Genomic DNA, 50292 nt, shown 5'->3' on the forward strand with positions numbered 1-50292 from the left:
CAACCCGACCATCCCGATGCTGAGCCCGATAAAGAGCGCGATGGCCCCCTTGGCCGGATGGGCGTCCGTCGCGGCAATGGCCGCGACCAGCCCCAGGCAAGCCAGCCAGAAATACTCGAAGCTGGAGAATTTGAGCGCGACCTCGGCCAGCGCGGGGGCCGCGATCAACAGCAGCAGCGCGCCGAACACCCCGCCAATGGCAGATGCAATCAGCCCCATGCCCAGCGCCGTTTCGGCATCGCCGCGCCGCGCCATCTGATAGCTTTCGTCGGCATAGGCGGCAGAGGCGGGCGTGCCCGGCATCCGCAACAAGGCACCAGGAATGTCACCCGCAAAGATCGCCATCGCGGCCAGCGTGACCACCCCGGCCAGCGCAGGCACCGGATCCATGAAATAGGTGACCGGCACCAGCAGGGCCACGGCCATGGTCGCGGTGAAGCCCGGGATCGCGCCGACGGTCAACCCGTAGACCGCACAGGCCAGCATCACCAGAATCGTCTGCGGATCGAACAGCAGGGCGAGCGCGTCGAGCATTACCATGTCAGGACCCCCGACCACGGCTTCAACGGGCCCCAGGGCAGTGGCGCGGACATGATCTGATAGAAGAAGCTGTGAAAGACGAAAGTGCCCACAACGGCGATCACGGCGGCGCGGATCGGCTTGCGCTCGAACCACCAGACCATCGCGAACAATAGAATCGGAGCGGTCAGAAGAAAGCCCAGCGTGTCGACCAGCAGGACGTAGGCCAGCACCGTCCCCAGAACGACGGCAAAACCGATCAGGCTTTGACGACCGCGCCCGCGAAAGGCAATCAGCCCCGCGACCGCCCCACCGCCGGACAGGATACGCCGCCCGATCAGCGTGCCGCCTGCCAGGATCAACCCCCAGCCGACCAGCATCGGAAAGAAGCCCGGACCGTAGTCGATATGGGCCATGTCCGGCAGGGTCCGCGCATAAAGCACCATGCCCACGCCCCCCAGAACGGCCAGAAGCCCGTTGACCCCATCGTCGAATTTCATGATCCGCCTCCCGCAGAAATGAGGCGCGCGCGGGGGATGCCCCCGCGCGCGCCCAGAGCCTTACAGACCGAGGATACCCACGATCTCGCGCACCGAGTCCTCTTCGCCGCGCATGAAGGCCTCGAAGTCGGCGGCCGGTTTCCATTCGATGCCAAAGCCGCGACCCGTCATCTGCTCGCGCCAGCTGTCATCGGCGACGATTTCCTGCATCGCGGCCTCCAACTGAGCGGCGATATCGGCGTCCAGACCGGCAGGGGCCACCACGCCGCGCCAGGCGCCCAGCGCGTTGTCGAGGCCGGTTTCTTCCTTCAACGTCGGAATGTCGGGGAAGGCGGCCAGACGCTCGGCCCCGAAGACGGCCAGGCCCTTGACGCGACCGGCGTCGATCAGCGGCCCGGCTTCGGGCACCGAAGACGGCACCACATCGAAGCCACCGGCAACCATGTCCTGCAACGCCCCCGCAGCCCCCTGCCCGGCAATCATGCGCACCTGGGTCATGTCGACATCCCAGGCATTCAGCAGCGTCGCCAGCGCGATCGGCCAGGAGCCACCGCACCCGCCGCCGCAAGAGATGGAATAATCTGCGGGCGCCGCCTTGATCGCGTCCAGGGCTTCGGTGATCGACCCCCAGTCGTTGTCGGCGCTGACGTGGAAGCCGGCAGGGTCGAAGTTGTATTGCGCGATCGGCGTGAAGTCATCGACGTTGAAATCGGCCTGCCCCATCGGCTTGTAGTGACCGAAGTTGTAGATCACCCCGATGGTGTAGCCGTCGGCCTCTGCCTCCTTGATGGAGGTGATGCCGACGACGCCGCCGCCCTGGCCTTGGTTCACGACATTGAACGGCACGCCAAACCTGGCCTGCAGACGCTCCGCGAGCATCCGTGCGGTTGAATCGGTGCCCCCTCCGGCACCGGCCGGCACGATGATGGACACGGGACGTTCCGGCCAGTCGGCCAAGGCCATGCCGGGGGCGATAGCGGCAACGAGCGCGCCGAAAAGCAACGGGAATTTAACCATGATTTCCTCCTCTGATCCTGTGATATATTACGATATACCAAACCCGATCAGTCAAGACCGGAGCTGCGCCGCAGGTGCAAAGGCGCATTGTGGCAGCAGTTTTTCAGTCGCCCGATTCGTGAGCATTCATCTGAAAGCATGAGCAATTCGCGGCTCACCTTCGACGAGCAGACAGGCGCGAAAGCGGGTCGTGGATATGGCCCTGTGTGCACAAACAGGTAGGTTTGCCCCCGCCCCTTTGCAGTTGCAGCATGCCGAGGTGGCCCGAGCGGGCCGTTGCGGTGACCGGTGATTCGCCTCTCCGGTGTTGGATGATTGTGGCCTGCCCCGCCCCCCGCTAAGCAGGGGCATGATCGCGCTTCTCTCGTCGACGTTTACCCTGTTTGACCTTGCCGCCCTGCTCCTGCTCGGGGCGGGCTGGTGGGGCAGCGGCCATCTGATCGAACATCCGCCCGCCAACCGCAGCTCGGTCACAGTCCTGATGCGGGCCTATCGACGGGACTGGATGACCGAAATGCTGACCCGGCAGCCGCGCATTTTCGACGCAGCGATCCTGTCCAGCCTGCGGCAGGGCACCACCTTTATGACGTCTGCCTCGATCATTGCGGTGGGCGGGGTTCTGGCGCTGGCGGGAAATGTGGATCGGCTGGACAGTTTCGTCATGGGCGTGGGTGTACAGGGACATTCGCCCGTTTTCTGGCAGGCCAAGCTGGGCGTCGTGATCATTCTGCTGACGCATTCGGTGTTCAAGTTTATCTGGTCGAACCGCCTGTTCGGCTATTGCGCGATCGTCATGGCCTCGGTCCCGAATGACCCGGACGATCCGAAATGCATCCCGCGCGCGTCCAAGGCCGCCGAAATCAACTTCCGCGCCGCGCTGAATTTCAACCGGGGGCTGAGATCGATCTATTTCGCCTTTGCCGCGCTTGGCTGGATCTTGGGGCCCTGGGGCCTGTTGATCGGAACGGCGATCACCACCCGCGTCGTGCTGTCACGGGAATTTGCATCGACGTCGCGGGGGGTTCTGGTGGATGACTGAGGCATGAAAAGATTGCTTCTGCCCCTCATATTCCTGGCTGCCCCCGCCCTGGCCGATGCGCCGGTGGTCGAAGACGCGGTCGCCACACAAACCGCAAGCGGCTGGTCGTTCAGCGTGACAGTCAGGCATCCAGACACCGGATGGGATCACTATGCCGATGGCTGGGCCATCCTGGCACCCGATGGGACGGAACTGGGCTATCGCAAGCTACATCACCCCCACGAGACAGAGCAGCCGTTCACCCGGTCGCTGGGCGGCGTGACACTCCCGGCGGGGATCGAGACGGTGACGATTCGCGCCCATGACAGCGTCCATGGCTGGGGCGAAGGCTACAGTCTGGATCTGCCCTGACACTCTGTCAGTAGAGGCGCGTCGCCTCGTCTTCGCTGTGGATCTTCTGCACTTGATGAAGGCTCTGGTCGGTCTCCACCACGGATTTCACCCATTCCGCCAGCGTCGGCGCGCCTCCGGCCAGGGTCCAACTTTCTGGGTGCCAGAGACGGGAACGGACGTAGGCCTTGGCGCAATGCATGAAAACCTGCGTGACGTGAACGACCAGGACCAGATCCGGCAGACGCCCGTTGATCGCGAAGGGTGCGCGCAAGGCGTCGTCTGCCGCGATACGCCCCGTGCCCGCAATGCGCAGGGTATCCTTGTGACCTGGGATCGTGAACAGCAGGCCAAGTTGCGGATTGGTCAGCAGATTCTCGAAGCTGTCGAGGCGGTGATTGCCCAGCCGGTCCGGGATCAGAAGGGTGCGATCGTCGTGGACTGTGACAAAGCCCGGCGCATCGCCCCGTGGGGACACGTCGTGCCGCCCATCGGCCGCAGATGTCGACAGGACACAGAAGGGCGACCTGGCAATGAAGGCCCGCGCGACCTCGTTGACGTGGTCGGCGTCCTTGCGGCTGGCGTTGCCGGTCCAGCGCGGCAGGACGGCGCGCAGCTCGGGCTCGGTTCTGATCGGATTGGAAATGTTAACTGCCATGATGCCCCCCCTGGATGGCTTCGGGGCAGCATGGCACGGGGACGGCGGGGCCCCCTAAAAGAAAAAGGACGCGCCGTTCCCGGCACGCCCCTGCATCACTTGGTGCGCCCGAAGGCGCGGCCGGCCTCAGGCCAGGGCCAGATTCGTCGCGCTCTCGCGGCCGTCACGGCCGGGCTCGATGTCGAAGGTCACTTTCTGGTTGTCGGCCAGACCGGTCAGACCGGCGCGCTCGACTGCAGAAATGTGCACGAAGACGTCCTTGGACGCCCCATCGGGTGCGATAAAGCCGAAGCCTTTAGTTTCGTTGAACCATTTGACGGTGCCAGTAGCCATCGTCTGTCTCCTATAATACTGCCCACGGGATGCGGCAGGTCGGCTTAGTCAGGGCTAGATCGGGTGACTGAATCCGGAAGGAGCGGTCGCGATAGAGATAACGTAGCAAGCACCACGTCGGGCTTTTGCGACTCAAATACAAGGGGAAACTCATTATATTTCGATGACAGCAGGAAGCTGCCTACGATTCAATCACGCGGAATGGGCCCCGTCTGCCAGGGTTTTCACATAGGCCAGAACGTCGGCCACGCTGTCGCCCTTGGCAATCCGGTCCACAATCGCCGAACCGACGACACAACCATCGGCCACGGCGGCGATGTCGCGCGACGCGTCGGGCGTCTTGATGCCGAAACCGACGATGACCGGCAGATCGGTCGAAGCTTTGATTCGGGCCACTTCGGGGCCGACCTTGTCAGCGCTGGCAGACCCCGACCCGGTGATTCCGGTGATCGAGACATAATAGACAAAGCCGGACGTGTTCTGCAGCACCTTTGGCAGACGCTTTGCATCGGTGGTTGGGGTGGCCAGACGAATGAAATTCAGACCCGCGGCCTGGGCGGGCAAGCACAGCTCTTCGTCTTCTTCGGGCGGCAGATCGACGATGATCAGACCGTCAACGCCCGCTTCCTTGGCCTGCGCCAGGAAGGTATCGACGCCGCGCGAATAGATCGGGTTGTAATAGCCCATCAGCACGACCGGCGTGGTGGTGTTTTCGGCGCGCAGCGCACGGACCGTGTCCAGCGTCGCATCCAGGGTCATCCCACCTTCCAGCGCGCGCTGACCGGCAAGCTGGATTGTGGGGCCATCGGCCATGGGATCGGTGAAGGGCAGGCCCAATTCGATGATGTCGACGCCAGCCGCGGGCAGCCCCTTGACCACCTCGGTGGCGGTGGGCGCATCGGGATCGCCTGCCATGACATAGGCCACGAAAGCCTTGCGGCCCTCAGATTTGAGGCGGGCGAAGGTATCGTCGATGCGGGTCATGGGCCCCTCCTTGATCTTGGCGACCGGAGTGCGACACCCGGACGGGAAGGTCAATCGCTTGCACCCCCGAGAGGACAGGTTGGTCACCGATTGGGGTCAGAAGCGGCCCGAGTGCCGCCCCCCCATGCAGGGGGCGGATACCAGGGCACGGCCAATTGGTTGCAGACGAAGTAGACAAGGCAGGCCCCGTTCAATTCTCTGCGTCAAGGAACACAATGGGGTCGGGTCTGGAACTTTTCAGTCGCCACACCCATTTGGTCTGCATGAATTACTTGCTCGCCATTCTGCTGCCGCCCCTGTCGATCCTTCTGGCAGGTCGCCCGATCGTCGGCATCCTGACCTTTCTGATCTGGATACCCGCCTTGTTGCTGTCGGGTGGGTTGACCCATCCGATGTTCATCCTGCTGGCGTGGTTTATCATTTTCGAAGGACGCAATCGATCTGACTGATCGCAAAGGAGCGGTTGCGAAGCCGTGGTCGGATTTGAGTATTTTTGCCGAGAAGAAGCCCCGGCCAGGGATGAGAGAACAATTTTAGTCAATTTGTGTGGAAATGGGGTCACCCTTGCCCCGCCCCCCTGCCCCGGCTATGGCGACGCGGTCTGAACCGGAGGGTGTCAATATGGGCTTCAAGATGGGCATCGTGGGTCTGCCGAACGTCGGCAAGTCGACCCTGTTCAACGCGCTGACGCGCACTGCCGCCGCGCAGGCCGCCAACTTTCCGTTTTGTACGATTGACCCCAACGTGGGCGATGTTGCCGTGCCGGACGCCCGTCTGGATACCTTGGCCGCCATTGCCAAATCGAAAGAGACCATCCCGACGCGGATGACCTTTGTGGACATCGCCGGTCTGGTAAAGGGTGCCTCCAAGGGCGAAGGGCTGGGCAATCAGTTCCTGGCCAACATCCGCGAGACGGACGCCATCGCCCATGTCCTGCGCTGTTTCGAGGACGGCGACGTGACCCACGTTGAGGATCGTGTGAATCCGGTCGAGGACGCCGAGATCATCGAGACCGAGCTGATGATCGCCGACATGGAATCGATCGAAAAGCGGCTGCAGGGCTTGTCCCGCAAGGTCCGGGGCGGCGACAAGGAGGCAGTCCAGCAGGAACGCCTGTTGAAGATGGCCCTGTCCGCGCTGGAAAGCGGTCAACCGGCACGCACGGTCGAGGTGGCCGACGACGATCTGAAGGCCTGGTCCCTGCTGCAAATGCTGACGTCCAAGCCGATCCTCTATGTGTGCAACGTCGACGAAGGTTCCGCCGCCGAAGGCAACGCCCATTCCGCCGCCGTGGCGGCCATGGCCGAGGCGCAGGGGGCCGCCCATGTCATCATCTCTGCCCAGATCGAAGAGGAAATCGCCCAGCTGTCCGACGAGGAAGCCGCCGAATTCCTGTCCGAGATGGGCCTCGAAGAGCCGGGGCTGGATCGGTTGATCCGCGCGGGTTATTCCCTGCTGTCGCTGGAAACCTATTTTACCGTCGGTCCGAAAGAGGCCCGCGCCTGGACAATCCGTCAGGGTACCAGCGCGCCGAAAGCAGCGGGCGTGATTCACGGGGACTTCGAAAAGGGTTTCATTCGGGCCGAGACCATTGCCTACGACGATTTCGTCACGCTGGGGGGGGAGCAGCCCGCCAAGGAAGCCGGCAAGATGCGGGCCGAGGGCAAGGCCTATATCGTCAAGGACGGCGACGTCCTGCATTTCCTGTTCAACACCTGAATGTGTCACGGACCCAACGCCCGGACTGCCGGGTCTTGTGATCCTGTTGCCCTGATTGAATTGTGATCAAGGAAACCTTGTCGGCGCTCAGGCGTTGTGTTGAGACATATGCGACAGAGATGTCCGACGGCGATGGATGGAGCGGGAGACGAGTGATGCAGAGACGTGAATTGATCGCCGGTGGGGCGGCTTTGGGCTTGATGGGCCTTGGCGCGGTAGAAGCCAATGCGCAGGGCACCCCCCTGTCGATGCAGCCTGTCGAGGTCCGGATCCGTGCGGATATCGCCCCGAACGAGGTTCACGTGATCCCCGACGCCTTCATGCTGTATTGGACCCAGCCGAACCAACGCGCCATTCGCTACATGGTGCGGGTCGGCCGCGACGACCTGTATGAGCCGGGCGAGTATTTCGTCGGGGCCAAGAAGGAATGGCCGAGCTGGACCCCGACCCCCGCCATGATCGAGCGCAACCCTGCCTACAAGCAGTGGGAAGACGGACAGCCGGGTGGGCCGAACAACCCGCTGGGCGCGCGCGCGCTCTACCTGTTTCAGCCGGGGCGGGGCGACACGTTCCTGCGCGTCCATGGCACCAACGCGCCCAGCACGATCGGCCGGGCCGTATCGAATGGCTGCGCGGGAATGCTCAACGACCATATCGTCGATCTTTACAGCCGCGTGCCGATGCGCAGCCGGGTGGTGCTCCATCCGAAGACGGCCTGACTGCGGGTCGCATCCCCTCCGACAGGGCCCGGTTTCACGACCGGGCCTTTTTTAATGGGTAGAATGTGCCTGCACGAAAATTTGCCTGTCCTGCACAGGAATATCGCCTTGTTTCCTCAGCTTTCGCCACGTAGACCGACCAGCGGAGACGTGGCCGAGTGGTCGAAGGCGCTCCCCTGCTAAGGGAGTAGGCGGGAAACCGTCTCGAGGGTTCGAATCCCTTCGTCTCCGCCAGATTTTTCACCCCACCAGTGACGTTCTAGCCTTATAAACAAGGGCTTTTGCGTCGTTTTCGCTCTAAGCCATCCGTCAAAACTGCTTGATTTGCTGCACAATCGTCTGCACACTCTGTGATACCACGGCGGAAGGCAGACCGAATGACCATCACCAAGCGCGGCAGCAGCTATTACCTTCGCAAGCGGGTGCCCCGGCGCTATCAGTCGGTGGAGTCGCGCGGCGTGGTCTGGATCAGCCTGCACACCGATTCTGAGACTGTGGCAAAGGTGAAGGCCCCGGCGGCGTGGTCCCATCTGATCGAAGGTTGGGAAGCCCGTCTTGCCGGTGACACGTCCGACGCCGAACGCCGGTTCGATGCCGCCCGCGAATTGGCGGCTGTGCGGGGCTTTCGATACCTGCCCTTCGATAAGGTGGCAGACCTGCCGATTGCCGAATTGCGGGCGCGGCTGGACGCGGCCAAGGGGCGCGACGGTGAGCCTGACACGCGCGAAGCGGCGGCTGTGCTGGGGGGCACGGCGGAACCTGCCATCACAGTCACGCGGGCGCTGGACCTGTTCTGGACGCTGGCCAAGGACAAGTCGCTGGGGAAGTCTGCCGATCAGTTGCGGCGTTGGGAAACCCCCCGCAAGAAAGCCGTGGCCAACTTCGTCGCGGTCGTCGGGGACAAGCCGCTCGCAGAGATTTCCGGCGACGACATGCTTGATTTCCGGCAATGGTGGACGGAACGGCTGGAGTCCGAAGGGCTGACACCGAATAGCGCCAACAAGGATTTGATCCACCTTGGCGACGTGATGAAGACCGTTAACAAGATGAAACGGCTGGGGCTTGTCCTTCCCCTGTCCGACCTGTCGTTCAAAGAGGGTGAGGCCAAACAGCGCCCGCCGTTCAGCACAGCTTGGATCACGGAACGGCTTCTGGCCCCTGGCGCACTGGACGGCTTGAACACGGAAGCGCGTTGTGTGGTGCTGGGGATGGTCAACACCGGATACCGGCCCAGCGAAGGGGCGAACCTGTTGCCCGCCCATATCCGGCTTGCAGACAGGGTGCCGCATATCTCGATTGAACCGGCGGGACGGCAATTGAAGTCGGCCTATGCGCGCCGGATCATCCCGCTTGCCGGGGTCAGCCTTGAAGCCTTCAAAGAATGTCCGAAAGGGTTCCCCCGCTATCGGGACAACGCCAGCCTGTCGGCCACTGTGAACAAGTTCCTGCGGGAACGCGGGTTGATGGAGTCGCCCGATCACGTCCTTTACAGCCTGCGGCACAGTTTTGAGGACCGGATGCTGAATGCCGGAATTGATGACCGGATCAGGCGCGACCTGTTCGGGCACCGCCTCACACGCGAGCGCTACGGCAAGGGGGCATCGCTGGACCATCTTGCAGAGTGCATTCAACGGGTTGCGCTTTGAGCGGCCACAGCCCGCGCACGGGCCAGCGCGCCGCCTGACATGGCGGCTTCTGCGTCTGCCACGTCCCTTTCCAGCCGTTCGAAGATCGGCACGTAAACGGGATCGGCCAAGACCAGCTTGGCAGCGAAGGCAAGATCGCTTCGGAGTTGTTCAAGGTCGCAGCCGTTGGCCGCGATTGGATCGTGTGACATCTGATTGACCAAACAATTGCGGTGCTGTCAGGCTGACGCTTGGTCGTTCCACAGATGATCGGGTGCCGATCAGAAGGTGCCGTTGAGCCGAACCGGGACACTGGCGCTCGGGTTCGCGGCGGCTGTGACGGCCACCCCGATCTTGGTGTTGCCACTGGCGGTGGATGTGACCACCTTGGCGGTGTCATCCCAATAGACCACAGCCCCTTCGGCAAAGTTGTTCGCGGCCACCTTGGGCATGTCGAAGACACCGACCGTTACCAGATCGGCAGTTTCGCCACTGGCAGCGTCACCAGCGGCCACGCCGAAGATCAGGCCCGTCTTGCACCCACCGCCACTGGTGACGGCGTAGGGGGCTGTGAGGGTCAGGTTTTCCCCCTTCTGCACATAGTTCTTCATTTCAGAGTCCTTTCGAGGTTTTGAAGGCTCTGTTGCACAAACCCGGTGAGGGATTCATCTTGTGTATCCAGCGTGGTAGCTGGAGGTCATGAACAGACCCACACCCCCCGCCTACAGGATCAGGAACTGGTCGTCTTACAATGAAGCGCTCAAGCGTCGTGGATCGCTGACGATCCACTGACCGGCAGGGTATTGCGCAGCAATGTCCCGAGAGGTTGGTTCGATCCCACCATGACCTGGGAAGCCGCACCGACCGGCAAACGGGGCCGACAGCCCGGCTATAGCGATGCCGCGATCCAGACTTGCCTTTCGATGAAGGGTGAAGGGCGTCCCGGAATTGATCCAGTGGATCAATTCAGCCCTAAACGGGCGGAGCCCCGGGCTGTTCGGCATGGCGCTCAGGCAGACGACAGGGTTTGTCGAGAGCCTTCTGCGCCTGACCAGTCTGGGTTGGTCGGTGCCAAACTTCAGCACCCTGAGCCGAAGGCAAAAGACCCTTAAGGTCAACATTCCCTATCGTGGATCAGACGGCCCGCTGCACCTCTTGATCCCCTCTCGTGACATCACTGCGTGATGCACTGCCGGGCAGCGGACAGCACCGGGATCAAGGTCGAGGGCGAAGGGGAATGGAACGCCCGCAAGCACGGTGGCACCAAGCGCCGCGTCTAGCGCAAGGTCCACATAGGAATTGACGAACAATCGCTGGAAATCCGGGCTGCCGAGTTCACCACCAGCGACGTAGGCGACGCGCCCATGCTGCCCGAACTGCTGGACCAGATCCCACCCGATCAAGAGATCGCCAGCGTCACAGCCCCCTCTCGGGATCATGCTTTGCATGACCCTGCCGGGCAATGGACGGGGCCTTCGACACCCGAAAGTACCACGACGCCATTGCCGCACGTGGGGCTGCGGCCATCATTCCGCCCCGCAAGAACGCAAAACTATGGAAGCCCGACAGTCTCGGCGCCGTCGCGCGGAACGATGCCCTCCGCGCATCAAAACGCTTCGGCCGGACGATCTGGCGCAGATGGAGCGGGTATCACCGCCGAAGCCGCGTCGAGACAAAGATGCATTGTGTCAAACTTCTGGGCCAAAGCCTGGCCGCCCGGGACTTCGACCGTCAGGTTGCCGAGGTCCAAATCCGAGTGGCAGTGCTGAACGGCTTCACCGCGCTCGGAACGCCGATCACTGAAGTCGTGGGATGAGTCCGTCCGGGCAAAGGGGAGCCTCGGCCATCAAGCGATTTGTGCAACAGAGCCCGCTAGGGTGATCGCATCGGCGGTCTCGATCTGGATTTCAGCTGCACGACAGCAGAACCAATCGGCCAGGAGACTGGCTGCCAATGAAAACGGTCCTGATCCCCCGAACGCCCGATCCTGATGCGTCGTCACACACCAACTGGCCTCGAGTTCGGTGATCTCTGCGTCCTGCGTCAACGACGCCTGCCAAATCCCAGCGCACGGAGTCCGCAGCCAGTGATTTTAGCCCGCACGGGGAACATCAATGCTGTTTCACTTCCTTTGAAAAGGCTGGCCAATTTCACAGACAACAAGGACGGATTCGCAAAGCAAATCCGTCCTGATCGCCAATACATGTTTTTCGATGCCCGTAGTGGGACTCGGTTCACGTTTCGTCTTGGTGCAGGGTTCGTCCCTATTTCAGCAAAGCAAGGATTTCCTGCGCCGCCGCGGCCGATGAGGCGGGATTCTGGCCGGTCACCAGATTGCCGTCGCGCAAGACGAAGCTGCTCCAATCCGCTCCCTTTTCGTAGGTGCCACCATTTGCCTTCAGCATGTCCTCGACTAAGAAAGGCACAATGTCGGTGAGGGCCACGGCCTCTTCTTCGGTGTTGGTAAATCCTGTTACCCGACGGCCGGAAACCAGCGGCTTGTTATCCGGCCCCTGTGTGTGGCGGAACACGGCGGGGGCGTGACAGACGGCACCAACGGGCCTGTTGGCGGCGTTGAAAGCCTCTATCAGGCGCTTGCTGTCCGTATCTTCGGCCAGATCCCACAAGGGGCCATGGCCGCCCGGATAGAAGATCGCGTCAAACCCGTCTTCGGTGACATCCGAGAGTGTCAGAGTGTTCGCCAGATGCGCCTGCGCGTCGGCATCGTCCTTGAAGCGGCGGGTATCGTCGGTCTGCGCGTCCGAGCTGTCGCTGGAGGGATCAATCGGCGGCTGCCCCCCTTTGGGCGAGGCCAATGTGATCTCGGTGCCCGCGTCCTTGAAGACGTAGTAGGGTGCCGCGAATTCTTCCAGCCAGAAGCCAGTTTTCTTACCAGTGTCCCCGAGCGTGTCGTGGGATGTCAGTACCATCAGGATTTTCATGGTCTTGCCTTTCAGTTGCGGCCAACGCGAATGACGCGCTTGCCAAAGTTTTCGCCGTTCAGCAGTCCGATGAAGGCTTCGGGCGCGTTTTCCAGCCCATCGATGATCTCTTCGCGGTACTTGATTTGTCCGCCTTCGATCCACGCCGTCATGTCCTTGGCGAAGTCCGGGTAGAGATGGCCGAAGTCGTCAAAAATGATGAACCCCTGCATCTTGATCTTGTTCCGAAGGATCTGACCCATGAGCCAGTTCATCCGGTCTGGCCCATCGGGCAGGCTGGTGGCGTTGTATTGCGAAACAATGCCGCAAACCGGCACGCGCGCGTTCGGGTTCAAGAGCGGAAGGACGCCATCAAGTACCTTGCCGCCGACATTTTCAAAGTAGACGTCGATGCCTTCGGGGCTGGCCGCGGCAAGCTGTTCGGCGAAGTCATCCGACTTGTGGTCAATACAGGCATCAAAGCCCAACTCGTTGACTGCATAGGCGCATTTATCCGGTCCGCCCGCTATGCCGACCACGCGGCAGCCCAGGATCTTGCCGATCTGCCCCACGGTTGCCCCGACCGGCCCGGTTGCAGCCGCCACGGCAATTGTCTCGCCCGGCTTGGGCGCGCCGATCTGTGTGAGACCGGCCCAGGCTGTGAAGCCGGGCATGCCCATGATCCCCAGCGCCCAGGACGGATGCGCAGGCGACTTGCCCAGGTTGGTGACGCCCGACCCATCGCTGAGCGCATAATCCTGCCAGCCATTGAAGCTGAGCACAAAATCGCCCGGTGCGAACCCGTCGACGTTCGAGGTCACGACCTGCGCGACTGTTCCGCCCACCATGACCCCGTCAATTTCCACCGGAGCAGCGTAGGATTTAGCATCACTCATGCGCCCGCGCATGTAGGGATCCAGCGACAGGAATTCCGTGCGCAAAAGCATCTCGCCCGGACCTGCAGAGGGCACCTGCCCTTCGACCAGGCGGAGTGTGTCCTTGGTTGGTGCGCCCTTGGGACGCTCTGCCAGCACAAGCTGGCGGTTCACTGTTTCGGTCTGCGTCATGTTCACAATGTCCTACAAGGCAGCTTCAAGGATGCGGCGCGCATCGTCGGGGGTGATGGCGGCATGTTCGCCAATCGCGGTCATGCCGTGATCCTTCAGGGCCGTGACGATGCGATCGATCTCGGGCTCGGCGATGCCGTAATCACCAAGCCGGGTCTTGATCCCGATCGACTCGAAGAACCCGCGCGTGGCCGCGATGGCCGCGTCGATCCGATCGTCATCGGCCCCGTCGTGAATGCCCCAGACATTGGCCGCGTATTGCAGCAGTTTCTCGCGTTTGGGACCGCGTTGATCGTTCATGAGTGACGGCAGCACGACGGCCAGCGTGCGCGCGTGATCAGTATCGTTCAGCGCAGTTATCTCATGCCCGATCATGTGGCTCGACCAGTCCTGCGGCACGCCTGCGCCTATCAACCCGTTGAGCGCGAGCGTTGCGGTCCACATCAGGTTGGCACGGATATCGTAGTCTTCCGGCGCGTCCATTGCTTTGGGCCCCAGCTCGATCAGGGTCCGCAGCAGGGTTTCTGAGAACCCGTCCTGCACGCGCGCCGCCGCCGGGTATGTGAGATACTGTTCAATGACATGAACGAAGGCATCGGCAACACCGTTCGCAATCTGGCGGGGCGGCAGAGAGTAGGTGACCTCCGGGTCCAGCACCGAAAAGACCGGATAGCAATGTGCGGTCATGAATGGGAGCTTGGCGCCCTTTCCCGCGTGCGTGATCACAGAGGCCGGGTTCATCTCCGACCCTGTCGCGGGCAGTGTCAGCACGGTTCCGAACGGCATGGCAGCTGTCACCACCGACCCGCGCGATGTCAGGATATCCCAAGCGTCGCCGTCATACAGGGCCGCAGCCGCAATGAATTTTGTTGCGTCGATGACCGACCCGCCGCCGACGGCAAGCAGGAAGGTGATGTCTTCCTGGCCAATCAATTCGACTGCCTTGAGCGCGGTTTCAAACCTTGGATTGGGTTCGATTCCACCGAATTCGACCAGCGTGCGATCTGCAAGCGCATCTCGCACCTGTGCAAGAATGCCGGTCCGTTCAGCGCTGCCCCCGCCGTAGACAACAAGGACCTTTGCGTCCTCCGGGACTTGATCTTTCAGATCAGCGATCCGGCCCTTGCCGAACAGGATGTGGGTCGGGTTGCGATAATCGAAATTGTTCATTGGTTCAGGCCTCTTCGGTTTGAACGTGCAGGCGCACGTCAATGTTGCCGCGCGTGGCGTTGGAATAGGGACAAACCTGATGCGTCGCCTCGACCAGACGCTGTGCATCATCCCGGGCCATGCCCGGCAAATGGACCGTGATGTCCAGATCCAGCCCATAACCGCCCTCGGCGCGTTGGCCGATCCCGACGTCAATCGTGGTCTTGGATCCGGTGACATCCAGCTTGAGCTGCGTGGCCGAGAGATCCATCGCGCTGTCGAAACAGGCAGCGTAGCCAAGTGCGAACAGCTGTTCGGGATTGACCCCCGCCGCGTCACTGTCCGGGGGGACCATCTGGACAGAAAAGCTGCCGTCATTCAGAGCGGCCGTCCCCGAGCGACCGCCGGTCGCCGTGGCGGTGGTCCTGTAGAAGATCTTCATTGGTATTCCTTCCTGAAATAGACCGGTCGTCTATTTCACTGGCAAAATTTTTGAGGGTCAGGGCGCTGGAACAAGCGCCGTGGTCGCGTCCATCGCGGAATTGAGCGCAGCATCACTGTGCGAAATGCTCGCAATCAAGCTGGCCCCAAGCCACATGTGATAGATCATTTCGGCGCGCGCTTCGGGGTTTTCAAGCGAGACGATCGTGCCATCCTCCGCCCCCTGCTCAAGGGTCCGCGCCAGATGCGCAATGATATCGGACACCCCTTTTTGCAGGATACTGCTCATGTCTTCGGACAGGTCAGCAACCTCCGCCGACAGCTTGACGACCAGACACCGGTCCTCCGGGTTCGAGCTGAGTTGTTTCGTGCGCCAGCCTTCAAAATAGGTAAAAAGCCGCGACCGCGCATCCATGTCGGGATGCGCGAGGGATGCCTTCAGGCGAACGCCATACTCGGTCACGAATTCGTTCAACAGCGCGCATCCATAAGCCTCCTTGGAGGCGAAGTAGTGATAGAATGACCCCTTCGGCACCCCGGCCTCTTTCAAAAGAGCGTTCAGGCCTACGCCCGTATAGCCCTGTTGGGCCGTCAGGCGGCGACCTGTGGTCAAGATCTGTGAACGGGTGTCGTTTCGGTGTTCCATGCAGGGCTACATAGGATCGATTAGACCAGTCGTCTAGAGGCGCCACAATTTCACCCGATCACTGATAGGTGCGACAGGGTTTCATGCCCTGTAACGGGCGTGATCCTCATCGTCAGGGATTAGTCCACCGAACTTGAAAATACTTATATCTGATTTATACTTTTGATCGGAGGATGCCATGAAACTCACCGCCTATTCGAACTATGCGTTGCGGTCTTTACAGCTCGCCGCACTCAAGGCCCCGGATCGCATCAAGGTCGACGACGTGGTGCGTGTGCATGGCCTGGCGCGACCTCATATCGTCAAGATCGTGCACGAGCTTGGACGCGCGGGGTATCTTGAAACCCTTCGCGGACGTGGTGGCGGTTTTCGCCTGGCCCGGCCTGCCGAAGACATCGTGATCGGCGACGTGGTCCGACTGACCGAGGGCCCGCTTGAACTTGTCGAGTGCTTCAATCCGGAACGGAACACTTGCCCGTTGATCGGCATCTGCAAGCTGTCGCGCGCACTGCAAACCGCCACGCGGGCGTTCATGGCGGTACTGGACGACCTGACCCTTGCAGATATCGCATCGAACAAGGGCGAGCTTCTGGCGCGGATCGCACCCATCGAAGAGGGCATCGTCATGCCCAAGCGGAGGCAGCCATGACCATCGACGACTGGACAGAGCGATTTCAGGGCACCCGGACCTTGCCGCGCGCGGTGCGTGACAGGCTGTTGCAGGTGGCGCAGGTCAGGTCCTATCCCAAAGGCCAACAGGTGTTCGGCCCGCAAAACGTGCCCGACAGCCTGTTGTTTCTGTTCGAAGGCACGATCCGCGTGTCGCAGACATCGGAGAACGGCCGGGACATCGTTCTTTATCGTGTCGATGCAGGTGAAAGCTGTGTGCTGACCACGGCCTGCATGCTGGCCGAAGAAGCCTACAATGCCGAAGGTGTGGCCGAAACCGACATCATCGCCGTCGTCCTGCCAAGGCTTTCGTTCGATGCCCTTGTCGCGGAAGAACCGGCTTTTCGCAGCTTCGTTTTCGCGGCCTATTCAAGGCGCCTGATCGATCTTCTGCGTGTCGTCGACGATGTTGCCTTCGGCCGGATCGACGTGCGTCTTGCCGACCGGTTGCTGGCCCTTGTTGGTGGCGACAAGGAAATCGCGGCAACCCATGCGCAGATCGCAAGCGAGCTCGGGACGGCGCGCGAGGTCATCAGCCGCGTTCTGCACGACTTCCAGAAACGAGGATTCATCGCCCAGTCACGCGGACGGATTGCGGTGACCGACAAGGCGGCCCTGCGCGCACTGGCCGACAGCACCTGACGGCGGACGGGAAAAAATCGCGCGGGTGTGACATTGTCACTGAAGCCCGCATCCCAAAGTTATATTTCCAGATCAACTTACAAATCTGGAGAAGCGCCATGTCCCCCAATGTCGGAACCATTGACCGCACCCTGCGCGCTGCGCTGGGCGCAGTTTTGCTCTATCTTGCCTTCCTCAGCGGGTTGTCGCTCTTTGCCACGCCGCTCTTCCAATACGGCGCGGCCGCGATCGGCCTCGTCATGCTTGCGACATCCGCTTTCAAGTTCTGCCCGCTCTACTCCGTGCTCGGCCTCAAGACCTGCAAAGAGTGCTGAAAATGGAAACCGCCTTCACCCCATTAGCCTCGCTCGGCGGTGGCTTGCTGATCGGCCTTGGTGCGGTCCTGCTCATGCTCGGGCTGGGGCGCATATTCGGTGCCACGGGCGTTCTGTCAGGGACGGTGTTCGTCGAAAGCCGCGACGAGATGATGTGGCGATTGGCGCTGATCGCGGGAATGATCCTCGCTCCGGGTGTGATCTTCCTTGTGACCGGCGTCATGCCGACGCTCACCGTCCCCGTCAGCCCCGCCATGATCGTGATCGGCGGCGTGATCGTGGGCCTTGGTGCCAGTCTGGGATCCGGGTGCACCTCGGGGCACGGGGTTTGCGGGCTGTCCCGCCTGTCTATCCGCTCGCTTGTGGCTGTGCCGACCTTCATGGCCACGGCCGCGATCACGGTGTTCCTGATCCGTCACGTTTTCGGAGGCTGAAGCGATGAAACTTCTGTTCGCACTTTTGACCGGTCTCGTCTTCGGCATCGGGATCGCGATTTCGGGGATGATGGATCCCGCGAAGGTCCTGAACTTTTTCGACCTCGCGGGCGCCTGGGACCCCAGCCTTGCATTCGTGATGGGCGGCGCATTGATCGTCACGTTCATCGGCTATCGCCTTGCCTTGCGGCGGGCCGCCCCCCTGTTTGGCGGACGGTTCCAGATCCCGACCACGACGGCTATCGATCGTCGCCTGGTCGGCGGTTCGGCCCTGTTCGGCATCGGCTGGGGCATCGCTGGCTTCTGCCCCGGAGCGGCCATCCCCGCGCTCGGTACGGGCCGATGGGAGGTCGCGCTGTTCCTTCTTGCGGTTGTCGCAGGCTTCTTCGTGCGCCGCCTGCTGCCAAGCGCGCAGTCCAGGGCCACCACCTGATCCAAGAAACGCTTTCGGAGGATACGAGATGACCGATTACCCCGTGAACATGGATGTGAACCCCGACGTCCAGGCCTTTTTCGACCAGGCCACCAATACCATCAGCTATATCGTAAAGGATCCGGCATCGACCGCCTGCGCCATCGTCGATAGCGTGATGGACATCGACTACGCGGCGGGCCGCATCACCTACGACCATGCCGACGCCCTGATCCGCCAGATCGAGACGCAAGGCCTGACCCTGGAATGGATCATCGAGACCCATGTTCACGCCGATCACCTGAGCGCTGCGCCCTACATTCAGCAAAAGCTGGGCGGCAAGATCGGAATCGGTGCCAAGATCATGGTGGTGCAGGACACTTTCGGAAAGGTCTTCAACGAGGGCACCGAATTCCAACGTGACGGGAGCCAGTTCGACCGCCTGTTCGAGGACGGCGATACCTACATGATTGGCACGATGCAGGCCGTCGCCATGTACACGCCCGGCCACACCCCGGCCTGCATGGTTCACGTGATGGGCAATACGGCCTTTGTCGGCGACACGCTGTTCATGCCCGATGGCGGATCGGCGCGCGCGGATTTTCCCGGCGGGGACGCGGGCGTTTTGTACGACAGCATCCAGAAGGTGCTGGCCCTGCCCGACGATATGCGGCTTTTCATGTGCCACGATTACGGTCCGAACGGTCGTGACATCGCCTGGGAAACCACGGTCGGCGACGAAAAAGCCCACAACATCCACGTCGGTGCGGGCAAGACGAAGGAAGACTTCGTCAAGTTCCGCACCGAGCGGGATGCCCAACTGGCCATGCCCCGACTGATCATTCCGTCGCTTCAGGTCAACATGCGCGCAGGTACCATGCCCACCGACGAGGACGGCAATCCCGTGCTCAAGGTGCCCGTGAACGCGCTTTGACGCCAAGCCAGCAAGGAAGGAGAGGTCACATGTCGAACGCAAGGACACTCGCGAACCTCAACACGGCGCTTCAGATGGAAATGACGGCGGGGCACCAGTACCAGCTTCATGCCCATGTGCTGGACGACTGGGGGCTGGACAGGCTTGCCACGATGATGCGCAAAGAGCAGGCCGAGGAAATCGTCCATTCCGACCGCTTCATCGCGCGTATCCTGTTCCTCGGAGGCGATCCGATGATTGCCTTCGCCAAGACCCCGACACGGGCCGGGACCTTGCTGGAGATGTTCCAGGCGGACCTCGCGGACGAAAAGGAGGCTGTCGCCTTCTACAGCCAATCGGCCAAGGACGCCGATGCGGAAAACGATCTCGGTTCGCGCAGGTTGTTCGAGGAAATCGCCCTGGATGAAGAGGCCCACAGGGCGTGGCTCGAACTGCAGATCAACCTCATCGAACGCATCGGTGAAGCCGCCTACAGCGCCAGGCAGGTCACGTTTGCCGCGTCAGCCGATGACAGCAACGCCTGAACGACGGCACTCAAACATATCGCTCGTCAGGACACAGGTTATGGACATCAGGAAAATCACCGAGCGGGTGTCGGTTGCGCCGCAGATCAACCCGCGCGACATGGCTGAAATCGCCACGGCAGGCTATCGCGCGATCATCTGCAACCGCCCCGATGGCGAAGGCGCGGACCAGCCGTCTTTCGAAGAAATCGAAATCGCCGCCAGGGCCGCCGGGCTGGAGGCGCGCTATGTGCCTGTCCAGACCGGCATGGTCAAAGATGAAGATGTGATTGCGTTCGGCGATGCCCTGGCAGAGGTTCAGCGCCCCGTGCTGGCCTATTGCCGGACCGGCACCCGCTCGGCGACGCTCTGGTCCTTTTGCGAGAGCCGGAAACGCCCGATGGCCGAGATCCTGAGCAGGACCAAGGCTGCCGGATATGACATGAATGGTGTGGCCCGACGCATCGCAAATGGCGGCAAGACGCCGACGGACACCGGGGATGCACATTTCGAAGTCGTGATCGTCGGTGCGGGCGCAGGCGGCATTGCCGTCGCGGCGAGCCTGAGATCCCGAAAGCCCGGACTGAAGATCGCGGTGATCGATCCGGCGGATATCCACTACTACCAGCCCGGATGGACCATGGTCGGCGGCGGGATATTCGACGCGCAGTCCACGGCCAAGACGATGGGCAGCCTGATCCCGAATGGCGTGCACTGGATCAAGGCCGCCGTGGCCGCCTTTGAGCCGAAGAACGATGCCGTGATCCTCGATGGCTGCCGGGTGGTCAAGTACGACCGGTTGGTGGTTTGCCCCGGGCTGAAGCTTGATTGGGGCCGGATCGAGGGACTGGAAGAGACGCTGGGCCGCAACGGCGTGACATCGAATTATCGCTATGACCTTGCGCCCTACACCTGGCAACTGGTGCAGGAAATGAAACAGGGCCGCGCGCTGTTTACCCAACCGCCGATGCCGATCAAATGCGCCGGTGCCCCGCAAAAGGCGCTGTATCTTTCAGGCGATGCCTGGTTCCGCCGCCGCGTCCTCAAGAATATCGACATCCAGTTCATGAATGCAGGCGGCGTGCTGTTCGGCGTGAAGGACTATGTGCCCGCGCTGATGCAATATATCGAGAAATACGACGCCACGCTGAACTTCTTTCACGATCTCGTCTCGGTCGACGGCCCCGCCAAAAAGGCGACGTTCCGGGTCGCAAAGCCCGACACCGATCCGGAACACGTGACCGTGGACTTCGACATGATGCATGTCTGCCCGCCGCAAGTGGCACCGGATTTCATCCGCGTCTCGCCTCTGGCCGATGCCGCCGGATGGGTCGATGTCGATCAGGCGACACTGCGTCACAAGACCTATGACAACATCTGGTCCCTCGGTGACGTCATGAACGCCCCCAATGCCAAGACGGCGGCCGCCGCGCGCAAGCAGGCGCCGACCGTGGCCGACAACATCGTGGCCGATATCGCGGGCCGTTCAGCCGTGGCGCAATATGATGGCTACGGCTCCTGCCCCCTGACGGTCGAACGCGGCAAGATTGTCCTGGCTGAATTCGGCTATGGCGGCGTGCTCAAACCCTCGTTCCCGTCTTGGGCGATCGACGGCACGAAACCGACCCGCACGGCATGGTTCCTCAAGGAAAAGCTGCTGCCGCCGATTTATTGGCAAGCCATGCTGAAGGGCAAGGAATGGATGGCCAAGCCCGAACGGTTGGGCACACCCCTCAAATAGCGCTGTCCTGTCGGGGGCGGGTCGCCGCCCCTGCTTTTGCCCAGAAACCTCCACCGGTCGCACCCGGTCGGTCAGGAAGCCTGCCACTTCCGGCTGCACAGTTCCGAATTGTGATCCATCGATGACCAGCTTTCGCCAGTATTTCCCCATTCTCGACTGGGGCCGCTCCTACAACCGGTCGGCGCTGTCGAACGACCTGATTGCGGCGGTCATCGTGACGATCATGCTGATCCCGCAATCGCTGGCCTATGCGTTGCTTGCGGGGCTCCCGCCCGAGGCCGGGATCTATGCGTCCATTGTGCCGATCCTGCTCTACGCGATCTTTGGGACCAGCCGGGCGCTGGCGGTCGGGCCGGTCGCGGTCGTGTCTTTGCTGACGGCCTCTGCCATCGGGCAGGTGGCGGACCAGGGAACAGCCGGTTACGGCGTGGCCGCCTTGACGCTGGCCTTTCTATCGGGCGGTTTTCTGGTCCTGATGGGTGTGTTCCGGTTGGGATTCCTTGCCAACTTTCTCAGCCATCCGGTGATTGCGGGGTTCATCACGGCATCCGGCATCCTGATCGCCACCAGCCAGCTGAAACATATCCTTGGCGTGACGGCGCATGGGCATACCCTGCCGGAAATGCTGGGCTCGATCTTTGCGCATCTCAACGAGATCAACTGGATCACCGTTGTCATCGGCAGTGCCGCGACTGGGTTTCTTTTCTGGGTGCGCAAGAACCTGAAGCCCGGACTGCGCAGACTTGGTGTCCCGCCGCTGCTTGCCGATGTCCTGACCAAGGCGGGCCCCGTCGCCGCGGTCGTCGCCACCACCGTCGCCGTCTGGGCATTCGATCTCGCCGGGCGCGGCGTGAACATCGTGGGCACTGTGCCTCAGAGCCTGCCGCCGCTGACCCTGCCGGGCCTGTCCCCGGATCTGATGAAAACCCTTTTGGTGCCCGCGATCCTGATTTCGGTCATCGGCTTTGTCGAAAGCGTTTCCGTGGCGCAGACCCTTGCGGCGAAGAAACGTCAGCGTATCGACCCCAACCAGGAACTGATCGGCCTGGGCGCGGCCAACCTGGGCGCGGCCTTTACCGGCGGCTATCCGGTAACCGGCGGCTTTTCCCGGTCCGTGGTCAATTTCGATGCCGGGGCGGAAACCCCGGCTGCCGGTGCCTTTACCGCGATTGGCCTTGGCATTGCCGCGGTCGCCTTGACACCGCTGGTCTATTACCTGCCCAACGCCACGCTGGCCGCGACGATCATCGTGGCTGTCCTGAGCCTTGTTGATCTGTCGATCCTGCAAAAGACGTGGCGATATTCGCGCGCCGATTTTTCCGCGGTTGCGGTGACGATCCTGCTGACGCTTGGCCTGGGCGTCGAGATCGGTGTGGCCGCCGGCGTCGCGATCTCGGTGGTCTTGCACCTCTACAAAACATCCCGCCCGCACGTGGCCGAGGTCGGTCTCGTGCCGGACAGCCAGCATTTCCGCAACATCCGCCGCCATAAGGTGTCCACCGACCCGACGCTGGTGACACTGCGGGTGGATGAAAGCCTTTACTTCGTGAACGCCCGCTTCCTGGAGGATCTGGTTCAACGTCGGGTCGCCGATGGCTGTGCGATCCGCAACGTCGTGCTGATGTGCTCCGCGATCAACGATGTGGATTACTCTGCTTTGGAAAGCCTGGAGGCGATCAATCATCGGTTGAAGGATATGGGCGTGGGTCTTCATCTGTCAGAGGTCAAAGGCCCCGTGATGGACAGGCTGACACGCTCCCACTTCATCGCTGACCTGAATGGCCAGGTCTTCTTGTCGCAATTTGACGCGTGGAAGGTACTGACGGATCCGACACGGATGGCAAATGCTGTGGAATGACCCGAAAGCACAGAACGTCATGACGATCTCTAACACCGAAAGATGCCTTGCGCGGCCCGAGTAGCCGCGCGGCTTCGGGGCAAGGGGCCGGGACCACCCGGTGTGGCCAGGCCCGATCCGCTGACCCAAGATCATAAGCAAGTATCAAGCATGCAGTGTTCCATCCGTCGGGGCCAGCGGCGCGTGCCACTGGGCGTGTACCCCGATCCAGATTGGGCAACCGGATACCGAACCCATTGACCTGACTGCCTTTCCGCCCCGCAAGATGACACGCTTGCGCGACTGTCACGCCTTGCTCTGCGCAGCAGAAGACATCGCGCGCGGCATCACAGATATACCCCGTACGGTGCCTTATCCCGGCCCGGCAGACCACCCGTGGTGCGGCTGATCCGAAGGTACCCGTTGACAGGTACTATAATTAAAAGTATTTGTACTACAAATGAGGGGGAATTGTCGTGCAGATTACGAAAGTCTCAGCAGTCGTCTGCAATGCAGAGATGCGCAACTGGGTCTTTGTCCGCGTCGAAACGGACGTGCCGGGGCTAGTGGGCTGGGGCGAGGCGACGCTGGAATGGAAAACACGCGCGGTGACCGGGGCCATTGCGGACATCGAGCCGCTACTCATCGGGCAGGATCCGCGCAACATCGAACAATGCTACCAGATCATGACACGCCACGGGTTCTGGCGGATGGGTGTGATCGGAATGTCCGCCATCAGCGGCATCGAGATCGCCTTGTGGGATATCCTCGGGAAATCGCTTGATACACCGGTTTGGCGGCTGCTGGGCGGACAGGTGCGCGACCATCTGCGGACTTATACGCACCTTGGCATGGGCAACATGACATCCGTCTACGAGACGGATGGCGCACAGGAACTGGCTGAACGTGGCCGTGCCGTGGTCGACGCGGGCTATAGCGCCGTCAAGGTCGTCGCCATTCCCTATGCGCATTATATTGCGTCGAACCGCGCCATCGACGGTGTCGGCGAAGCGATCGACGCGCTGCGCTCCGAGGTTGGGCCGGATATCGACATCATGGTCGATTTCCACGGACGGCCTGCCTCGGCTTCGCTCGCCCGCGAATTCCTCAAGGTCCTGGAACCTTCCCGCATCCTGTTCGCGGAAGAACCCGTCCCGCCGGAGAATGTCGACGCGATGGCCGAGCTGACGCGGACATCCCCGGTCACCATCGCCGGGGGCGAACGGCTCATTGGTCGGGCGGGTTTTGACACCGCGCTCAAGGCCGGAGCCTTCCATATCGCGCAGCCGGACATCGTGCATGTCGGCGGTCTGTGGGAAGCAAAGAAAATCGCCGCAATGTGCGAGACCGCCGGGATCGGCGTCGCACCCCACAATCCACTGGGTCCGATTGCCGGGATCGCCGCGCTGCACTTTGGGGTGTCGACCCCGAACCACATTATCCAGGAAGAGATGGTTGGCGCAGTTCCGTGGTATGACAGCGTTGTCAAATGGCCCATCGACAAGGTCGCGGGACGCTGGGACCTGCCGGAAAAACCGGGGCTGGGACTGGAAGTCGACGAAGCCGAAGTCGCGGCCCATCCCTTCCAGCAGGAAGTGCTTCACACCCGAAATGCGGTGCTGCCCGATGGCACCATCGTGGATTGGTGATCGCCATGTCAGGACGTTTGCAAGACAAGGTAGCGATCATCACCGGGGCCGGACGGGGCATTGGCGCCGCAATCGCGCGCGCGTTTGCCGCCGAGGGCGCGAAGGTCGTGGTCGCTGAAATGGACGAAGCGACCGGCACGGCCGTTGCCTCGGAGACCGGAGGGCTTTTCTGCCGCTGCAACGTCACGTCGCAGCCCGATATCGACAGGACGATCCACGAGACGCTCGATCGGTTCGGACGGATCGATATCCTGGTGAACAACGCAGGCGCGAACGTGTTTCATCGCCCGCATGAGATGCCGCGATCCGAGTGGGCGCGCTGCATGGCGCTGGACCTCGAATCCTGCTGGGCCATGGCCGAAGCGGTTTTGCCCGACATGCGCGCCCGGCGCGGCGGCGCGATCATCAATATCGCAAGCACACATGGCTTCAAGATCATCCCCCATACCTTCCCCTACCCCGTCGCCAAGCACGGGCTGATCGGACTGACCAAGTCCTTGGGGATCGAATACGCGGCAGAGAACATCCGCGTGAACGCGATCGCTCCGGGGTACATCGATACCCAGATCGCCCGCGACTACTGGGCGGGGTTCGACGACCCCGCGGCAGAACGGCTGCGCGCCGAGAACCTGCATCCGCCACGCCGGATCGGTCAGCCCGAGGAGGTCGCCATGACGTCGGTCTTCCTGGCCTCGGACGAAGCCACCTTCATCAACGCAGAGACAATCACCATCGACGGGGGTCGCTCGGCGTTGTTCCACGACTAAGACCACAATTTCATAGGGAGGAAACCATGAAACATCTGAAACTTACCGCTGCCTGCATCGCCGGGCTGCTCATTCCGCTCGGCGCTGCTGCGCAGGATGATGGCATCAAGATCGGCTACATCAACAAGATGGGCGATCACCCTTGGTTCGTGGCCGAGGTCGCCGGCGCATCCGAAGCCGCCGAGGCGGCCGGTGCCGAGTTCGTAAGCCAGGACGTGCAATTCAACGCCGATCTCGCGATCACCACGCTCGATACGATGATCGGCGACGGCGTCGACGGAATTGCCATCGTCGTTCCCGACCGGGCGCTTGGCCCGGTGATCGCGGCGCGCGCCGCCGAAGCCGGCGTGCCGCTGATCGCGGTGGATGACGACATTCTGGACCAGGAAGGCAACCCCGTGCCCTACGTCGGTCTCAACGCGTTCGTCATCGGCGAGCGTGTGGGCGAAAACCTGGCCAAGTTCTACGAGGAAAGCGGCTGGGACAAGGACTCGGTCGGCATCGTCTCGATCGAGGACCGCAAGGCCGACACCTGCATGCAGCGCAACGGCGGTGCTGAAAAGGGCCTGCTGGCGAACTCCGATCTGACCGAAGACCAGATCGTGCGCGCCGCCTATGACAACACCATGGTCAACGCCATCGACGTGATGACGACCACGCTGACCGCGAACCCGCAGTACGATCACTGGATCTTCTATTCGTGCAACGACGATGGGGTGCTTGGGGCCGCCCGCGCCATGGAAAACTCGGGCTATTCGGCCGATGTTGGCATTGGGATCGGCATCGACGGCAGTCGCGCCTGCGATGCCTTCGGCAACGGTCGCAGTTCGGCGTTCAAGGGCACCATGTGGCTGAATTCGGCCAACCACGGTCGTGACGCGGTGAACCTGCTGGTTGCGTCGATCAAGGACGGCACACCGCTGCCCACGGCGACCTATTCCGACCCGGAATTCATCACGCTGTCCAACTTCGCTGACTACTCCGACCGGCTCTGCAACTGACCGGTCAGGGGCGCGCATCCCCAGTGGTGCGCGCCCCGACCTGACCCGTCCATGAAGGAGAGCCCCATGACTACCCCATTTCTGCGCATCGACGGGCTGACCCGGCATTTCGGTCCGGTGCAAGCCCTGTCCGACATCACCCTAGAGTTTCACCCAGGCGAAGTTCTGGCACTGGTGGGGGAAAACGGCGCTGGCAAATCCACCATGATGCGGTTGCTGGAAGGTGTCTTCCCTCCGACCAGCGGCAGCATTCACATCAACGGCCAGGCGGTCAGGTTCGCGCAGCCTCGCGAAGCCCATGCCGCGGGCATTCGCGTCATCCACCAGGAACCAGAGATCGTGCCGGATCTGACCGTTGCCGAGAACATCTTTACCGGTGACCTGCCCCGCAGGGGGCGGCATTTCCTGGACTGGAAACGGCTTTTCACCGACACCGAGGCGCTTTTGGAAACCTTCGGCATGGCGCACGAACTGCATCCCCGGCAGCTTTGTGCCGGTCTTGGCCCAGCCCAGCGCCAGATGATCGAAATCATGCGCGCCGTGCAGGCCGGCGGCAAGCTGATCGCCTTTGACGAGCCGACCTCGTCGCTGACCGACGAAGAAACCCGTCGCCTGTTTTCCATCATTCGCCGGTTGCGCGACGAAGGGGTGGCCGTGATCTATATTTCGCACCGCCTGGTCGAAATCACGGAACTGGCCGATCGTGTCGCGGTTCTCCGCGACGGCAAATTGGTCGATGATCTGCCTGCCGAGGGCATCACCGAGGAACAGATCACCCGCCTGATGGTCGGGCGGCCGCTGTCCGACATGTTTCCCGGCCGCGCGCCGTCTACCGGCGAGATCATCTTGGATGTCGCCCGTATGAGCACCGACCACGTCACCGACATTTCGCTGCAGCTGCGTGCAGGCGAGGTTCTGGGGATCGGCGGTTTGATCGGGGCTGGCAGGTCCGAACTGGCCAAGGGCATCTTCGGCTTTCACCGTCGCACCGCCGGGACGGTTCGCGTCGGCGGCACCGATCTGCCGTCGGGCGATACAGCCGCCGCGATTGCCGCCGGCATCGGCTTCGCCCCCGAGGACCGCAAGGAAGAGGCGCTGCTGCTGATGCAGACCATCCTCGAGAACGCGGTCCTCTGCGTCCCGCAAAAGGTCTCGAGCGGCGGTTTCTTCAACCGGGCCAAGGCACTGGAACTGATTTCCGGCATCTCGAAACAGATGCGGCTCAAGGCCTCATCGCTGGATGCGCCGATCACCTCGTTGTCGGGCGGCAACCAGCAAAAAGTCGTGCTGACCCGCTGGCTGGCAAGCGATCTCAAGGTGCTGATCCTCGACGAGCCGACACGCGGCATCGACGTGGGCGCGCGGTCCGAGATCTATGACCTTATCCGCAGCCTGACCGACACCCAGGGGTTGGGCGTCATCGTGATCTCGTCGGAACTGCCCGAACTGCTTGGCCTGTCCGACCGAATTCTCGTCATGGCCGAGGGTCGCATCCAGGCGGAATTCGACCGCGACGCAGCAAATGAACAGAACATCATGGCCGCGGCCATTCCCCACAGGCAGCCGATTGCCGGGGCACAACTCGAAGGAGCGGACCATTGACCGATCAAACCAACAACGCCCAAAAAGAAGGGTTCAAGATGCACCGCTTCATCGAACGGGTCGGCATCCACAATATCAGCCTGCTGGTCGCGCTGATCGGGCTGCTGGTCATCTTTGGTGTGCTTCGCGGGGATGTTTTCTTCTCGACGCGGAACTTGCTGAACATCGGCATGGGCGTCGCCATCCTGGGCGTTCTCGCGATTTCCCAGACCGGTGTGATCGTGTCCGGCGGCCTCGACATTTCGGTCGGCTCAATTGTTGGCCTGACGACCGTCGCCACCGCCATGACCATCCAGGCGACTGACATGGCGGGGCTGGGCCTGCTGGCAGGCATCGTGGTCGGCGGTCTGGCCGGGCTGGTGAACGGACTGCTGATCACCTACGGGCGGATCAACGCGGTCATCGTGACACTGGGCACCATGGCGATCTTTCGTGGTGTGGCCTTCATCCTGTCCAACGGCCAGTCGATTTCGATCTTCAACGACAGCTTCCGCTGGATTGGCACGGGCCGCATCCTCGGGCTTCCGGCGCCGATCTGGATCCTGATCGCGGTGGCCATCGGCTTTTACATCTTCATGCACAAAAGCATCGTCGGCCGGAACTATTATGCCATTGGCGGAAACCCCATCGTGGCGCGCCTGTCCGGCCTGAAGATCCCGAACTACCGCGTTGCCATCTACGTCGTTTCCGGCATCATGGCAGGCGTGGGCGGTATCCTTCTGGCTGCGCGCACCGGGTCCGGACAGCCGATTTCCGGCTCGGACGGCCTCGAACTCGAAGCCATCACCGCGGCATTCCTCGGTGGCTGCGCGATGCAGGGCGGTCGGGGCACGGTGGTCGGCGCACTGCTTGGGGTTGCGATCATCGGCGTCCTCAACAATGGGATGATCCTGACTGCGGTTCCCACATTCTACCAGATGCTGGCCAAGGGATCCCTTCTTATCCTTGCCGTTTTCCTGGCAGAGTACCGCTTGAACAAGAATTGAGTACGCATGGCGATCAAAAAGGCAAAACCTCTGCGGAACGCACAACCGCGACCGCGCGAGATGGTGACCAGCACGCTGGCGCAAAAGATCCTGTCGGGCGAGTTTTCGCCCGGCACCCAGCTGCCGACAGAGGCAGAGATGAGCCAGGAAATGGCAGTCAGCCGGACCGCGCTGCGTGAAAGCGTCCGGATGCTTGCCGGCAAGGGCCTGATCGCAAGCCGCCCGCGCATCGGCACCATCGTCCTGCCTTCCGAGCAATGGAACCACCTGGACAGCGAACTGCTGGCCTGGCGCGAACGCCTGCCGCCGGACGTCAATTTCATTCGCGCGCTGACCGAGGCCCGGCAAGTCATCGAGCCGGCCGCCGCGGCCATGGCCGCCCTGCGCGCCGACGGAACCGACCTTGGCCGGATCCAGACCGCCTATGACCGCATGTGTGGCGGACAGACGGCCGACATCGAGGGCACGGTCGCGGCGGACGAAGATTTCCACCTCTCCATTCTCCGGGCCAGCAAGAACGAGATCTTCGCCAATTTTGGCGCTGTCATCGGATCCGCCCTGCGCATGAGCTTCCGCTTGACCACACGCGCGGCGCAGAATTTCTCGGCCTCGCTCGCAACGCACGGTGCCGTGCTCGAAGCAATCCGCATGCGGGATGCCGCCAAGTCGCGGGACTTGATGACCGGGTTGATCGACCTCGCCGCGCATGAGTTGAACAGCATCGCCGTCCCCGACGGACCGCCCCAGAAACCGGACCCGTGACCTCCCCTCGCTGTCTGGAATTCAGCGCAGGAAATCTTCGCGCCTCGGTGGATCCCGAAATGGGCGCGGCCTTGCTGTCTTTCGACCTGGCGACACCGGCGGGCCCCAGACCGATATTGGCGCCATCAGGTTCAGAACCGTCAGACGTCGGGCACTCGTCGCTGTTTCCGATGGCCCCCTTTGCCAACCGCATAAGGAACAACCGGCTGATCATCGCAGGACGCGACGTCCAGCCTGAGCCCAACACGGATGATCCCTTGTGCCTGCATGGCTGGGCCTGGCAACGCGCATGGCAAGTGGCACGGCAGGCACCCGACAGCTGTCAGCTGCGGATGCGACTGCGCGACCACGGCTATGATCTGACCTTGACCTACGAGATGTATCTTTCCGAGACGGCCCTGCAGCTTACCCTTGGTGCGGTAAATGAAAGCGCCGCCCCAGCGCCGGTGGGCCTTGGTCTGCACCCTTACTTTCCCCGCGGCGCGGACACCCGGATCAGCTTTGCAGCCGACAAGGTCTGGCCCGACGGTCCGGGGCACCTGCCTGCCGGGTCCAGGCCGATCTCAGAGTGTGACGATTATTCAGCCGGCCGAAGCCTTCCGCCGGTCTGGCGCAATGACTGCTATTCCGGGTGGTCCGGGCAGGCACGCATCCAGCAGCCCAGCCTGGGCTACGATCTGGACCTGACTGCGCGGGGCACGGATGTGCTGATGTTCTATGCCGATCCCTCGCTGGAACGTTTCGCACTCGAACCGCAAACCCACGTCAGCGGGGAAACCCACACAGGGTCCGATGGCCTGCTGGCGCTTGCGCCCGGACAGGACACCCGGATCAGCTTGACCTTGTCCGTGCGACCCCACGCCCCCAACCCAGCCCCACAGGTCCCCCATGCCCCAGATTGATCTTTCCGCCACGACATGGGTTGCCGCCGATTGGGGGTCCACGAACTTGCGCCTGTGGCTGATGACCGACGACGACAAGGTGGTGCACAAGATTCAGGGCCCGCGCGGAGCGGCGCAATTGACCGGGGCGGAATTCGGAACGGAATTGCGCGCCCTGCTGGCCCCGGTTCTGACCGGTCGGGACGGCGACCCGCTGGAGGTTATCGCCTGTGGCATGGTGGGATCGCGTCAGGGTTGGGCCGAAGCGGCCTACCAGAACGTTCCAGCCGCGCCGGTGAATGCGGTTCGGGCGCGGATCGTGTCCGATGACCGCAACGAGCTGACGGTTCATATTCTGCCCGGGCTTCAACAACTCTCCCCGCCCGATGTCATGCGCGGCGAAGAAACCCAGATCGGTGGCCTGCTCGTCTCCGATCCGGATTTCGACGGAATCGTCTGCCTTCCGGGAACGCACAGCAAATGGGCCCGCGTTTCAAATGGACAGGTAACATCCTTCGCCACCTGCATGACGGGCGAGATGTTCTCCCTTCTCTCCGAACACTCTGTCCTGCGTCATACCATCGATACCGACTCGCTGGACCTGGCATCCTTCGAGACCGCCGCCTCGGAAACCCTGACACGACCCGACGCTCTTTTGACCCGGCTGTTCAGCGTCCGCGCGGCCGCACTTGTTTCCGACGCCCGCCCGGGTGAAGCGGCGGGCCGCCTTTCGGGGCTGCTCATCGGGGCCGAGATCGGGTCGCTGCGCGGCCTCTGGCCTGACCTGCCCATAGCCGTTCTCGGGGCCTCCTCCCTCTCGGGGCTTTATGTCCGCGTCTTGCAGGCTGCGGGCATGAGCGTGACGCAGATCGATGCAGAGCACGCGACCGTCCAGGGGCTTGCGAAAGCTCACCGAACACTGAGGCGCCAGATGACGTCAGCCGCAATCTGACTGCCAACCTGCGCTGCCCTGATCAGGGCGAGGTCGACGATAAGGCGCAGGCATCGCACGCCACCGGCAGGCCCTGTATCGAGGGGCCGCAGGAGAGATGGAACCTAATCCTCGATTGCAAGAAGGCCCCCTGGCACATGCGCGGAAAAGGGCGTCAATCCCCTACTTTTCTCGAATTCTCTCCAATTCGATGCATCTCCCGTTAAGCCATTGCTTTAACATAAGTTAATAAAATCCTTCGTCCAAAAAGTGACCCATGGTAAAGATGAAAATCTAAGGTGGACGATAGACCACTGACGTAAAAGATTTTTTTGGGGGGAACTGAACCATGGTCGATCCGGACCTTTTCACAACTGTAGCCGACAACACACTTCTGCCTTTCGGCGGGAACCTGATCGCCCAAGGCGACGACAACTTTGAGCAGTTCGACATTTCAGAGATTTTTGAAGACGGATTTTCTTTTGGAAACAGGATCTTCACCGAGCTGTTCCTGAGCACGAACGGTGGCGTTTCGTTTATCGACGAGACGATCCCCTTCAATGGCACCTTCCCGAACACCGAATTCATCATTGCCCCCTTCTATGATGACCTCGACAACCGCACCCTGCCGCCCGGAGCAGATCCGGGGGTCTATTTCGACACGAATACCGCAAGGGATTCGATCGTTGCCACCTGGGTCGGTGTCGGCATCTTCAGCAACAACGTGACCGCCCCGAACACCTTCCAGCTGGAAATCATGGATCAGGGCGAAGGCGACGCCGAGATCATCTTCCGCTATTTCGACATGGGAAATTCCCGCGGTGACTCGTTCCAGATCGGTGCCGTTGCCGATGGCGCACCGCGCATCTTCCTGCGCGGTGGCACCGCCGGGGATGAACTGGGTCCGGCATCGGGCATGGACACGCTAGAGGGGAACACCGGCGTCGCAGGCGTCTGGCAATTTCGTGTCATCGACGGCGAATTGCAGATCGACGATCTGCTGGGCGAAACCCTGAACGGCAACAACAATCCGAACACGATCAATGGAACCAACCGCAACGACGTGATCAGCGGCGGCGGCGGCAACGATACGATTCTGGGGCGTCTGGGCATCGACCGACTCAGCGGTGATGCGGGCGAGGACTCCATCGACGGCGAGGGTGATGACGACATCATCAACGGTGGCGACGACAACGACACCCTGAAAGGGAGCGGTGGCGACGACACCCTGATGGGGGACGCGGGCGACGACCGGCTGGAAGGCGGCTCGGGCACCAACGAGCTCGATGGCGGCAGCGGTGCCGATCAGCTGGTTGGAACCGGGGGCACATCCTTCGCGTCCTACCGCAGCTCCACCACCGGGTTGACGGCCAACCTGAACAACACGAACGAAAACACCGGCGATGCGGTCGGTGATACCTATACGGCCCTGACGGGCATCATCGGGTCGGGCTTCAACGACCAGATCACCGGCAACAATCAGTCGAACGAACTGCGCGGCAACGCCGGCAACGACGCGATGGATGGCGATGACGGGAACGACACCATCAAGGGCGAAGAGGGGGACGACACCCTCATTGGCGGCGATGGCGACGACGAACTGTCGGGTGGTGCGGGTGCGGACGCCCTGATCGGTGGACCCGGTCGGGACTCGGCCAGCTATCGCGACGCGACAATGGCGGTCGTGGCCGATCTGGAGAATGCGGGTGCGAACTCCGGCGAGGCTGCGGGGGATACCTTCTCGTCGATCGAGGACCTGATCGGGGGCAGCGGCGACGACAGCCTCAGCGGCACGGCCACCGCCAACGTCATTTCCGGCAGCGACGGGGACGATACGCTCGTCGGACGCGGCGGCAACGATACGCTCAACGGCGACAATGAGGACGACGTCCTCAACGGCGGCGAAGGGGCTGACCGGCTCAACGGTGGCCGCGCCAACGACATCGCCTCCTACGAGGATGCAACGACGGGTGTTCAGGCGAACCTGGGCAACTCGGCCGCCAATACCGGCGAAGCAGCGGGCGACACCTACAACTCGATCGAAGGGCTGATGGGATCGGCCTTCAACGATACGCTGATCGGCGACGGCAACGACAACCTGATCATCGGCGGGGCGGGTGACAACACCCTGAACGGCGGTGGCGGCAACGACACCCTGCGCGGCGGGACAGGATCCGACGCGCATATCGGCGGGTCGGGTTCGGATACGGCGGACTATAGCGAAGCGGCCTCCGGCGTGCGCGCCAGCCTCTTCGATGCCTCCGGCAACACCGGCGAGGCGCGGGGCGACACCTACAACAGCATCGAGGGGCTCATGGGCTCCGCGTTCAATGACACGCTGGAAGGCACGAGCAACGCCCAGATGATCATGGGCCTGGCCGGCGACGACCTGATCCTGGAACGTGGCGGTGCCGACACGATCGACGGCGGAGAGGGCCTCAACACCCTGTCCTACGAGAATGCCAATACCTTCGTGGTCGTAGACCTGGAGGACAGCACCGCCAACCGCGGGGCCGCGTCCGGCACGACGATCACCGGCATCCAGAACCTGGTCGGCACGACCGCGGCCGACGACCTGCTGGGCGACGCCGAAGCCAACATGCTGTCGGGCGGTGGCAACGTCGACAACCTGAACGGGCGCGGTGGGGATGACACCCTGATCGGCGGGGCAGGCAACGACCAGCTGACCGGCGGTGACGGTGCCGACAGCTTTGTCGTCGAGACGGGCATGGGCAACGACACGGTCACCGACTTCTCGTTGAGCGAAGATTCGATCGACTACTCGCGCCTGTCCTCGGCAGAACGGGCCGCCGTCACCTTCTCGGCCAATGGCGCCGGCGACCGGGTCATCACCCTGGGCGACGGATCCACGATGACGCTGACCGGCGTGCCGCGGAACGTGGCCCCCACCGGCACACCGGTGGTCACAGGAACAGCCCGTGAGGATGAGACCCTCACGGTCGATACCTCCAGCATCGCCGACGCGGACGGGCTGGGCGCGCTTTCGGTCCAATGGCTGCGCGCCGGGGCAGAAATCGCGGGCGCGACCGGGTCGACCTATGTCCTGGGCCAGGATGATGTCGGCGCGGCTATCTCGGCCCGCGTCAGCTATACCGACGGTTTCGGCAGCGACGAGACGCTGACCAGCGCCGACACCGCGGCCGTCGAAAACGTGAACGACGCGCCGACCGGTGCCGTGACCATCGACGGCAGCGCGACCCAGGGTCAGACCCTGACCGCGAACACAACCACCGTTGCCGACGAAGACGGCCTCGGAAGCTTCTCCGTGCAGTGGCTGCGCGGCGGCGCAGAGATCGCCGGGGCCACGGGGGCGACCTATACCCTCGGGCAGGATGATGTCGGTGGCGCGATCAGCGCCCGTGTCAGCTACACCGATGGCGGCGGCACGGCCGAAGTCCTGACCTCGGCTGCGACGGCTGCGGTGCAGAACGTCAACGATGCCCCCACGGGCGCCGTGACGATTGCCGGGACCTTGGCGCAGGGCCAGTCCCTGACCGCTGACACCAGCGCCATCGCCGACGCAGACGGCCTGGGTGCCTTCAGCATCCAGTGGCTGCGGTCCGGTGTGGAAATCGCCGGGGCCACTGGCAGCAGCTATGCGCTGCTGCAGGCGGATGTAGGCGCGGCCATCACGGCCCGCGTCAGCTACACCGACGGCGGTGGCTTCGCCGAGGTTGTGACTTCGGCGGCGACCGGTCCGGTGCAGAACGTCAACGACGCCCCGACAGGCGCGGTGACGATCTCTGGCGTCGCACAGGTCGGCCAGGCCCTGACCGCCAGTTCTGCCGCGGTCAGCGATGATGACGGCATCAACCCGGCGACCGTCGCAGGCCAATGGCTGCGCGATGGGGCCGCGATCCAGGGGGCCACAGCGACCAGCTATACCTTGACCGGCGACGATATCGGGTCGCAGGTAAGCTTCCGCTTCTCCTACACCGACAACTTCGGGACCGCCGAATCCGTAACCAGCGTGGCCACCGCCGCAGTGACAGGTGGACTGAACCTGCGCGGCACGCCGGGACCGGATCGCCTGGTCGGCACCAGCGGCAACGACACGATCGATGCCCTGGCCGGAAACGACACCATCATCGGTGGTGCCGGAAACGACCAGATCATCGGTGGACCAGAAACGGGCGACCTGCGCGATGTGGTCTTTGCGGGCGAGGGCAACGACACCGTCTTCGGTGGATCCGGAAACGACGAGTTGCGCGGTGACGCGGGCAACGACTCGCTGATCGGCGGAGCCGGGGCCGATACCGTGATCGGGGGCACCGGAGACGACATTCTCACCGGCGGATCCTTCGGTGACGAGATCTTCGGCGGCGACGGGCTGGACTTCATCAACGGCGGCTTTGGGTCCGATCGGGTCAATGGTGGCGGCGGAGCAGACCGGTTCTTCCATCTGGGCATCGCGGATCACGGGTCCGACTGGATCCAGGACTACAACGGGGCCGAGGGCGACGTGCTGGTCTATGGCGGCAACGCCACCCGCGACCAGTTCCAGATCAACGTCACCACCACGCCCACGGCCGGCAGCGCGGGGGTTCAGGAAGCCTTCGTCATCTATCGCCCGACCGGAGACATCCTCTGGGCACTGGTTGACGGTGACGGCCAGGCAGAGATCAATCTCCGCCTCGGTGGTCAGGTCTTTGACCTGACAGCCTGAGGCCCGGACATATCGGGGCCGGGCATCCGGCCCCCACCCAAAAGAGGCAGGATCGCATCCTGCCTCTTTTTCGTTTGATCCGTTGACCGAATGACGCAACGGAAATCAGGAAACGATCCGAACGGCAAAGGTCACACCGTCGGTCAATTCGAAACGAAAAACGCCAACCTGCCCAATTCTCTCCATATTTGTGTGGAAATCGTCCGACTTGTGCAGTCCGGGACCGGGTACGTCTTCCCGCGCTGCCAAGGTGGGAAGGTTTCGTGACCGTGGTGGGATACGGACATCAGTCAGAACAACGCGGGACAAGGGCCGCGCCGGATTTCCGGTGCGCTGTGCCTTTGCGCGGCGCATGCAGCTGATCGGTCATATTGCGTATCTTTCGGCCATCGTGATCCTGTCCTCCGCTGTCTCCAAGGAGTTGCTCGGCCAGGCCACCGTGGCGGTCCTGGTGATCGGATTCCTGGGCAGCTGGCGCTATAGCTGGGCGGCCATAAACTTCACCCGTGCCATGCTTTTCCAGACCATCGTCCACCCCAGGCGCAAGCGCGCCGCACAGGCTCGGTTCGATGCGGCGGGCAACCCGGCGCATGCCTTTTTTCTCGTCACGTCCTATATGATCGGCACTGATACGACGATCGCGGTCTATCGCTCCATCTTTCAGGCGGCGGCAGCGGCGCGGGACGGGGCCACCATCGTGGTGTCCATCGTCGATGGGGCCGACGAACGGTTGATCCGGCAGATCTACGACGTCTCGCCCGCCAGGCCCGCGGGCGTGCGCCTGATCCTGGACCGTATTCCCGGGACCGGCAAACGCGATGCCTTGGCCCGGTCCTTTCGCCTGATCGCGCGGCTGCAACCGACACCGCATGACGTTCTGGTCGTGGCCGATGGCGATACCTGCGTCCCCGAAGACATCGTGGCCCAGATCGCGCCCGTCTTCACCGATCCCAAGGTCGGCGCCCTGACCACCGACGAGGCCGTGTCGATCCCCGAAGACAGCCTGTTTCGCGACTGGTTCAAGCTGCGCTTCGATCAGCGGCAGGTGATGATGTGCTCGATGGGCCTGTCCAAGCGGGTTCTGACGCTGACGGGCCGCATGTCCGCCTTCCGGGCTTGCCTGGCAACGAACCCCGGCTTTATCGAGCTGGTGCAGGCCGACTACATCAACCACCTGCGCCTGGGCCGCGTGAACTTCCTCACCGGGGACGACAAGTCGACCTGGTTCTGGCTGCTCAAGAATGGCTACCAGATGATCTATCTGCCCGACGTGCAGTCGATTTCTGCCGAAACCCAGCCGAAGCCCACATTCTACGACTCCGCCAATGCGCTGATGGTGCGGTGGTTCGGCAACATGCTGCGTACCAACGGCCGCGCCCTGGGCCTGGCCCCGCGCCAGATCGGCGGCTTTACCTGGTGGTCGATCCTGGATCAGCGGGTGTCGATCTGGACGACGATTTCCGGCCCGATTCTGGCGCTGATGGCGGCGCTGACCTACGATATCGCGCTGTTGGCGGTCTACGTCGCCTGGATCATGTTCACCCGCTACATCTTCGTGACGCTGATCACCGCCTTTCGGGGGCGCATCGGCTTCCCGATCACCTATCCGTTCCTTCTCTATTTCAGCCAGCTCTATGGTGCCCTGGTCAAAAGCTTCGTGCTGTTCCGTCTCGACAAGCAGAAATGGACGCGTCAGGCCGCCACCGGCGGTGGGGCGCGCCTGACAGTCGGGCAACGCATGATCGCGGCCAGTTCGGTTTACATGAACGTTCTCACCTTCGGCTGGCTTTTGCTGGCCCTTTTCCATTTTGCAAACGGGGCGAATTGATGTCCCTGATTTATATATACTTTCCGGGCCAGGGGCCCTGCATTCAATGAAGCATTCCAATCCCTCCGAAATGCAGCCCCCCAAGGCATTGCCAACCGGCTTTGCCCACACCGGGGAGCATCCTCAGCTGGAGCTGCCGTTCACCGCACTCGTCGGCCACCGAGAGCTGAAGGGCACGAGCATTTCGATCATGCGCGCCGTGGTCACCGGGTCCTTGCCCGTCGAGGCGGAAAACAGCACTCAGTCCGTGGCGCTGCGCGTCAACCTCGACGGCTTTTCACTGATCCTTTGGGTCGATGCCTTGGTCGAAGGCGTGGGCACCGACGCCATCACACTGCATTTCACCGATCCGACCGCCTCGCACGCGGCCCCGTTGCGGTATCTGCTGAACAGCTACGTGGCCGGGGATATCGTCTCCATGGGCGGAATGATGGGCTATACCGGTCCGGTTTCGGTCAAGGCCAAGTCGGGGCCGCAGGACCTGGGCCGGGTCCACAAGATCAAGAACCTGCTGCGCCGCGCCTTGGTGGTTGTCCTGACATTGCTGCTGGCTGTCCTGGCCTTTGACCTGGCACGGGATCGCATCCTGTTTGCCTATGAACCCCGCCCGGTGACGATCACGGCACCGGGGCAGACCCTGATGGCCACGACCGCCGGGCAGTTGGCCTATATCGACGCCGGTGCGGGCCCGGATCAGGTGGTCTATTCCATCGCCGCCAATTCCGGCGAATACATCAGCGTCAAGATGCCCTGCGATTGCGGCATCCAGGCGCTGCGCGACTTCGAGTTGGGCGCGACCGTCCTGCCCGGCAGCCCGCTTGTGCGGCTGACCTCCGGGCAAGAGGGTCTCGTCGCCTCCACCGAGATCAGCGCCGAAGGGGCCGCCCGTCTCGTCAGCGGCGACCGCGCCGAACTGGTAACGGCCAGCGGGCGCGTCATTCCGTTGCGGACCCGCATCCTGCCGGCGCGCGACGACACGACCCGGACGATCCCCATCGAGATGGTCCTGACGGAAACGGACGGACTATCGCCCGGCGATGTCGCCCGCCTGCGCCTGCGCAAGAACCTGATCCCCGCCATCCTGCGCGGCGACACCAGCGGCCCGCAGGGAGAGTGAGCCGATGATCCGCCGTCTCACCCCTTTCCTCGCTGCGCTTTTCCTCGCGTTCAGCCCCGCCTCAGGGGCCACCCCGGTCGGCCGCGCATTGGACGCGTCGGACGCCAACTATGCCACGCTTCGGGCCGAGGTTTCTGCCCTGCGCGCCCCGCAGGAACAGGCGGACACGGGGACACCGACCGGCAGCGTTCTGGAACCGGTGGACCTGCGCATCGCCCTCTTCCAGGTCGCGCGCGACGGCGAGGCAGAACATCAGGCCACGGCCCTCAATGCCCAACCGGGCGGCAGAACCGAGGCGCTGACCCTGCACTCGGGCACCGCCACGCTGACCGATCTGCAATCGGTGCCGGAGTATGGGGACAACGGCCTGACACGCCCTTTGATCATAGGGGTCGGGGCGACCCTGCGTCTGACCGAAGGCCAGATTCTGCGGCTTGACCGGGCGGCGGGGGCCTTTGTCATCAACTTCGGCACGCTCGACATCACAGGCGGCGGGATTGTCTCGGCGGGTGGGCCGAACCTCTTGGAACCTGCCTTCGCCCCCTTTGTGCTGACCGGCGGGGCTGGATCCTTCGCGGCCCGTGACGCCTGGTTCGAGGGTTTGGGCATCGCCCGCAGCCTCAGCTTCGGCGGCCTCGCCGTGGCGGGTCAGGGGCTTTACCGGGCGCCCAGCGCGCCACGCATTGTCAATTCCGTCCTGCGCGATGTGGCGACGCTCGCCTTCCTTTCCGGCACCGAAGTAGAGGTCACGGGAACCACCTTCGACCGCTCCCGCGGCTCTGCGATCGTGCTGCGCGGGGTGACCGGCGCACGGCTGCGCGACAACACGATCCTGGACACCATCAAGGGCGACGGTATTCGCCTGCACCGCAGCCCGGACAGCCGGATCACCGGCACCCGGATCTTTCGCGCCCACGCCAGCGGTATCGTGCTGGAGTCGGGCAGCCACGGCAGCCGCGTCTCCGACAGCGTGATCTGGCGCGCGGGACATCAGGGCGTGCATGCCGAGGCATCGGATTGCGTCACCCTCACCGATCTGGCGATCCTGGCACCGCGCCGCGATGGCATCCTGTTGCGCGCGGCGCAGGGGGCGCGGGTCACCGGCAGCCGGATCATGGACGCGGGCCGCGCCGGGCTGCTGATCGCCGGTCAGGCCGAAACCGCCCGCACGCAGCTGTCTGGCAACACACTTGCCTTCAACCGCACCGGGATCGAGACCGCCGCGCCGGGCCGCCTGCGCCTGTCGGGCAACGATTTCACCGACCAGTTTCCCCGCTTTCTCAGCGGGGACGTGCAGGCCCAGACGCCCGCGCTGCTGCGCGATCTGACCGGTGCCGCCCCCATCGTTCTGGCCGCCGGCGGGGTGCCCGATGCGCCCCCCCCCATTCAGCCCTGCCCGTCGGAGTCCTGAGTCATGGTATTTTCCTCCGAAACGTTCCTGTTCCTGTTCCTACCACTGTTCCTGGCGGCCTATTACCTGACCCCGACGCGGGCCAAATCCTATACGATCCTGGCCGGGTCCTACCTGTTCTATGCCTGGTGGCGGGTGGATTTCCTGGGGCTGCTGTTCCTGACCACGGCCTTCGCCTACCTGGTGGGTCAGCGCGTCGCGGCACACCGGGGCACGGCCCGTGGGCGCACCTGGCTCTGGATCGGGGTCGCGGGATGCCTGGGCGTTCTGGGCGTCTTCAAGTATCTGAACTTCTTCCTCGACAGCTTTGCCGCGCTCTTGGGCACCGACACGGCGGGCCTGGGCATCCACTGGCGGCTGATCCTGCCCATCGGCATTTCGTTCTACGTCTTCCAGGCGCTCAGCTATCTGATCGACGTCTGGCGGGGCGATGCCAAGGCGGATGCGCGGTTCATCGATTTCGCAGCCTTCATCGCGCTGTTCCCGCAGCTGATCGCCGGGCCGATCCTGCGCTACAAGGACCTGGAGGACCAGTTCCGCGAACGCACGCATTCCGCCGAGATGTTCGCCGATGGCATGGCCCGGTTCCTGATCGGCCTGGCCAAAAAGGTAATCCTGGCCGACGCCGTTGCCCCCCTGGCCGATCTGGCATTCGGCAATTCCGGCGAGGTGGGCATGGCGCTCGCCTGGGCCGGGGCGATTGCCTACATGTTGCAGCTTTACTTCGATTTCTCGGGCTACTCCGACATGGCCATCGGTCTGGGCAAGATGATGGGCTTCAACTTCCTCGAAAACTTCCGCTTTCCCTACATCAGTCGGTCCATCACCGAGTTCTGGCGCCGCTGGCACATCAGCCTGTCGAACTGGCTGCGCGACTATCTCTACATTTCTCTGGGCGGCAACCGGAAGGGCGCGCTCAGGACCTATTCGAACCTGATGACCGTGATGCTGCTGGGCGGGCTGTGGCACGGGGCGAACTGGACTTTCGTCTTGTGGGGGCTGTGGCACGGCGGCCTGTTGGCCATCGAACGGGCCACGGGCCACGACCGCCGCGCCGCCACCCTGCCCTGGGCCTGGCCCGTCACGATGCTGGCGGTGCTGGTCGGGTGGGTGATGTTCCGCGCCGAACACGTGGGCCAGGGGGTCGAGGTCTACGCGGCCATGCTGGGCGCGAATGGCTGGATGGGCGATGCCGCGCTCTGGGCGCAGGTGACCCGCGAAAGCGTCGCGTTGACCGCGGTCGCTGCGCTGGTCTGCCTGGCGGAGCCGCGCCTGTGGGCCTGGGCCGGGCGCGACCAGACACCGGGCGTTCGCCCCGATGGGACGGCGGTCCTGCCGCTGGTGCAGGGGGCCGTGTCCCTTGGCCTGATCGGGCTTGGGGCCTTCACCGTGATGAAGCTCGCCGAGCAGAGCTTCTCCCCCTTCCTCTACTTCCAGTTTTGAGGTGCGCGCGATGACCCCCACCCTGGCCCTGAAACTGCTCGTCCCGCTGGCCTTCTTTGGCTATGCGGCGGCGGCGAACCTCTCGCTGCTGACCACGCCGGACACCCGCCTGCCGGGGGCCGAGGGCATCTTGACGGGCCGGGTAACCGCTGAAATCGACACGCTCTACCGGGACACCCTGCCCCACAAGACCCCCGCCGTGGGCCTGATCGGAGCGGCCCGCTATCTGCTGCTGGACGAGGGACGCCCCGGCGTCGTCGTCGGCCGCGATGGCACGCTGTTTACCGCCGAAGAATTCCGCGCCGTGGACGAGGGAACCTATGCTCTCGCGCTGACAAACGTCGAGACGACCGCCGCCCGGCTGCGCGATGCGGATGTGCAGTTGGTCGTGGCCCCCCTGCCCGCCAAGCTGGACCTGTTGCGCGACCACGCCGCCGACGGCACCGGGGCCGAGGCCGTTCAGGCGCTCTATGCCCGGTTCCTGACCGATCTGGCCGCGCGGGGCATTGCCACGGTCGACACCCGACCGGCCCTGGCCAGGCTGTCGCAACCCTTCCTGACCACCGACACCCACTGGACGCCCGAGGGGGCGCAGAGCGTGGCCCGCGCCATTGCCGACAGCGGGGCCGTCGCGCTGGGCGATGACAGCTTTGCCATCACGGCCGACGCACCGCGCAGCTTTGCCGGTGACCTCGTGTCCTATGTCACCTCCGACGCGCTGGCACCGCATGTCGGTCTGGCCCGCGAAACGGTCACGCCCTACCGCGCCGAGGCGGCAGCGGTCGACACCGGCCTGCTGGACCTGTTCGGCGGTGGCGGTTCCGGGACGGATCTTGTCGGCACCTCCTATTCCGCCAACCCGGACTGGAGCTTTGCCGAGGCGCTGAAGCTGGCCCTGCACCGCGATGTCATCAACCATGCCGAAGAGGGGCGCGGCCCCTTCGCCCCGATGGTCAGCTATCTGGACCGACTGGACCCGCTTTCCCTGCCTGAAACCGTGGTCTGGGAAATTCCGGTCCGCTACCTGACCGACCCCACGTTGACCGCGCCCAAAAAGACAGAGGGATCGTGATGCCACCCCATTCCCCATCACTGGCACCGGTCGCCTGGATGATTGCCGCCGCCGCGCTGACGCTGGCGGTCGCGACGGGTGCCGTAGGGGCCCAGACCTTAACGCCCGCGCCGGTGATCGACCTGTCCCGCCTGGGCGGGCCCGACAGCGACGCGCGGCGCATCACCGTGACCCTGACCCCTGGCATCCGCAGCGGACGCGAGCTGCGCTCTGCCAGCCTCAAGGACACGCGCCGCCGTCTGTCGCAGGACCAGCCGGTCACCCGCGACGCCCTGCGCGCACTGGCCGATGCGGGCGACGGAATGGCCGCGCTGCACCTGGCCCGGCAATTCGACGCCGAGGGCCTGCGCGTCAATCCGGCGAACCTGGCGCATTACTACGGCATGGCCGCCGCGACCGGTCGGCTTGGCGGGCTGTTCGGCCTGGTCGACACGCTGAAACGGGTCGACCCGGAGCAGACCTCCGAGGCGCGGCTGGCGATGCTGAAACGCACGGTGCTGGCCTATGCCCAGGCCGGGAATTCCGTCGCCATCGAGGCCCTCGCCGGGTTTCATTCCACGGGGCGCCCCTTTGGCCCGCTGGACGCGGACCTGCAGGCGCTGGCGACGACCGGCGCGGGCCAGGGCGCGGCCCTGATTGCCCTGCAACTGGCCAGCGACCGGATGCAGACCGGTTGGAACGACGCCCAGGCCTTGACCGAGGCGCAGGGCTACCTGCGCGCCGCATCGTCTTCGAAATCGGTGCGCGTGCAGTTGCTGGCCGTGAACCTTTTGCCCCTGCTCCAGACGCGGTTGTCCGAGTTGACCGGCGAAGGGGTCGAGGGATGAGGGCCCTGTCGCCCATGATCGCCGCGCTCGCCCTGGCCTGCGCCCTGCCCGCCCTTGCCCAGACCGAGGGCGAGAGCGGCTATGGCTGCCGCGCGCTCGACAGCGACCCGGATCTGGCGACGATCGAGGGCAAGGACGGGGTGTTCTTTCGATTGGTATCGGACCTGCGCATGGATCGGCCGTTCTCGGATCAGACCGTGGCGAACCTCGCCGCCCTGTCGCGTGCCCTGCAGGCGCGGGGCACCAAGCTGATCTATGCACCGATTCCCACCAAATCCGTCGCGATGCCTGACTGGTTGCCGGACGCCGCGGGGCCCATGGGGTTCGATCTGGCGGTCGCGACCGAAGTCCAGGCCGACATCCTGCGGCGGCTGGAACTGGCGGGCGTCACCACCGTCGACCTGGCCGCGGCCCTGCGGCAGGCTGAACCGGGTGAACTGGCGTTCTTTGCGACCGACACCCACTGGACCGCGCACGGGGCCGATCTGGCGGCCCGCGCGGTGGCCGATGTGCTGCGCGCACAACCCGGTTTCGACGCACAGGAACCGACGCCCCATGTGACCGAAGAGACCGGCGTGCAAACCGCCTTTTCCGGCATGCGCCGGATCCTTCAGCGCAACTGCCGCGACACGCTGCCCCCGGTCGAGACGATGACCTATCGCACGACCATCGACACGGGCGGTGGCCTGCTGGATATCGGTCTGGGCGACGGTGCCCCCGCGGTCGACATCGGATTGGGCGATGCGCCGGCCCTGGACATCGGGTTGGACGACGCGCCCGCATTGGACATCGGTCTGGGGGACGAAAGCGGAGCAATCGACCTGTTCGGGGCCGATGCGGCGCGGCTGCCCGTCGCCCTGGTCGGCACCTCGTTCACCGATCTGGAGGTCGCGAACTTTCCGGGTTTCGTCGCCCAGCATGCCGGGGTCGAAGTCATAAGTTTTGCCATCACCGGCGGCGGGCAATACGGTTCGATCACGTCCTATCTGACGTCCGACGACTTCCAGCAGGCCCCGCCCGCCTTTCTGGTGTGGGAAAACCCGATCTACGCCAACCTGGCGCAAACCGGCGACCAACCCCTGCGGGAGCTGATTGCCGCCGCCGGCGGCACCTGCACGACGCCGGTGCCGGTCTCCGTCTCGGCGGATCGCATGGGGATGACGGCGGTGCTGCCTGCGGGGCTTGGCCCCGACGACACCCTGCATCTGGCCACGGACAGCGGTGTCATCGATGCCGCGGCCTTTCATTTCTGGTCCGCGGATGCGCGGGTCAGAAGCCGGTCGATCACACGCGGGGCCCGTCTGCGCCGCACCGGCCATTTCTACATGCCGCTGACCGGTCTGTGGCCCGAGGGCGCCGCCGAGGTTGAAATCGACGTCACTGCCGCCCTCGGCCCCGCTGCCGGTCTGTTCACGTGTTCCCCCCTTCCCCCCGCATAGGATCCTTCTCATGACCACACGTCGCACTCTTCTGGCCACTGGCCTTGCCGCAACCCTGATCGCCGCCGGCCCATCGTTGGCCGGGGACGAAGGTCTTTACGAAGATGTCTTCGACCCGCAATCAAGCTTTATCCGCGTCTTGGCGCCTGACGCCGGTTTCGCATCCATCGACGGGACCCGCGTGGGCGATTTCACCGGTGGTCTGTCCGCCTATGTGAACGTCATGCCAGGCGCCATCGAGGTCAGCCTGCCCGGCACGGCTACCACCGTTCAGGCGGCCCCCGCCACGCACTACACGGTCGTGCTGGCCGCTGACGGATCGACGCAGGTTCTGACCGATGCGCTGACGCTCAGCCCGGCCAAGTCGGACGTCTCGCTCTACAATCTGTCGAGCAGCGCGTCGGTCGATCTGTTTGTTCCGGCGGCGCGCGCCGTGGCCCTGGCCGCCGTGCCCGCAATCGGGGCGAAGTCGGTGGCGCTGAAGGCGCCGTTGACGCTCGATTTCGACATGCGCGTGGGTGAACAGACCCTGGCCAGTGTCTCGGCCGTGGAACTGCGTCGCCGTGCGGGCGTGTCGTTCGTGTTGACCGGGGACGCGGGCGGGTTCTCTGCCGTGGCCGTGCCCAACAGCTACAAGCGCTAGGGCCGATGGGCGTGGGTGGAAAAACGGGCCTGGGGCGGATCACGCCCTGGCTTGCCGGGCTTGCGCTTGCGGCGGGGTTGGTGCCTGCGCAGGCGCAACAGGCCCAGCTGACGCTCGCCTTTCGCCCGCCGCAGATCGACACGGTGGCGATCTGCGTCTCGCCCCCATCAGATGATGAGACGGTCGCGCGCTGGACCGATTGGGACGGGCGCGTCCTGCCTGACCGTTCGATGCCCGACATCCGCCGTGACATTCGCCGCCTTCTGGAACTGGATGGCCCCCGCTGGGCGGATACGGCGGACCGAGCGATTGCCTTGCTGCAAGCCCGCGATCCCGCTTTCGTCGGAGAACCTGCCCTGCGTCTGAAGATCGTCCGGCTGGAAGCAGCCGGGGCCTTTGATGCCCTGACAGACAGTGGCCTTGTCGCGGAATTGGACGCGCTGGGCCCTGCGCTGTCCCCCCAAGGGCGGCGGATCCTGTCCAATCTGGTGCGTGACGGGATCGGCATTGCGCGGGACACGGCGCGCGCCGACAGCCTGCTGACCGCTGCCGCCTATGCCGGCGACCCCGAAGCGATCCTGGCGCTTGCCACGCGGCAGCTTGCGGGTGAAGACCTGCCGGGATGGGCCGTGCCGGTCGAGCTGGCCATCACCACCGCCTTCGGAACCCTGGTAGGAGAGCTGAACCCCGGCATCTGCGACCGCATCCGCCGGATTGCTCAGATCTATGAATTCGGCGGCATCGTGGCCCCGGACAAGGCGCTGGCCCACGACTGGTATCGTTTTGCCGCCGATCTGGGCGACGGGCGTGCCGCGTGGAAGGTGTCGGAATTTCACCTGCGCGCCGAGGGGTTCGAGAAATCGAACGATCTGCTGCTCAGCTACCTGCAAAAGGCCGTGGACGCGGGCCTGCCCTATGCCCGAACGGCCCTGGCCGACATTCTGGAACGCGGTGCCCTGCTGCCACAGGATCTGGACCGCGCCCGCGCCCTGCACGAAAGCACCGGCACCCAGGACGCGCGCCGTGGGCTGGTGCAACTGGCCCTGTTCCTGGACCGCCACGAAGACCGCTGGCTCGACGCGCGGGCGGCGCGACTGGATGCCACGTCCCGGCTGGCCACCATGCCCGATGCGCCCGGCTGGGCCTTTACCAGACTGGCCGAGGCCGCCCTTGAGGATCACGGCCGCTGGGGCGGTCGGCAGATTGCGCTGACACTTCTGCAGGACGCCGTCGATCGGGGCGATCTGGACGGACACGTCCTGATGGCGGATCTTTTGCTGGCCGAGGCACCGACCCTGCGCGACCTGGATCGTGCCGGAGACCTGCTGACACGTGTGGCCGATGAACGCGGCGGGTCCCGCCCGATGTCGCGCCTGCATGCGGCCCATGCCTGCCGCGCGCCAAATGCCCCCACTGCGCAAACGGCCCGTTTTTGGCAGGCAGGGGCAGATGCCATCGGGACAGAGGATCTGAACCTGTCGTCGGATCGCCTGGCCACGATCACCCCTGACGCGGCCCCGCGCCAGTACGCCCGTCTGCAATCCGAGGCCCTGGAAGGAAACGGTGACGGATTGGCCCGTTGGCAGTGGCTCCTGCGGAATGATCCGGGTCTTCCTGCTGACGTCCGCGCCTATTGGGCCGCTCGGACAGACGAGACCGATGCACAGCTGGTCGCCCGTGCGCGTCTGGACCTGTCGCTGGCCCCGACCGAGGCCGAACGCGAGGCGATCCTCGACACCCTGCGCGCCCGGTATCGGGTCGCCGGTCCCGATTTCGCCAAGGTCCTGACACGGGACCTGTTCGAGGGCATCGCCGGTCTGGGCCATGCCCGCGCCCTGGACGAAACCACGCGCGCCGACATTGCCGACCTGTTCCGTGCCTCCGCCAGCCGCGGCTACGGAAACCCGCTGCGCCTGCTGCCGCAAATTGACCCCACCGGCGGCGGGGCCGAGCAGGTCTATGCCACGTACCGGGCCGTCATAGAGGCCAATGGCGATTTCGCGGCACAACTTTTCGCAGCCTCCGTTTCCGAAGATCCACACCGTCAGCAGGCCCTCGCGCGTGCGGCAGGCCTGATGCCCTGCACCTACCGCAGTGCCATGGACCTCGTGGCCCTGACGCGTACGCTGGACCTGCCGGACCGTACCGCCCATTGGCTGCGCGTCGCCGAGGCCCTGCTGGGCGACAACACCGTCGAAATGGTGCATTTCGCCCGCGCCCAGCTGAACCGGGGCGGGCCGGGATCGTTGTCGAAGGCGATCTCGTTCTTCACCGAGGCTGGGGCACGCGGCGACCCGATCGCCAACCGGGAACTGTTCCGCCTGGTGCTTTCCCCCAATACGCCCATCTACGACATCGACCGCGCGGTCGCGATGATCCAGACCGCCCGTACCGAGGGAAAGCACGGCACGCTGGCTGGATACCTCAGCGGGTTCCGGGCGGCCCACACAGATACACAGGCGTTGATTTCTGCCAGACTGGACCTGGCAGCGATTTACCGAGAAACCGCTGAAAGCGGCGACCCGGTCGCGATGCGCGTACATGGCCTGACCCTGAGAGATCAGGCCCAGACCGAAGGCGACCTGGAGGCCGCTGTGACCTGGTTGCGCAGCGCAGCCGAGGCGGGTGACACGATTGCAATGTCCGAATACGGCGAGGCGCTGGCCTTCGGCCTGGGTGTCGCAATGGACCGCGCCGCCGCGCTGCCCTGGCTGGAACGCGCCGCCGGGACGGGCAACAGCAAGGCGCAGGACCTTACGCGCCTGCTACGGCTCAGTGCCGGCAGCCCAAACCTGTGAAGATGACGCACCGCAGTCGAGCACTGGGGTTTTGTTTTATCTATGCACGCGGGGGTGTTGCATGAGTTGGTCTATTGATCCCGTTAACCTTGAGGCCCGCGATGTGCGGCGGACGGCGGTTTTATACGCGGACACTCTTGGCATGGCGGGATCGTCCTGGTCGTTTCCTGCCAGACGGGACTATCTGCCTGGCGATCCGGGCAAACTGGCCCTTCTGGGCGACGGGCGGGATGGCCATTCGGGTTTGCACCTGATCGCGGCGGACGAAAGTTTCGCGCGGCGCAACGGGCTGGAGCACAACGCGTCGATTGGCGGGCATGTTGCGTTTCAGGTAGCGGATCTGGACGCGGTGATCGCGCGGCTTCGGCGTGCGGGCCTTTGCCATTCGGTCACCGGAGAGTTCGCGATCCCCGGCTTGCGTCACGTGTATGTGGAGGATCCAAGCGGCAACCAGATCGAGATCAACGGCAGTCTTTAGACGCAAACAAGCCCCTGAGCGGGTGCTCAGGGGCTTGTTTGTTTTATCGTTATACAGAGTTTTTGGTGTGTTTATTAGGTTTGGCGGTGACCTACTCTCCCACGTCTTAAGACGCAGTACCATTGGCGCGGCAGCACTTAACGGCCGGGTTCGGGATGGGACCGGGTGTTTTGCTTGCGCTATGACCACCAAACCGAAAAAACACACCTCTCTGCGCGCAGCGCAGAGAGGTGTGTTAGCGGGAGGTAGCGTCTCCGAAGGAGGCGCGTTCCCGCACCGTTTCTGTGGTGCGCGAGAGGGTTCACATCGTTTGTTCCAAGTCTCGTGTTTTGTGTGCGTATGCTATTGATTTGTTTCAGTCTACTACTGGATCAAATCAAGCCTATCGGACAATTAGTACCGGTCAACTGAACGCATTGCTGCGCTTACATCTCCGGCCTATCGACGTGGTGGTCTACCACGGTCCTCAGGGATATCTTGTTTTGAAGGGGGCTTCCCGCTTAGATGCCTTCAGCGGTTATCCTGTCCGATCATAGCTACCCAGCACTGCCGTTGGCACGACAACTGGTCCACCAGTGGATCGTTCACCCCGGTCCTCTCGTACTAGGGGCAACTCTTCTCAAATATCCTACACCCACGGAAGATAGGGACCGAACTGTCTCACGACGTTCTAAACCCAGCTCACGTACCTCTTTAAACGGCGAACAGCCGTACCCTTGGGACCTGCTCCAGCCCCAGGATGAGATGAGCCGACATCGAGGTGCCAAACACTGCCGTCGATATGGACTCTTGGGCAGTATCAGCCTGTTATCCCCGG

Annotated in this window: 47 protein-coding genes, 1 tRNA gene, 2 rRNA genes and 1 pseudogene (2 of these 51 running past the window's edge); 36 read left to right on the forward strand and 15 right to left on the reverse strand. The window is 63.5% G+C overall.

What is annotated here, in order from left to right:
* The 3 genes in view from K3551_RS00890 to K3551_RS00900 are tightly spaced (at most 60 nt apart) and all read right to left on the reverse strand, a layout consistent with a single transcriptional unit that may run on beyond the window.
* Nucleotides 1–540 carry the start of a tripartite tricarboxylate transporter permease gene (locus tag K3551_RS00890; protein WP_259916860.1) on the reverse strand. 951 nt of this gene lie to the left of the window's left edge, so only the first 540 of its 1491 coding nucleotides appear in the window; its start codon is at nt 538–540; its stop codon lies beyond the left edge, outside the window.
* Nucleotides 534–1019, reverse strand: coding sequence for a tripartite tricarboxylate transporter TctB family protein (locus K3551_RS00895; RefSeq protein ID WP_259916863.1), 486 nt, complete (start codon nt 1017–1019; stop codon nt 534–536). Before K3551_RS00895 ends, K3551_RS00890 begins: the two co-directional genes overlap by 7 nt.
* 60 nt (nt 1020–1079) lie before the next feature.
* Entirely contained in the window at nt 1080–2036 is a 957-nt protein-coding gene (locus K3551_RS00900) for a tripartite tricarboxylate transporter substrate binding protein (protein ID WP_259916866.1), read from the reverse strand.
* Between the two features lie 349 nt (nt 2037–2385).
* On the opposite strand from K3551_RS00900, the gene K3551_RS00905 reads away from it, so the two are divergent.
* Together K3551_RS00905 and K3551_RS00910 are read left to right on the forward strand one after the other, a co-directional pair.
* Nucleotides 2386–3075: a DUF599 domain-containing protein gene (locus tag K3551_RS00905; RefSeq protein ID WP_259916868.1), complete on the forward strand. Its 690-nt coding sequence runs from the start codon at nt 2386–2388 to the stop codon at nt 3073–3075.
* A 3-nt stretch (nt 3076–3078) separates the two neighbouring features.
* Nucleotides 3079–3426 (forward strand): hypothetical protein, encoded by a 348-nt coding sequence (locus K3551_RS00910; protein WP_259916871.1) that lies wholly within the window; start codon nt 3079–3081, stop codon nt 3424–3426.
* 7 nt (nt 3427–3433) lie between these two features.
* Here the strand turns inward: K3551_RS00910 and K3551_RS00915 are convergent, their stop codons facing one another.
* The 3 genes from K3551_RS00915 to trpA form a co-directional block, all read right to left on the reverse strand.
* Nucleotides 3434–4063: an MSMEG_1061 family FMN-dependent PPOX-type flavoprotein gene (locus K3551_RS00915; RefSeq protein WP_259916873.1), complete on the reverse strand. Its 630-nt coding sequence runs from the start codon at nt 4061–4063 to the stop codon at nt 3434–3436.
* A gap of 126 nt (nt 4064–4189) precedes the next feature.
* Nucleotides 4190–4396, reverse strand: coding sequence for a cold-shock protein (locus K3551_RS00920; RefSeq protein ID WP_259916876.1), 207 nt, complete (start codon nt 4394–4396; stop codon nt 4190–4192).
* Nucleotides 4397–4588: 192 nt separating this feature from the next.
* Complete coding sequence (trpA, locus tag K3551_RS00925) at nt 4589–5380, reverse strand: tryptophan synthase subunit alpha (protein WP_259916879.1); 792 nt, start codon at nt 5378–5380, stop codon at nt 4589–4591.
* Between the two features lie 263 nt (nt 5381–5643).
* On the opposite strand from trpA, the gene K3551_RS00930 reads away from it, so the two are divergent.
* The 5 genes from K3551_RS00930 (at nt 5644) to K3551_RS00950 (ending at nt 9464) form a co-directional block, all read left to right on the forward strand.
* Nucleotides 5644–5829, forward strand: a complete 186-nt coding sequence (locus K3551_RS00930; RefSeq protein WP_259916881.1) for a hypothetical protein — start codon at nt 5644–5646, stop codon at nt 5827–5829.
* 172 nt (nt 5830–6001) lie between these two features.
* The gene (gene ychF / locus K3551_RS00935) at nt 6002–7099 is read left to right on the forward strand and encodes a redox-regulated ATPase YchF (RefSeq protein ID WP_259916883.1); all 1098 of its coding nucleotides are present in this window, start codon (nt 6002–6004) and stop codon (nt 7097–7099) included.
* Between the two features lie 155 nt (nt 7100–7254).
* A complete protein-coding gene (locus K3551_RS00940) occupies nt 7255–7818 on the forward strand; it encodes a L,D-transpeptidase (RefSeq protein ID WP_259916884.1) in 564 nt (187 codons plus the stop codon).
* Nucleotides 7819–7962: 144 nt separating this feature from the next.
* A tRNA-Ser gene (locus K3551_RS00945) sits at nt 7963–8052 on the forward strand.
* Nucleotides 8053–8195: 143 nt separating this feature from the next.
* The gene (locus K3551_RS00950) at nt 8196–9464 is read left to right on the forward strand and encodes a DUF6538 domain-containing protein (RefSeq protein WP_259916886.1); all 1269 of its coding nucleotides are present in this window, start codon (nt 8196–8198) and stop codon (nt 9462–9464) included.
* Here the strand turns inward: K3551_RS00950 and K3551_RS00955 are convergent.
* Together K3551_RS00955 and K3551_RS00960 are read right to left on the reverse strand one after the other, a co-directional pair.
* Complete coding sequence (locus K3551_RS00955; protein WP_259916888.1) at nt 9446–9655, reverse strand: hypothetical protein; 210 nt, start codon at nt 9653–9655, stop codon at nt 9446–9448. The two genes, K3551_RS00950 and K3551_RS00955, sit on opposite strands and share 19 nt — an antisense overlap.
* 69 nt (nt 9656–9724) lie before the next feature.
* On the reverse strand, nt 9725–10054 hold the full coding sequence (locus K3551_RS00960; protein ID WP_259916890.1) for a DUF2190 family protein: 330 nt from the start codon (nt 10052–10054) through the stop codon (nt 9725–9727).
* A gap of 88 nt (nt 10055–10142) precedes the next feature.
* Here K3551_RS00960 and K3551_RS00965 point away from each other — a divergent pair.
* Nucleotides 10143–11259, forward strand: a pseudogene (locus K3551_RS00965) (IS5 family transposase).
* Between the two features lie 448 nt (nt 11260–11707).
* On the opposite strand, the gene K3551_RS00970 reads toward K3551_RS00965, so the two are convergent.
* From K3551_RS00970 to K3551_RS00990, 5 genes are read right to left on the reverse strand one after another with little or no spacing between them, the layout of a single operon-like run.
* Nucleotides 11708–12385: a type 1 glutamine amidotransferase domain-containing protein gene (locus tag K3551_RS00970; protein WP_259916894.1), complete on the reverse strand. Its 678-nt coding sequence runs from the start codon at nt 12383–12385 to the stop codon at nt 11708–11710.
* 11 nt (nt 12386–12396) lie between these two features.
* A complete protein-coding gene (locus tag K3551_RS00975; protein ID WP_259916895.1) occupies nt 12397–13431 on the reverse strand; it encodes an NADP-dependent oxidoreductase in 1035 nt (344 codons plus the stop codon).
* 12 nt (nt 13432–13443) lie between these two features.
* Nucleotides 13444–14712 carry an iron-containing alcohol dehydrogenase gene (locus tag K3551_RS00980; protein WP_259916896.1) on the reverse strand — a complete coding sequence of 423 codons (1269 nt, stop codon included), beginning with the start codon at nt 14710–14712 and terminating at the stop codon, nt 13444–13446.
* Entirely contained in the window at nt 14606–15022 is a 417-nt protein-coding gene (locus K3551_RS00985; RefSeq protein ID WP_259916899.1) for an organic hydroperoxide resistance protein, read from the reverse strand. Before K3551_RS00985 ends, K3551_RS00980 begins: the two co-directional genes overlap by 107 nt.
* A gap of 57 nt (nt 15023–15079) precedes the next feature.
* Nucleotides 15080–15667 (reverse strand): TetR/AcrR family transcriptional regulator, encoded by a 588-nt coding sequence (locus K3551_RS00990; protein WP_259916902.1) that lies wholly within the window; start codon nt 15665–15667, stop codon nt 15080–15082.
* A gap of 178 nt (nt 15668–15845) precedes the next feature.
* Between K3551_RS00990 and K3551_RS00995 the strand changes: the two genes are divergently transcribed.
* The 28 genes from K3551_RS00995 (at nt 15846) to K3551_RS01130 (ending at nt 49475) form a co-directional block, all read left to right on the forward strand.
* On the forward strand, nt 15846–16316 hold the full coding sequence (locus tag K3551_RS00995) for an Rrf2 family transcriptional regulator (RefSeq protein WP_259916905.1): 471 nt from the start codon (nt 15846–15848) through the stop codon (nt 16314–16316).
* The gene (locus tag K3551_RS01000) at nt 16313–16978 is read left to right on the forward strand and encodes a Crp/Fnr family transcriptional regulator (protein ID WP_259916907.1); all 666 of its coding nucleotides are present in this window, start codon (nt 16313–16315) and stop codon (nt 16976–16978) included. The genes K3551_RS00995 and K3551_RS01000 overlap by 4 nt, the downstream gene beginning before the upstream one ends.
* 98 nt (nt 16979–17076) lie before the next feature.
* Nucleotides 17077–17292: a DUF2892 domain-containing protein gene (locus K3551_RS01005; RefSeq protein WP_259916909.1), complete on the forward strand. Its 216-nt coding sequence runs from the start codon at nt 17077–17079 to the stop codon at nt 17290–17292.
* A 2-nt stretch (nt 17293–17294) separates the two neighbouring features.
* A complete protein-coding gene (locus tag K3551_RS01010; RefSeq protein ID WP_259916912.1) occupies nt 17295–17726 on the forward strand; it encodes a YeeE/YedE family protein in 432 nt (143 codons plus the stop codon).
* Nucleotides 17727–17730: 4 nt separating this feature from the next.
* Nucleotides 17731–18159, forward strand: a complete 429-nt coding sequence (locus tag K3551_RS01015) for a DUF6691 family protein (RefSeq protein ID WP_259916914.1) — start codon at nt 17731–17733, stop codon at nt 18157–18159.
* A 28-nt stretch (nt 18160–18187) separates the two neighbouring features.
* Nucleotides 18188–19072, forward strand: a complete 885-nt coding sequence (locus K3551_RS01020) for an MBL fold metallo-hydrolase (protein ID WP_259916916.1) — start codon at nt 18188–18190, stop codon at nt 19070–19072.
* A 29-nt stretch (nt 19073–19101) separates the two neighbouring features.
* Nucleotides 19102–19596, forward strand: coding sequence for a bacterioferritin (locus K3551_RS01025; RefSeq protein WP_259916918.1), 495 nt, complete (start codon nt 19102–19104; stop codon nt 19594–19596).
* 40 nt (nt 19597–19636) lie between these two features.
* Nucleotides 19637–21316 (forward strand): bifunctional protein tyrosine phosphatase family protein/NAD(P)/FAD-dependent oxidoreductase, encoded by a 1680-nt coding sequence (locus tag K3551_RS01030; RefSeq protein WP_259916920.1) that lies wholly within the window; start codon nt 19637–19639, stop codon nt 21314–21316.
* 121 nt (nt 21317–21437) lie between these two features.
* On the forward strand, nt 21438–23174 hold the full coding sequence (locus K3551_RS01035; RefSeq protein WP_259916923.1) for a SulP family inorganic anion transporter: 1737 nt from the start codon (nt 21438–21440) through the stop codon (nt 23172–23174).
* Nucleotides 23175–23629: 455 nt separating this feature from the next.
* Nucleotides 23630–24802, forward strand: coding sequence for a galactonate dehydratase (gene dgoD, locus K3551_RS01040; protein ID WP_259916926.1), 1173 nt, complete (start codon nt 23630–23632; stop codon nt 24800–24802).
* A 5-nt stretch (nt 24803–24807) separates the two neighbouring features.
* The gene (locus K3551_RS01045; RefSeq protein WP_259916928.1) at nt 24808–25569 is read left to right on the forward strand and encodes an SDR family oxidoreductase; all 762 of its coding nucleotides are present in this window, start codon (nt 24808–24810) and stop codon (nt 25567–25569) included.
* A gap of 26 nt (nt 25570–25595) precedes the next feature.
* Nucleotides 25596–26570 carry a substrate-binding domain-containing protein gene (locus K3551_RS01050; protein ID WP_259916931.1) on the forward strand — a complete coding sequence of 325 codons (975 nt, stop codon included), beginning with the start codon at nt 25596–25598 and terminating at the stop codon, nt 26568–26570.
* 66 nt (nt 26571–26636) lie between these two features.
* Entirely contained in the window at nt 26637–28172 is a 1536-nt protein-coding gene (locus tag K3551_RS01055) for a sugar ABC transporter ATP-binding protein (protein WP_259916934.1), read from the forward strand.
* Entirely contained in the window at nt 28169–29158 is a 990-nt protein-coding gene (locus K3551_RS01060) for an ABC transporter permease (protein WP_259916936.1), read from the forward strand. The genes K3551_RS01055 and K3551_RS01060 overlap by 4 nt, the downstream gene beginning before the upstream one ends.
* Before the next feature lie 6 nt (nt 29159–29164).
* On the forward strand, nt 29165–29920 hold the full coding sequence (locus K3551_RS01065) for a FadR/GntR family transcriptional regulator (protein ID WP_259916940.1): 756 nt from the start codon (nt 29165–29167) through the stop codon (nt 29918–29920).
* Nucleotides 29921–29979: 59 nt separating this feature from the next.
* Nucleotides 29980–30822 (forward strand): aldose 1-epimerase, encoded by an 843-nt coding sequence (locus K3551_RS01070; RefSeq protein WP_259916941.1) that lies wholly within the window; start codon nt 29980–29982, stop codon nt 30820–30822.
* Entirely contained in the window at nt 30809–31753 is a 945-nt protein-coding gene (locus K3551_RS01075) for a 2-dehydro-3-deoxygalactonokinase (protein WP_259916943.1), read from the forward strand. The genes K3551_RS01070 and K3551_RS01075 overlap by 14 nt, the downstream gene beginning before the upstream one ends.
* Before the next feature lie 328 nt (nt 31754–32081).
* Nucleotides 32082–36419: a nidogen-like domain-containing protein gene (locus K3551_RS01080; protein ID WP_259916945.1), complete on the forward strand. Its 4338-nt coding sequence runs from the start codon at nt 32082–32084 to the stop codon at nt 36417–36419.
* A 328-nt stretch (nt 36420–36747) separates the two neighbouring features.
* Nucleotides 36748–38247, forward strand: coding sequence for a glycosyltransferase family 2 protein (locus K3551_RS01085; RefSeq protein WP_259916946.1), 1500 nt, complete (start codon nt 36748–36750; stop codon nt 38245–38247).
* Between the two features lie 46 nt (nt 38248–38293).
* The gene (locus K3551_RS01090) at nt 38294–39364 is read left to right on the forward strand and encodes a hypothetical protein (RefSeq protein WP_259916947.1); all 1071 of its coding nucleotides are present in this window, start codon (nt 38294–38296) and stop codon (nt 39362–39364) included.
* A gap of 4 nt (nt 39365–39368) precedes the next feature.
* Entirely contained in the window at nt 39369–40775 is a 1407-nt protein-coding gene (locus tag K3551_RS01095; RefSeq protein WP_259916949.1) for a right-handed parallel beta-helix repeat-containing protein, read from the forward strand.
* Between the two features lie 3 nt (nt 40776–40778).
* The gene (locus tag K3551_RS01100; RefSeq protein WP_259916950.1) at nt 40779–42218 is read left to right on the forward strand and encodes an MBOAT family protein; all 1440 of its coding nucleotides are present in this window, start codon (nt 40779–40781) and stop codon (nt 42216–42218) included.
* A 10-nt stretch (nt 42219–42228) separates the two neighbouring features.
* Nucleotides 42229–43290, forward strand: a complete 1062-nt coding sequence (locus K3551_RS01105; RefSeq protein WP_259916953.1) for an alginate O-acetyltransferase AlgX-related protein — start codon at nt 42229–42231, stop codon at nt 43288–43290.
* Nucleotides 43290–44117 (forward strand): hypothetical protein, encoded by an 828-nt coding sequence (locus K3551_RS01110; RefSeq protein ID WP_259916954.1) that lies wholly within the window; start codon nt 43290–43292, stop codon nt 44115–44117. The genes K3551_RS01105 and K3551_RS01110 overlap by 1 nt, the downstream gene beginning before the upstream one ends.
* Before the next feature lie 14 nt (nt 44118–44131).
* Nucleotides 44132–45556: an alginate O-acetyltransferase AlgX-related protein gene (locus K3551_RS01115; RefSeq protein WP_259916955.1), complete on the forward strand. Its 1425-nt coding sequence runs from the start codon at nt 44132–44134 to the stop codon at nt 45554–45556.
* A gap of 10 nt (nt 45557–45566) precedes the next feature.
* Nucleotides 45567–46199, forward strand: a complete 633-nt coding sequence (locus K3551_RS01120) for an alginate O-acetyltransferase AlgF (protein ID WP_259916956.1) — start codon at nt 45567–45569, stop codon at nt 46197–46199.
* A gap of 11 nt (nt 46200–46210) precedes the next feature.
* A complete protein-coding gene (locus tag K3551_RS01125) occupies nt 46211–48997 on the forward strand; it encodes a hypothetical protein (protein ID WP_259916958.1) in 2787 nt (928 codons plus the stop codon).
* A gap of 61 nt (nt 48998–49058) precedes the next feature.
* Entirely contained in the window at nt 49059–49475 is a 417-nt protein-coding gene (locus tag K3551_RS01130; RefSeq protein WP_259916961.1) for a VOC family protein, read from the forward strand.
* A gap of 78 nt (nt 49476–49553) precedes the next feature.
* On the opposite strand, the gene rrf is transcribed toward K3551_RS01130, so the two are convergent.
* Nucleotides 49554–49668, reverse strand: a 5S ribosomal RNA gene (gene rrf / locus K3551_RS01135).
* A 179-nt stretch (nt 49669–49847) separates the two neighbouring features.
* A 23S ribosomal RNA gene (locus tag K3551_RS01140) occupies nt 49848–50292 on the reverse strand (it continues 2386 nt past the right edge of the window).

Source organism: Jannaschia sp. M317 (assembly GCF_025141175.1).
Classification (GTDB): domain Bacteria; phylum Pseudomonadota; class Alphaproteobacteria; order Rhodobacterales; family Rhodobacteraceae; genus Jannaschia.

Coding starts and splice junctions, on each gene's coding strand:
- K3551_RS00895 (WP_259916863.1), bottom strand. CDS start 1,019: ATGAAATTCGACGATGGGGTCAACGGGCTTCTGGCCGTTCTGGGGGGC.
- K3551_RS00900 (WP_259916866.1), bottom strand. CDS start 2,036: ATGGTTAAATTCCCGTTGCTTTTCGGCGCGCTCGTTGCCGCTATCGCC.
- K3551_RS00905 (WP_259916868.1), top strand. CDS start 2,386: ATGATCGCGCTTCTCTCGTCGACGTTTACCCTGTTTGACCTTGCCGCC.
- K3551_RS00910 (WP_259916871.1), top strand. CDS start 3,079: ATGAAAAGATTGCTTCTGCCCCTCATATTCCTGGCTGCCCCCGCCCTG.
- K3551_RS00915 (WP_259916873.1), bottom strand. CDS start 4,063: ATGGCAGTTAACATTTCCAATCCGATCAGAACCGAGCCCGAGCTGCGC.
- K3551_RS00920 (WP_259916876.1), bottom strand. CDS start 4,396: ATGGCTACTGGCACCGTCAAATGGTTCAACGAAACTAAAGGCTTCGGC.
- trpA (WP_259916879.1), bottom strand. CDS start 5,380: ATGACCCGCATCGACGATACCTTCGCCCGCCTCAAATCTGAGGGCCGC.
- K3551_RS00930 (WP_259916881.1), top strand. CDS start 5,644: ATGAATTACTTGCTCGCCATTCTGCTGCCGCCCCTGTCGATCCTTCTG.
- ychF (WP_259916883.1), top strand. CDS start 6,002: ATGGGCTTCAAGATGGGCATCGTGGGTCTGCCGAACGTCGGCAAGTCG.
- K3551_RS00940 (WP_259916884.1), top strand. CDS start 7,255: ATGCAGAGACGTGAATTGATCGCCGGTGGGGCGGCTTTGGGCTTGATG.
- K3551_RS00950 (WP_259916886.1), top strand. CDS start 8,196: ATGACCATCACCAAGCGCGGCAGCAGCTATTACCTTCGCAAGCGGGTG.
- K3551_RS00955 (WP_259916888.1), bottom strand. CDS start 9,655: ATGTCACACGATCCAATCGCGGCCAACGGCTGCGACCTTGAACAACTC.
- K3551_RS00960 (WP_259916890.1), bottom strand. CDS start 10,054: ATGAAGAACTATGTGCAGAAGGGGGAAAACCTGACCCTCACAGCCCCC.
- K3551_RS00970 (WP_259916894.1), bottom strand. CDS start 12,385: ATGAAAATCCTGATGGTACTGACATCCCACGACACGCTCGGGGACACT.
- K3551_RS00975 (WP_259916895.1), bottom strand. CDS start 13,431: ATGACGCAGACCGAAACAGTGAACCGCCAGCTTGTGCTGGCAGAGCGT.
- K3551_RS00980 (WP_259916896.1), bottom strand. CDS start 14,712: ATGATGCACAGCGTCTGGTCGAGGCGACGCATCAGGTTTGTCCCTATT.
- K3551_RS00985 (WP_259916899.1), bottom strand. CDS start 15,022: ATGAAGATCTTCTACAGGACCACCGCCACGGCGACCGGCGGTCGCTCG.
- K3551_RS00990 (WP_259916902.1), bottom strand. CDS start 15,667: ATGGAACACCGAAACGACACCCGTTCACAGATCTTGACCACAGGTCGC.
- K3551_RS00995 (WP_259916905.1), top strand. CDS start 15,846: ATGAAACTCACCGCCTATTCGAACTATGCGTTGCGGTCTTTACAGCTC.
- K3551_RS01000 (WP_259916907.1), top strand. CDS start 16,313: ATGACCATCGACGACTGGACAGAGCGATTTCAGGGCACCCGGACCTTG.
- K3551_RS01005 (WP_259916909.1), top strand. CDS start 17,077: ATGTCCCCCAATGTCGGAACCATTGACCGCACCCTGCGCGCTGCGCTG.
- K3551_RS01010 (WP_259916912.1), top strand. CDS start 17,295: ATGGAAACCGCCTTCACCCCATTAGCCTCGCTCGGCGGTGGCTTGCTG.
- K3551_RS01015 (WP_259916914.1), top strand. CDS start 17,731: ATGAAACTTCTGTTCGCACTTTTGACCGGTCTCGTCTTCGGCATCGGG.
- K3551_RS01020 (WP_259916916.1), top strand. CDS start 18,188: ATGACCGATTACCCCGTGAACATGGATGTGAACCCCGACGTCCAGGCC.
- K3551_RS01025 (WP_259916918.1), top strand. CDS start 19,102: ATGTCGAACGCAAGGACACTCGCGAACCTCAACACGGCGCTTCAGATG.
- K3551_RS01030 (WP_259916920.1), top strand. CDS start 19,637: ATGGACATCAGGAAAATCACCGAGCGGGTGTCGGTTGCGCCGCAGATC.
- K3551_RS01035 (WP_259916923.1), top strand. CDS start 21,438: ATGACCAGCTTTCGCCAGTATTTCCCCATTCTCGACTGGGGCCGCTCC.
- K3551_RS01045 (WP_259916928.1), top strand. CDS start 24,808: ATGTCAGGACGTTTGCAAGACAAGGTAGCGATCATCACCGGGGCCGGA.
- K3551_RS01050 (WP_259916931.1), top strand. CDS start 25,596: ATGAAACATCTGAAACTTACCGCTGCCTGCATCGCCGGGCTGCTCATT.
- K3551_RS01055 (WP_259916934.1), top strand. CDS start 26,637: ATGACTACCCCATTTCTGCGCATCGACGGGCTGACCCGGCATTTCGGT.
- K3551_RS01065 (WP_259916940.1), top strand. CDS start 29,165: ATGGCGATCAAAAAGGCAAAACCTCTGCGGAACGCACAACCGCGACCG.
- K3551_RS01070 (WP_259916941.1), top strand. CDS start 29,980: ATGGGCGCGGCCTTGCTGTCTTTCGACCTGGCGACACCGGCGGGCCCC.
- K3551_RS01075 (WP_259916943.1), top strand. CDS start 30,809: ATGCCCCAGATTGATCTTTCCGCCACGACATGGGTTGCCGCCGATTGG.
- K3551_RS01080 (WP_259916945.1), top strand. CDS start 32,082: ATGGTCGATCCGGACCTTTTCACAACTGTAGCCGACAACACACTTCTG.
- K3551_RS01090 (WP_259916947.1), top strand. CDS start 38,294: ATGAAGCATTCCAATCCCTCCGAAATGCAGCCCCCCAAGGCATTGCCA.
- K3551_RS01095 (WP_259916949.1), top strand. CDS start 39,369: ATGATCCGCCGTCTCACCCCTTTCCTCGCTGCGCTTTTCCTCGCGTTC.
- K3551_RS01100 (WP_259916950.1), top strand. CDS start 40,779: ATGGTATTTTCCTCCGAAACGTTCCTGTTCCTGTTCCTACCACTGTTC.
- K3551_RS01105 (WP_259916953.1), top strand. CDS start 42,229: ATGACCCCCACCCTGGCCCTGAAACTGCTCGTCCCGCTGGCCTTCTTT.
- K3551_RS01110 (WP_259916954.1), top strand. CDS start 43,290: ATGCCACCCCATTCCCCATCACTGGCACCGGTCGCCTGGATGATTGCC.
- K3551_RS01115 (WP_259916955.1), top strand. CDS start 44,132: ATGATCGCCGCGCTCGCCCTGGCCTGCGCCCTGCCCGCCCTTGCCCAG.
- K3551_RS01120 (WP_259916956.1), top strand. CDS start 45,567: ATGACCACACGTCGCACTCTTCTGGCCACTGGCCTTGCCGCAACCCTG.
- K3551_RS01130 (WP_259916961.1), top strand. CDS start 49,059: ATGAGTTGGTCTATTGATCCCGTTAACCTTGAGGCCCGCGATGTGCGG.